General features: G+C 73.6%; 52 protein-coding genes and 4 pseudogenes (1 of these 56 only partly in view). 30 read left to right on the top strand and 26 right to left on the bottom strand.

Annotated elements, in window-relative coordinates:
• The 4 genes from ACWGH1_RS28900 to lanKC all read right to left on the bottom strand — a co-directional run.
• A protein-coding gene (locus ACWGH1_RS28900) for an ATP-binding cassette domain-containing protein (RefSeq protein WP_453409146.1) crosses the window boundary here: on the bottom strand, nt 1-471 show its 5' portion. It extends 1278 nt beyond the left edge of the window; 471 of the gene's 1749 nt are visible here — the first part of the coding sequence; the start codon lies at nt 469-471; its stop codon lies beyond the left edge, outside the window.
• Nucleotides 468-2387, bottom strand: a complete 1920-nt coding sequence (locus ACWGH1_RS28895; protein ID WP_453409145.1) for an ABC transporter ATP-binding protein — start codon at nt 2385-2387, stop codon at nt 468-470. The genes ACWGH1_RS28900 and ACWGH1_RS28895 overlap by 4 nt, the downstream gene beginning before the upstream one ends.
• 74 nt (nt 2388-2461) lie before the next feature.
• On the bottom strand, nt 2462-2599 hold the full coding sequence (locus ACWGH1_RS28890; RefSeq protein WP_453355770.1) for a SapB/AmfS family lanthipeptide: 138 nt from the start codon (nt 2597-2599) through the stop codon (nt 2462-2464).
• The gene (gene lanKC, locus ACWGH1_RS28885; RefSeq protein ID WP_453355769.1) at nt 2586-5270 is read right to left on the bottom strand and encodes a class III lanthionine synthetase LanKC; all 2685 of its coding nucleotides are present in this window, start codon (nt 5268-5270) and stop codon (nt 2586-2588) included. Before lanKC ends, ACWGH1_RS28890 begins: the two co-directional genes overlap by 14 nt.
• A gap of 188 nt (nt 5271-5458) precedes the next feature.
• Between lanKC and ACWGH1_RS28880 the strand changes: the two genes are divergently transcribed.
• From ACWGH1_RS28880 to ACWGH1_RS28870, 3 genes are read left to right on the top strand one after another with little or no spacing between them, the layout of a single operon-like run.
• The gene (locus tag ACWGH1_RS28880; protein ID WP_453355768.1) at nt 5459-6268 is read left to right on the top strand and encodes an alpha/beta fold hydrolase; all 810 of its coding nucleotides are present in this window, start codon (nt 5459-5461) and stop codon (nt 6266-6268) included.
• Nucleotides 6268-7539 (top strand): PP2C family protein-serine/threonine phosphatase, encoded by a 1272-nt coding sequence (locus tag ACWGH1_RS28875; RefSeq protein ID WP_453355767.1) that lies wholly within the window; start codon nt 6268-6270, stop codon nt 7537-7539. Before ACWGH1_RS28880 ends, ACWGH1_RS28875 begins: the two co-directional genes overlap by 1 nt.
• A 1-nt stretch (nt 7540) precedes the next feature.
• Nucleotides 7541-7876, top strand: a complete 336-nt coding sequence (locus ACWGH1_RS28870) for an STAS domain-containing protein (protein ID WP_453409144.1) — start codon at nt 7541-7543, stop codon at nt 7874-7876.
• Nucleotides 7877-7912: 36 nt separating this feature from the next.
• Here the strand turns inward: ACWGH1_RS28870 and ACWGH1_RS28865 are convergent, their stop codons facing one another.
• The 6 genes and pseudogenes from ACWGH1_RS28865 to ACWGH1_RS28840 all read right to left on the bottom strand — a co-directional run bounded on the left by ACWGH1_RS28865 (nt 7913) and on the right by ACWGH1_RS28840 (nt 13703).
• Nucleotides 7913-9190, bottom strand: a complete 1278-nt coding sequence (locus tag ACWGH1_RS28865) for a cytochrome P450 (protein ID WP_453357037.1) — start codon at nt 9188-9190, stop codon at nt 7913-7915.
• The gene (locus ACWGH1_RS28860) at nt 9187-9768 is read right to left on the bottom strand and encodes a cupin domain-containing protein (protein WP_453409143.1); all 582 of its coding nucleotides are present in this window, start codon (nt 9766-9768) and stop codon (nt 9187-9189) included. The genes ACWGH1_RS28865 and ACWGH1_RS28860 overlap by 4 nt, the downstream gene beginning before the upstream one ends.
• A gap of 35 nt (nt 9769-9803) precedes the next feature.
• Nucleotides 9804-10331, bottom strand: a pseudogene (locus tag ACWGH1_RS28855) (cytochrome P450); the annotation flags it as partial.
• Between the two features lie 830 nt (nt 10332-11161).
• Nucleotides 11162-12203: pseudogene (locus ACWGH1_RS28850) on the bottom strand (type III polyketide synthase); the annotation flags it as partial.
• A gap of 277 nt (nt 12204-12480) precedes the next feature.
• The gene (locus tag ACWGH1_RS28845) at nt 12481-13092 is read right to left on the bottom strand and encodes a nucleoside/nucleotide kinase family protein (protein WP_453357486.1); all 612 of its coding nucleotides are present in this window, start codon (nt 13090-13092) and stop codon (nt 12481-12483) included.
• A 20-nt stretch (nt 13093-13112) separates the two neighbouring features.
• Nucleotides 13113-13703: a TetR family transcriptional regulator gene (locus tag ACWGH1_RS28840; protein ID WP_453409142.1), complete on the bottom strand. Its 591-nt coding sequence runs from the start codon at nt 13701-13703 to the stop codon at nt 13113-13115.
• A gap of 116 nt (nt 13704-13819) precedes the next feature.
• Here ACWGH1_RS28840 and ACWGH1_RS28835 point away from each other — a divergent pair, with 116 nt between their 5' ends.
• Complete coding sequence (locus ACWGH1_RS28835; RefSeq protein ID WP_453357342.1) at nt 13820-14803, top strand: aldo/keto reductase; 984 nt, start codon at nt 13820-13822, stop codon at nt 14801-14803.
• A gap of 40 nt (nt 14804-14843) precedes the next feature.
• Here ACWGH1_RS28835 and ACWGH1_RS28830 read toward each other — a convergent pair.
• Nucleotides 14844-15715: pseudogene (locus ACWGH1_RS28830) on the bottom strand (aldo/keto reductase); the annotation flags it as partial.
• 474 nt (nt 15716-16189) lie between these two features.
• Here ACWGH1_RS28830 and ACWGH1_RS28825 point away from each other — a divergent pair.
• Nucleotides 16190-16399: a hypothetical protein gene (locus tag ACWGH1_RS28825; RefSeq protein ID WP_453354856.1), complete on the top strand. Its 210-nt coding sequence runs from the start codon at nt 16190-16192 to the stop codon at nt 16397-16399.
• A gap of 95 nt (nt 16400-16494) precedes the next feature.
• Here the strand turns inward: ACWGH1_RS28825 and ACWGH1_RS28820 are convergent, their stop codons facing one another.
• Nucleotides 16495-16734: a hypothetical protein gene (locus ACWGH1_RS28820; protein ID WP_453354857.1), complete on the bottom strand. Its 240-nt coding sequence runs from the start codon at nt 16732-16734 to the stop codon at nt 16495-16497.
• 79 nt (nt 16735-16813) lie between these two features.
• Complete coding sequence (locus ACWGH1_RS28815; protein ID WP_453354858.1) at nt 16814-18421, bottom strand: extracellular catalytic domain type 2 short-chain-length polyhydroxyalkanoate depolymerase; 1608 nt, start codon at nt 18419-18421, stop codon at nt 16814-16816.
• A gap of 258 nt (nt 18422-18679) precedes the next feature.
• Here ACWGH1_RS28815 and ACWGH1_RS28810 point away from each other — a divergent pair, with 258 nt between their 5' ends.
• Both ACWGH1_RS28810 and ACWGH1_RS28805 read left to right on the top strand, forming a co-directional pair.
• Nucleotides 18680-19081, top strand: coding sequence for a YciI family protein (locus tag ACWGH1_RS28810; protein ID WP_453354859.1), 402 nt, complete (start codon nt 18680-18682; stop codon nt 19079-19081).
• On the top strand, nt 19078-20412 hold the full coding sequence (locus tag ACWGH1_RS28805) for an RNA polymerase sigma factor (RefSeq protein ID WP_453409141.1): 1335 nt from the start codon (nt 19078-19080) through the stop codon (nt 20410-20412). The genes ACWGH1_RS28810 and ACWGH1_RS28805 overlap by 4 nt, the downstream gene beginning before the upstream one ends.
• Here ACWGH1_RS28805 and ACWGH1_RS28800 read toward each other — a convergent pair.
• The 3 genes from ACWGH1_RS28800 to ACWGH1_RS28790 form a co-directional block, all read right to left on the bottom strand.
• Nucleotides 20348-22567: an FUSC family protein gene (locus ACWGH1_RS28800; protein ID WP_453354861.1), complete on the bottom strand. Its 2220-nt coding sequence runs from the start codon at nt 22565-22567 to the stop codon at nt 20348-20350. The genes ACWGH1_RS28805 and ACWGH1_RS28800 overlap by 65 nt on opposite strands.
• Before the next feature lie 143 nt (nt 22568-22710).
• Entirely contained in the window at nt 22711-23985 is a 1275-nt protein-coding gene (locus ACWGH1_RS28795; RefSeq protein WP_453409140.1) for a hypothetical protein, read from the bottom strand.
• 114 nt (nt 23986-24099) lie between these two features.
• Nucleotides 24100-25308 carry an MFS transporter gene (locus ACWGH1_RS28790; protein WP_453409139.1) on the bottom strand — a complete coding sequence of 403 codons (1209 nt, stop codon included), beginning with the start codon at nt 25306-25308 and terminating at the stop codon, nt 24100-24102.
• 231 nt (nt 25309-25539) lie between these two features.
• Between ACWGH1_RS28790 and ACWGH1_RS28785 the strand changes: the two genes are divergently transcribed.
• Entirely contained in the window at nt 25540-26346 is an 807-nt protein-coding gene (locus ACWGH1_RS28785) for an MEDS domain-containing protein (RefSeq protein WP_453409138.1), read from the top strand.
• Nucleotides 26343-27302 (top strand): anti-sigma factor RsbA family regulatory protein, encoded by a 960-nt coding sequence (locus ACWGH1_RS28780; RefSeq protein ID WP_453409137.1) that lies wholly within the window; start codon nt 26343-26345, stop codon nt 27300-27302. Before ACWGH1_RS28785 ends, ACWGH1_RS28780 begins: the two co-directional genes overlap by 4 nt.
• A 42-nt stretch (nt 27303-27344) precedes the next feature.
• Here the strand turns inward: ACWGH1_RS28780 and ACWGH1_RS28775 are convergent, their stop codons facing one another.
• Nucleotides 27345-28502 (bottom strand): aromatic acid exporter family protein, encoded by a 1158-nt coding sequence (locus ACWGH1_RS28775; protein ID WP_453409136.1) that lies wholly within the window; start codon nt 28500-28502, stop codon nt 27345-27347.
• 168 nt (nt 28503-28670) lie between these two features.
• Here ACWGH1_RS28775 and ACWGH1_RS28770 point away from each other — a divergent pair, with 168 nt between their 5' ends.
• Both ACWGH1_RS28770 and ACWGH1_RS28765 read left to right on the top strand, forming a co-directional pair.
• Nucleotides 28671-29354, top strand: a complete 684-nt coding sequence (locus ACWGH1_RS28770; RefSeq protein ID WP_453357408.1) for a DUF4230 domain-containing protein — start codon at nt 28671-28673, stop codon at nt 29352-29354.
• Nucleotides 29355-29460: 106 nt separating this feature from the next.
• On the top strand, nt 29461-30210 hold the full coding sequence (locus tag ACWGH1_RS28765; protein ID WP_453409135.1) for a ZIP family metal transporter: 750 nt from the start codon (nt 29461-29463) through the stop codon (nt 30208-30210).
• Nucleotides 30211-30286: 76 nt separating this feature from the next.
• Here ACWGH1_RS28765 and ACWGH1_RS28760 read toward each other — a convergent pair whose 3' ends face one another.
• Nucleotides 30287-30493 carry a hypothetical protein gene (locus ACWGH1_RS28760; protein WP_453357313.1) on the bottom strand — a complete coding sequence of 69 codons (207 nt, stop codon included), beginning with the start codon at nt 30491-30493 and terminating at the stop codon, nt 30287-30289.
• A 400-nt stretch (nt 30494-30893) separates the two neighbouring features.
• Between ACWGH1_RS28760 and ACWGH1_RS28755 the strand changes: the two genes are divergently transcribed.
• Nucleotides 30894-31385 carry a flavin reductase family protein gene (locus tag ACWGH1_RS28755; RefSeq protein ID WP_453357314.1) on the top strand — a complete coding sequence of 164 codons (492 nt, stop codon included), beginning with the start codon at nt 30894-30896 and terminating at the stop codon, nt 31383-31385.
• Here ACWGH1_RS28755 and ACWGH1_RS28750 read toward each other — a convergent pair.
• From ACWGH1_RS28750 to ACWGH1_RS28740, 3 genes are all read right to left on the bottom strand, one after another.
• Complete coding sequence (locus tag ACWGH1_RS28750; RefSeq protein ID WP_453357315.1) at nt 31345-31875, bottom strand: DUF6817 domain-containing protein; 531 nt, start codon at nt 31873-31875, stop codon at nt 31345-31347. The genes ACWGH1_RS28755 and ACWGH1_RS28750 overlap by 41 nt on opposite strands.
• Before the next feature lie 181 nt (nt 31876-32056).
• Entirely contained in the window at nt 32057-32662 is a 606-nt protein-coding gene (locus tag ACWGH1_RS28745) for a GNAT family N-acetyltransferase (protein ID WP_453357316.1), read from the bottom strand.
• A 105-nt stretch (nt 32663-32767) separates the two neighbouring features.
• Nucleotides 32768-33181, bottom strand: a complete 414-nt coding sequence (locus ACWGH1_RS28740; protein WP_453409134.1) for a rodlin — start codon at nt 33179-33181, stop codon at nt 32768-32770.
• A gap of 153 nt (nt 33182-33334) precedes the next feature.
• Here ACWGH1_RS28740 and ACWGH1_RS28735 point away from each other — a divergent pair, with 153 nt between their 5' ends.
• Both ACWGH1_RS28735 and ACWGH1_RS28730 read left to right on the top strand, forming a co-directional pair.
• Entirely contained in the window at nt 33335-33856 is a 522-nt protein-coding gene (locus tag ACWGH1_RS28735) for an N-acetyltransferase family protein (protein ID WP_453357637.1), read from the top strand.
• A gap of 33 nt (nt 33857-33889) precedes the next feature.
• Entirely contained in the window at nt 33890-35131 is a 1242-nt protein-coding gene (locus ACWGH1_RS28730) for an MFS transporter (protein WP_453409133.1), read from the top strand.
• A 41-nt stretch (nt 35132-35172) separates the two neighbouring features.
• Here the strand turns inward: ACWGH1_RS28730 and ACWGH1_RS28725 are convergent, their stop codons facing one another.
• A complete protein-coding gene (locus ACWGH1_RS28725; RefSeq protein WP_453356363.1) occupies nt 35173-35397 on the bottom strand; it encodes a hypothetical protein in 225 nt (74 codons plus the stop codon).
• Nucleotides 35398-35565: 168 nt separating this feature from the next.
• On the opposite strand from ACWGH1_RS28725, the gene ACWGH1_RS28720 reads away from it, so the two are divergent.
• The 3 genes from ACWGH1_RS28720 to ACWGH1_RS28710 all read left to right on the top strand — a co-directional run bounded on the left by ACWGH1_RS28720 (nt 35566) and on the right by ACWGH1_RS28710 (nt 39191).
• Nucleotides 35566-36978: an MFS transporter gene (locus ACWGH1_RS28720; protein WP_453356362.1), complete on the top strand. Its 1413-nt coding sequence runs from the start codon at nt 35566-35568 to the stop codon at nt 36976-36978.
• A 110-nt stretch (nt 36979-37088) separates the two neighbouring features.
• A complete protein-coding gene (locus tag ACWGH1_RS28715; RefSeq protein WP_453356361.1) occupies nt 37089-37814 on the top strand; it encodes a response regulator transcription factor in 726 nt (241 codons plus the stop codon).
• Between the two features lie 693 nt (nt 37815-38507).
• The gene (locus tag ACWGH1_RS28710) at nt 38508-39191 is read left to right on the top strand and encodes a sensor histidine kinase (RefSeq protein WP_453409132.1); all 684 of its coding nucleotides are present in this window, start codon (nt 38508-38510) and stop codon (nt 39189-39191) included.
• Nucleotides 39192-39195: 4 nt separating this feature from the next.
• On the opposite strand, the gene ACWGH1_RS28705 is transcribed toward ACWGH1_RS28710, so the two are convergent.
• A complete protein-coding gene (locus tag ACWGH1_RS28705; protein ID WP_453409131.1) occupies nt 39196-40176 on the bottom strand; it encodes a TAXI family TRAP transporter solute-binding subunit in 981 nt (326 codons plus the stop codon).
• A 138-nt stretch (nt 40177-40314) separates the two neighbouring features.
• Here ACWGH1_RS28705 and ACWGH1_RS28700 point away from each other — a divergent pair, with 138 nt between their 5' ends.
• On the top strand, nt 40315-40638 hold the full coding sequence (locus tag ACWGH1_RS28700; RefSeq protein ID WP_453354597.1) for a nuclear transport factor 2 family protein: 324 nt from the start codon (nt 40315-40317) through the stop codon (nt 40636-40638).
• 45 nt (nt 40639-40683) lie between these two features.
• On the opposite strand, the gene ACWGH1_RS28695 is transcribed toward ACWGH1_RS28700, so the two are convergent.
• The 3 genes from ACWGH1_RS28695 to ACWGH1_RS28685 form a co-directional block, all read right to left on the bottom strand.
• Nucleotides 40684-41895: a glycosyltransferase 87 family protein gene (locus tag ACWGH1_RS28695; RefSeq protein WP_453354596.1), complete on the bottom strand. Its 1212-nt coding sequence runs from the start codon at nt 41893-41895 to the stop codon at nt 40684-40686.
• 85 nt (nt 41896-41980) lie between these two features.
• Nucleotides 41981-42172 (bottom strand): antitoxin, encoded by a 192-nt coding sequence (locus tag ACWGH1_RS28690; protein WP_453354595.1) that lies wholly within the window; start codon nt 42170-42172, stop codon nt 41981-41983.
• 451 nt (nt 42173-42623) lie between these two features.
• Complete coding sequence (locus tag ACWGH1_RS28685) at nt 42624-43316, bottom strand: spermidine synthase (RefSeq protein ID WP_453354594.1); 693 nt, start codon at nt 43314-43316, stop codon at nt 42624-42626.
• A 125-nt stretch (nt 43317-43441) separates the two neighbouring features.
• Here ACWGH1_RS28685 and ACWGH1_RS28680 point away from each other — a divergent pair, with 125 nt between their 5' ends.
• From ACWGH1_RS28680 to ACWGH1_RS28625, 12 genes and pseudogenes are all read left to right on the top strand, one after another.
• Entirely contained in the window at nt 43442-44665 is a 1224-nt protein-coding gene (locus ACWGH1_RS28680) for a serine hydrolase domain-containing protein (protein WP_453354593.1), read from the top strand.
• Nucleotides 44666-44862: 197 nt separating this feature from the next.
• Nucleotides 44863-45885, top strand: coding sequence for an ArsR/SmtB family transcription factor (locus ACWGH1_RS28675; RefSeq protein WP_453354592.1), 1023 nt, complete (start codon nt 44863-44865; stop codon nt 45883-45885).
• 122 nt (nt 45886-46007) lie between these two features.
• Complete coding sequence (locus tag ACWGH1_RS28670) at nt 46008-46463, top strand: peptidase inhibitor family I36 protein (RefSeq protein WP_453354591.1); 456 nt, start codon at nt 46008-46010, stop codon at nt 46461-46463.
• Between the two features lie 336 nt (nt 46464-46799).
• A pseudogene (locus tag ACWGH1_RS28665) lies at nt 46800-48217 on the top strand (MFS transporter).
• Nucleotides 48218-48315: 98 nt separating this feature from the next.
• Complete coding sequence (locus tag ACWGH1_RS28660; protein ID WP_453356608.1) at nt 48316-48783, top strand: hypothetical protein; 468 nt, start codon at nt 48316-48318, stop codon at nt 48781-48783.
• A 41-nt stretch (nt 48784-48824) separates the two neighbouring features.
• Nucleotides 48825-49301 carry an MSMEG_6728 family protein gene (locus ACWGH1_RS28655; protein WP_453356607.1) on the top strand — a complete coding sequence of 159 codons (477 nt, stop codon included), beginning with the start codon at nt 48825-48827 and terminating at the stop codon, nt 49299-49301.
• Nucleotides 49302-49419: 118 nt separating this feature from the next.
• Nucleotides 49420-50601, top strand: coding sequence for a spore photoproduct lyase family protein (locus ACWGH1_RS28650; protein WP_453356606.1), 1182 nt, complete (start codon nt 49420-49422; stop codon nt 50599-50601).
• Nucleotides 50602-50931: 330 nt separating this feature from the next.
• Complete coding sequence (locus tag ACWGH1_RS28645; protein ID WP_453356368.1) at nt 50932-52488, top strand: sensor histidine kinase; 1557 nt, start codon at nt 50932-50934, stop codon at nt 52486-52488.
• 6 nt (nt 52489-52494) lie between these two features.
• A complete protein-coding gene (locus tag ACWGH1_RS28640; RefSeq protein ID WP_453356364.1) occupies nt 52495-52899 on the top strand; it encodes a roadblock/LC7 domain-containing protein in 405 nt (134 codons plus the stop codon).
• Complete coding sequence (locus tag ACWGH1_RS28635) at nt 52896-53255, top strand: DUF742 domain-containing protein (protein ID WP_453356365.1); 360 nt, start codon at nt 52896-52898, stop codon at nt 53253-53255. Before ACWGH1_RS28640 ends, ACWGH1_RS28635 begins: the two co-directional genes overlap by 4 nt.
• Entirely contained in the window at nt 53236-53856 is a 621-nt protein-coding gene (locus ACWGH1_RS28630; RefSeq protein ID WP_453356366.1) for a GTP-binding protein, read from the top strand. Before ACWGH1_RS28635 ends, ACWGH1_RS28630 begins: the two co-directional genes overlap by 20 nt.
• Nucleotides 53853-55244, top strand: a complete 1392-nt coding sequence (locus ACWGH1_RS28625; protein ID WP_453356367.1) for a cytochrome P450 — start codon at nt 53853-53855, stop codon at nt 55242-55244. Before ACWGH1_RS28630 ends, ACWGH1_RS28625 begins: the two co-directional genes overlap by 4 nt.
• Nucleotides 55245-55323 lie beyond the last annotated feature (79 nt).

Here is a 55323-nt window from a genome sequence, read left to right as displayed (position 1 = left end):
GCCGACGAGCGCGCCCACGGCGGTGAAGACGAAGGAACGGGCCGTCAGGACCAGACCGGCGAAGGAGTCGCGGGCCATCTCGGTCTGCTGGGTCAGCCGGGAGACCGCCCGGGCGTCGGCGGCCCGGGCGGGGTCGGCGATCGCCGCGGCCAGGGCCTGGCGCACGGCCCGGCGTACCAGCCCGTCGCGCAGCGGCTCCACCAGCTCCGCGAGCCCGGCGAACACGCCGCGCAGGGCGAAGCCGCCGAGCAGGGCCCCGGCGCCGGCCGCCGCCAGCCAGGCCGCGCCGGTGGCGGCCCGGCCGGCGAGGAAGCCGTCGTCGAGCGCGCGGGCGACGCCGTAGCCCCTGAGGAAGGTGTGCGCGGACTCCAGCAGCGACCACAGCGCGAGGGCGGTCAGCGGCCGGACGCGGGAGCGCAGGAACCGCCGCGCGTCGGGCGCCACCCGCCCCCACGGCCCGGACCGGCTCACGGGAGACCACCCGCGCCCGGGCCGCCGGCCGCCGGCCCGGGTACGGGGGCCGGCTCAGGGCGAGCGGGCTCCGGTTCCGGCCCCGACTCCGGCCCTTGCTCCGGCTCCGGCCACGCCACGGGGCCCGGCCCCGGCTCCGCCCGGCTGCCCGGCTCCTGCTCCCGCGCCCGTTCCGCCCCTGCGGCGAAGACCGCCCGGTAGGCCGGGTCCCGCCACAGGCCGGCGTGGCTCCCGGTGGCCCGGATGCGGCCGTTCTCCAGCCACACCACCAGGTCCGCCCGGGCGGCCGCGGAGACCCGGTGCGCCACCACGATCCGGGTCCCGCCCGGGACGTGGCGCGCCAGCGCCCGTTCCACCTCACGGGCGGTCAGCGTGTCGAGGCTGGAGGTGGCGTCGTCCAGTACCAGCAGCCGACCCGCCCGGAGGAACGCCCGGGCCAGGCCCAGTCGTTGGAGCTCACCGCCCGACAGGGGCGCCTCCGCGAGCACGGTGTCGTAACCGTCGGGCAAGCGCCGTACGAACGGGTCCGCCCCCGCGGCCCGCGCAGCGGCCCGCACCTCCTCCCGCGCGGGCTCCGGGCTCCGGCCGAACGCGATGGCGTCCGCGACGCTCTGCCCGAGCAGTGCGGGCCGGTCGAAGGCATGACCCACCTCCCGGCGCAGCGCCGCCGCGGAGAACTCCTCCAGCGGCACCCCGTCCAACAGGACGCGGCCGCCGTCCGGGTCGGTGAGCCGTCCGGCCACCGCGGCGAGCAGCGACTTGCCCGCGCCGGAGGGGCCCACCACGGCCAGCGTGGCGCCCCCCGGCACCACGAGGTCGATGCCGTCCAGCACCGCCCTGCCGCCCCGCACCACCCGGACCCCCTCCAGCTCCAGCGTCCCGCGCCCGCGCACCGGCAACCCGCGTACGCCGTAGCCGAGTTCGGGCAGGTCGAAGACGGCCGCCGTCCGGTCCGCGGCGGCCCGGGCGCGTACGACGGCGGCCATCCGGCCGGTCACCGCCCCGATCCCGGCGGCGAGTCCGGCGTAGCGCACGGCGGCGAGGAGTTCCCCGACGCCCAGCGCCCCCGCCACCAGTCGCAGTCCGCCCACCCCGAGGACCACGTACAGCAGCAGCGGCATCAGGGCGGAGGTCCGGGCCGTCGTACCGCCGTAGACGCGCCACATCCGCCGCCCCTGCACACCGAGTTCGGGCAGACCGCGCAGGATCCGCACGCGTTCCCGGCCGGCCGTGCCGGCAGCGGCGATGGTCCGGGCCCCGGCGAGGGCCTCGACGAGACGGGCCGCCATGGCCAGCTGGACCTCCTGGTACCGGGCCACGCTGGACCCCGAGTCCCGGGCGAAGGACCGCAACAGCCGGCCGAGCAGGGGGAGCCCGGCGAGGAAGGCGAGGGCGGTCCAGGTGTCGATGAGGAACAGCGCGGCGAGCCCGCCGAGCGGCGGCAGCAGCGAGGCGACGCCGGCCGCCGCGGCGGCGGGCCCGGTCCCCGCCTCCGTGGCGTGCGCGGTCAGTCGTGTGGTGAGGTCACCGGGGGAGTGGCGGCCCGCGTGGTGCGGGGACGTGCGCAGCAGCGCGGCCAGCCCCCTGCGCCGCAGCCAGGCGGTGGTACGGCCGCCCACCTGCCCGGTCAGCAACGTCGTGAGGGCGTCCAGGAACACCTCGGCCGCGATGACGGCGGCGCACCACAGGGCCCAGGAGGGCCCGGCCGGGTCGCGGCGCAGCAGCAGGTCCAGCGCGTGGCCGAGCACGGCGGGCTCCACGAGGGCCGCGAGGGCGGCGGCGACCGAGCACACGCCCACGGCGCCGGTACGCACCGCGCTGTGCCGGGCGGCCGCCCGCAGGGCCCGGTCACCGCCGCGTCCGGAGGCCGTCTTGCCTGGAGGGCCGGGGGTCGGCGGGGACGGGGGCGGGGTCATCGGCGAGGCTCCCAGGGCTCCGGAGATGGCTCCGGGCCCGGGCGGTGAACCGCCCGGGCCCGGAAGCTACCTGATCAGTGACAGGTCGTGAGGCTCAGGCTGCTGTCGCCGCAGAGCAGCAGGCTCGCCTGGCTGCCACCGCCGTGCAGGGCCGCGGCCTCGGTGGTCTCTTCCTTCACGGTCTCCATCGACTGCAGGTCAAGAAGGGTCATGTCGAATTCCTCTCGATGAGTTGGTGCGATGGGTCACGGCCCCGCTGTGGTGCGGGACCGGCTCTGGGACCGCCGCGGCGTGCCGCAGCGGTGGGAGGAACGGCAGCCGGCCGCGCCCGCCGGGCGCCGCGCTGCCGAGGGCGAGCAGGACGCCGGCCGTGCCCGTGGAAAGGTCCATGGACAGGCGCATCAACTGCTCGCCGGGGAAGGCCAGCCGGCCCTGGTACGGCACGGCGTGCCGGGCCAGTGCGGCGATCTGGCGGCCGAGGTCGCCGCTCCGCGTTCCGTCGGGGTCGGGCGTGCTCGTCCGTGCCAGGTGCAGGACCATGCCGGCCGCGCCGCGGAACAGGCCCGGCTGCGCGTAGAAGTTCGACCGGGCGGCCCGCACGATCTCGCGCCGGGCCTGCTCGAAGCGCGGTTCCCCGGCGTGCTCCAGCCAGTCGTCCAGCACCATGCCGATGCCCACGCTGCCGGCGCCGAGATAGGGCATCGTGCGCCAGCCCTCGTCGACTTGCAGGGTGCCGAAGGCACTGGTCACGCACCGGTCGAGATCGCGGTGCAGGGCGTCCCGGGCGTGTACGAGGTACTCCTCGTCGCCGGTGCGTTCGTACAGGCGCAGGAAGAGCAGCGCCGGACCGGAGTTGCCGTACAGCAGTCCAGCGCGGGTCAGCCGGGGGGCCGAGCGAGCGACGAGCCGGGCGCAGCGCAGCGCGGCCGCGTGGAGTTCGCCGTCGCCGGTCGCCGTGCCCAGCGCGTCCAGGGCCAGCCCGATGCCCGACAGCCCGCCGTGCAGGTCCGGGCCGGTCTCCTGCCACGGCTGGCGCAGCAGCTCTGCGGTCAGGGCGAGCGCCTGCTTCCGGTGTCCGAGCCGGTCCAGGGTCCAGGCGGTCCCGGCGAGACCGTCGTAGAAGCCGAGCGGCGTCCCGGAGCCGGGGTCCCCGGCCCGGGCCAGCAGCCATTCCTCGGCTTCGGGCCAGGGCCCGGCGCCGGTCTCGGCCAGCGCGTACAGCACCCCGGCGGCGCCGTACCCGAAGCCGGTGCCACCGCCCTCGGTGGTGAACTGGGCGATGTCGCCGGGGAAGAGCCGGTCCTCCCGGTCGGGCGTGGCCGAGGCGCGCAGGGCGGCCGCCATGGAGCGGCGGGCGGCCTCCCCGTCCCCGGGCTCCACCGGGAGGTACGGGCCGGCCGGCGCGGCCACCCGGCCGCCCGGCGCCGCCGCGGGGTCGCTCGCCGAGGTCCCGGCGGGCTCCGGGTCCGGCCCGGCGAGAATCTCCGCGACGGCCTCGTCCAGGTATCCGGGTGGTAAGGGGAAGCGTTCGGCGGCGACGGCCGCCAGGTGTACGGCCTTGGCCCGGTCAAGTACGAGCAGGCTCGTCAGCGGCAGGAACAGGGCCAGGCGCAGACAGGCGAGGGCGTAGCGGTCCACCGCGAAGCCGCGGCGGTCGGGCGGGGCGACGAAGGCCGGATTGGCGACGGTCTGCCGCAGCCCCTCGTCGACGTGCGCGGCGGCCTCGAAGTCCAGCAGCGCGACGGACGGTTCGCCCGCGGGGTCCTCGGTCACCATGACGTTGAACAGGTGCAGGTCGTTGAAGACCACCCCGCGGGCGTGCACGGCCGCCACGGCCTCGGTGACCCGCTCGTGGATCTTGACGGCCCAGGCGGTGTAGGCGGCGAGCGCTTCCGGCGTCGGATCCGCCTCGATCAGCGGGTGCTTGCGGGCGAAGTAGGTGTTGAGCGGCTTGCCCTCCAGGTACTGCAGGACCAGGAAGTGGTGATCGCCGACCGTGAACGCGTCGCGGACGGACGGTACGCAGTCCAGTCCGGCCAGCCGCTCCAGCGCCGCCCGCTCCCGGTGCAGCCGGGCCACCGCGTCCGCCCCGTCGGCGGCGAGCCCCGCGTACGGCCGGCCTTCCTTGAGGACCACCGCCTCACCGGTGCGGGTGTCGCGGCCGGCGTAGACGCCCCCGCCGTTGGAGAAGTGCAGGGCCCGCTCCACCGTGTAGGGGACAGCGGCGAGGCTGACGGCGGACCGCGCGTCGAGGTGGGGTTTCAGGAAGGGGGGCAGCTCGACCCACTCCGGAGGCTGGAACGCCGGCCCGCGCGGGTCGGGCACCAGGCGTCCGTCGGGGGCCTCGACGGCCGGGACGACCTCGCCGTGCTCGTCGTAGCAGTGCCGCAGCGTGAAGCTCCCGTAGCGCAGGTGGACGGGGCCGGCGCCCCACCGCAGATCGCTGAGGATGTACGGCCCCGGCTCGCCAGCCAGTAGTGCGTCCAGGTCCTCGGCGATGCGGCGGCACTCCTCGGTGTCGGCCGGATAGACCGTCAGGAACTTGCCGCTGGCGGCCCGGTCGGCGTACTTGGCGTTGCGCAGGTGCAGCAGGTACCGGCTCGGCACGAACTTGAAGGCGACCCGCCCGTCCACGCAGTAGTCGTACACCCGCGCCAGGACGGATTCGGCGTTGTCCAGGGTGGCCGATACGTGGATCTTCCAGCCCTGGGAGGGCAGTTCGAGGCCGAGCGGCCGCAGGGCGTACCAGCTGCCGGTGCGGTGGGAGCGCCAGCCCTCCGGGACGGCGGCGAGCGCGGCCGGATAGCTCTCCTCGGCCCGCCGGTACGGCGCGTCGTAGAACCAGCGGTCTGCGTCGCAGAAGGCGGCGTACCCCTTGTTCACCCGTACTCCCTCGGTCGGTCGGCGGCAGAACCACCGTGCCACCCGGGCCGGGCGCCGCGACAGTCACGGCTGTCACCGACAGGGCGTGCAGAACGCACGCTCCGGACCCGCCGCCGGACGCGGCCCGCACCAACCGGGTGGCGGGAGGCGCCTTCGGGCGTCGCGCGGCGGGATGGGAGGATAAGGGGATGGACATCCTCCGCAGGAACAACGTGACGGTGAGCGGAACCGAGGGAGCCCCCGTCATCATGCTGGCGCACGGGTTCGGCTGCGACCAGAACATGTGGCGGCTGGTGGTGCCGGCGCTGGTGGAGGAATTCCGGGTGGTGCGGTTCGACTACGTGGGCTCGGGCCGCTCCGAACTGTCCGCGTGGAGCGAGGAGCGCTACGCCTCGCTGGACGGCTACGCGCGGGACGTGGTGGAGATCTGCGACGAGCTGGACCTGCGGGACGTGGTCTTCGTCGGCCACTCGGTCAGCGCCATGATCGGCGTACTCGCCGCGGCGGCCGCCCCCGCCCGGTTCTCCTCCCTCGTCATGGTGGGCCCCTCCCCCTGCTACATCGACGGCGACGGCGACGGCTACCGGGGCGGGTTCGGCGCCGACGACATCGACGAACTGCTGGAATCACTGGAATCCAACTACCTGGGCTGGTCCGCGGCGATGGCGCCCGTCATCATGGGCAACCCCGGGCGCCCCGAACTCGGTGCGGAGCTCACCGCCAGTTTCTGCGCCACCGACCCGGACATCGCGCGGGTCTTCGCCCGGACCACGTTCCTCACCGACAGCCGCGACGACCTCAAGAAGGTCACCGTCCCCACGCTCGTGCTGGAGTGCTCCCAGGACGTGATCGCCCCGCGCGAAGTCGGTGCCTACGTGCACGCCGCCATCCCCGGCAGCCGCCTGGTCACCCTCGACGCCACCGGGCACTGCCCCCAGCTGAGCGCCCCCGAGGCCACGAGCGCGGAGATCCTCGCATTCGTCCGGACGCTGCGTTGATGTCCTGCACGGGGCAGAGCGCCGAGCAGCCCGGGGACAAGGCGGCCACCGACGCCCTGTTCACCTCCCTGCTGGAGGACAGCGCGGAGGACCTCTACGAATCCGCGCCCTGCGGCTACCTCTCCACCCTCCTCGACGGCACCATCGCCAAGATCAACACCACCTTGCTGACCTGGCTCGGCCTGGCCCGGGAAGAAGTGGTGGGCCGCAAGCGCTTCGCCGACCTGCTGACGGTCGGCGGCAAGCTCTACCACGAGACGCATTTCGCACCGATGCTGCGCATGCAGGGCCAGGTCAGCGGCGTCGCCTTCGAGATCAAGGGGGCGGCCGGCAAGCGGCTTGCGGTCCTGGTCACCTCCGTCGTGAAGACCGGCGGCGACGGCCAGCCCCTGCTGATCCGCAGCACCGTCTTCGACGCGAGCGAGCGGCGGGCCTACGAGACCGAGCTGCTGCGCCGGCAGAAGGCGGCGGAGGAGGCCCGCGCGCAGGCGGAAGCGGACCGCCAACGGCTCCAGGAGGCACTCGCGGTCCTCCAGCAGAGCCTGCTGCCCGCCACCCTGCCGGAGGTACCGGGCCTGGAGGCCGCCTCCTACTACCACACCGCCTCCCTGGACCGGCTCGGCGGCGACTTCTACGACCTGTTCCCGATCGACGGCAAACGCTGGGCCTTCTTCCTCGGAGACGTCTGCGGCAAGGGCCCCAAGGCCGCCGCGGTGACCTCCCTGACCCGGTACACCCTGCGCGCCGCCGCCCTGCACGACCCCGGTCCCGTCGCCGCGCTCACCACGCTCAACGCCGTCCTGCACGAGCGGTACACCAGCGGCGATCCCCGCTACTGCACCGCCATTTTCGGGGTACTGGAAGCCGGGGGCGACACCTTCACCGTCGACCTGGCCTCCGGCGGCCACCCGCCGGCCCTCCTCGTGCGCGCCGACGGCCGGGCCGAATACCTCTCCACCCCCGGCGGCCTGCTCGTCGGCATCATGCCCACCGCGCCGTTCACGGCCGCCCGGACGGTCCTGGCGCCGGGCGACACGCTCCTCCTGTACACCGACGGCCTGACCGAGGCCCGGATCGGGGAGAGCCGCGAGCTGTACGGTGACGAGGCGCTGCGCGACTTCGCCGCCGCGCACGCCGCCGTCGGCCCGGCCGGGCTGGTCAGCGCCCTGACGGTGCTGCTCGACGGTTTCGGCGACGGGCTGGACGACGACACCGCCCTGCTCGCCCTCGGCGTTCCCGCAACCCCGACAGACCCCGGAGCGACAACCTGACATGAGCCCGTTGACGATCACCGTCCGAGACGCCGACACCGGTCCCGTTCTGCGAGTCACCGGTGACCTCGACTTCGACACCGCGCCACGCCTGCGCCAGGCCGTGGACGAGCTGCACCTTGCCCCGGGCGAACTGCTGGTCCTGGACCTGGGGGGTTTGGAATTCTGCGATTCCAGCGGGATCAGCGCCCTGATCACCGCCCACAACCGGGCGGCGGCCGCGCAGGCGGCCATGGCGCTCGCCGCCGTACCCGACAACATCACCCGGGTGCTCGGCATCGTCGGACTCGATCAGGTCTTCGCCCGCCACGAACCGGGCCCGCCGGGCGACGGTTGACGTGCGGGGACCCGGCCGCCGCGGCCGGGTCCCCGCTCACCAGGCGACGGGAAGCGTCTGCGGGCCGCGGTTGACCGTGCCCCGGCGCCAGCGGACCTGCTCGGGCGGGACCGCGAGCCGCAGCTCCGGTGTTTCGCGCAGCAGCGCCGACAGCACCGCGTGGCACTGCATCCTGGTGAGCGCGGCGCCGAGGCAGTAGTGCGGACCGTGCCCGAAGGCGAGGGTGGGTGCCCCGTCACGGGCCAGGTCGAGCCGGTCGGGCAGCGTGAAGACCTCCGGGTCACGGTCGGCGGCCAGGTAGGACACGTACACGGCGTCGCCGGCCGGGATGGTCACACCGCCGACCGTGACGTCCTCGGTGGCGATCCTGGGCATGCCGACGCCGTTGCGCTGCGGAACGAAACGCAGCAGCTCCTCCACCGCCGAGGGCAGCAGCCCGGGGTCCGCGCGCAGCGCCGCCAGCTGCTCCGGGTGGGTGAGGAGGGCGTAGACCATGCTCGTGCACTGGTTGCGCACCTGGTCGAGCGCGTTGAGAACGATCATCACCGAGAGGGAGACCAGCTCGGGCCGGCTCAGCGCACCGCCGGCCCGGGCGGCTACGAGCTCACTGAACAGGTCGTCACCCGGTTGCCGCAGGCGGTGGTCGGCCAACCGCCGGAAGTACTCGGCGATGGCGGCCTTGACCGCGCCGGTCCGCTCCGGGGAGGAGTCCGTGGACAGGATGACGGCCCGCCACTCCTGGAGCCGGCCGAGATCCGCCCGCGGGACGCCGAGCAGCTTGCCGATGACCCGTTCGGGCAGCGGCCCGGTCACGTGCTCGGCGAGGTCCGCCGGGGCCGGACGGCCCGTCATGGCGTCGACGAGGCGCTCGGCGAGCGCCTCGGTCTCCGTCCGCAGCGCGGCCGCGCGCTTGCGGTTGAAGGCCTGGGCGACGAGGCGGCGCAACCGGGTGTGGTCCGGGGCGTCGGTGCGGCCGATGCCCCCCGCGGGGGCGACGTTGTGCGGTGTCATCCCGGTCACCGGCCGGTCGACGGTGAGCGCCCGGCTGAACCGCGGGTCGGAGGTCACCTCCTTGACGTGCTCGTAGCGCGTCACCAGCCAGGCGTGGCCTTCACCGAACCGCATCCTGACCAGTGCCACCGGTTCTTCCCGCACCAGCCGGTGCAGCAGCGGATCGAAGTCGAGGGCGTCGAGGTGCTCCACCGGCCAGTAGTGCACGGTGGCCGGCCCGGCGGGGCAGGGGCGCCCGCCCGCCCTCGGGTCCGCCAGCGGCCCGGCCGCCGCGGTGCCGGTGGGGCGTACGGCTGCCGTCACCGCGCGGCCTCCCGCGGCCCGGCCGGTGCCGGGACGGCCGGCGGGACGTGCCGCAAGGGGGTGAGCTGTTCGATGTCGTAACGGACGCGGAGCGCTTCGACGGCCGCCTGGTCGACCTCGCCGCCGCTGTTCAGCAGGTCGAGCAGCTCCTCGAAGTAGCGCTCGTGGTCCGGCGGGGGAGACGCCTGCAGGAGCATCCTGGCCGGGCTGCCGGTGGGGTTGGCGAAGGCGTGCGGGCACCCGGGCGGTACCAGGATCATGGTGCCGGCCGTCGCCCGTACGTGACGCCTGCCGGAGCGGGACTCCCATTCCCGCCAGTCCGCGCGGGTCCGTACCCTGGGCTCGAAGGCCATCACGTCGAGTTCGCCCTCGATGAGGTAGAACAGCTCCTCGCTGCGGCTGTGGGCATGGGCGCCGACGTCGAAACCGGGCGGCACCACCACCTCGAAGGTGGAGGCGACGGACGAGTGCGCGCCCGTCACCTTGAACGTCACCTCCTGCGCCGCCGTCCTGATGGTGCGGCCGCCGCCGGGCGGCACGATCAGGCCGTCGGCGTGGTCGGTGCGGGGCTCGTACACGGCTGTCTCCTGCGGGCATCGGTCCGGTCGGGGGGTCACCACGTCACCGGCAGCTTCTCGGGGCCGCGGATCAGCGCGCCGCGCTCCCAGGACAGTTCCGCCTCCGGTACGGCGAGCCGCAGGCCGGGGAAGCGGTCCCACAGCGAGCGGAGGAGGATCTCGGACTCCATCCGCGCCAGCGCGGAGGCAGGGCAGAAGTGGGGGCCGTAGCCGAAGGAGACGTGCGGGTTGTGGACCCGGTCGAAGTCCAGCCGGTCGGGATCGGCGAAGACGTCCGGGTCGCGGTTGGCGGTGAGGTACGAGACGTACACCGGCTCGCCCGCGGGGATCAGCACCCCGCCCACCTCCACGTCCTCCAGGGCGATGCGGGCCAGACCCACCGCGTTGCGGTGCGGGATGTAGCGCAGCAGCTCCTCCACGGCCTGGGGGACGAGCTCCGGTTCGGCGCGCAGCCGGGCCAGGTGGGCGGGGTGCGTGAGCAGTGCGTACACCATGTTGGCGCTGTTGTTTCGGACGGCGTGCGTGCCGCCGATCTGGACCAGTACGGCCAGCCCGACCGCCTCGTCCGCGGTCAGCACCGCCGCGCCGACGGCACCGGCCAGCGCGCCCGCGAGGTCCTCCTGCGGCCCGGTCGTACGGCGCTCCAGCAGCCGGCGGAAGTAGCCGGCCATCTCCGCCTTCGCCGCCTCGCTCGCCTCCCGGCCCCGGGCGGCAGACAGGATCGTGTCCGTCCACCGCGCCATCTGGGGCTGCTCCTCCTCCGGCACCCCCATCAGCGCTCCCACCATGGCCAGTGGGAAGGGCCGGTTGAGGTGCGCCACGAGATCGAGCGGTCCGCCGCGCTCCTCCATGCGGTCCAGCAGCCCGTCCACCACCCGCTGGGCGTGCTCGCGCAGCCGCCCCAGCGAACGGGAGGTGAAGGCGTGGGCGACCACGCGCCGCATCCGCGTGTGGTCCGGCGGATCGCAGACCCCGACCGCACCGGCCGTCGGGACGAAGTGCGGTGCCAGGCGCGTGACATCGTGGCCCAGGACGGCCCGGCGGCTGAACCGGGGGTCGATGGAGACGAACCGTACGTCCTCGTACCGGGTCACCAGCCAGGCGTGTCCCTGGCCGTGCGGCAGCCGCACCCGGGATACCGGCTCCTCGTGCAGCAGGCGGGCGAGCAGCGGGTCGAAGGTGAGCCCGGGCAGGTCCGGCGGAGCCCAGAAGTGCACGCTCGGCTCCCCGTCCGCCCGCGCGGGCGCCGCAGCGGGCGCCGTTGCCGTGGCGGCGGCCGGCCGGGGTGGCGCGCCCCCGCCCGGCCGGGCCCGTGGTACGGCGGGAACGGCCCGCCCCTCCGCGGCCCGGGAGCCGCCGACGGCTGCCCCGACCAGCGCCGGCTCCTTCGCCGAAGTCCAGTGGCCGAGCGCCATCTCGGCGGTGATTCCCGGCCCGAAGCCCGCGATCAGGCCCTGGGCCCCCTCCTCCACACCGCCTTCGTCGAACAGGCGGGCCAGCGCGTCCAGGACGACGACGCTGGCGACGTTCCCGTACTCGGTGAGCGTGGCCCGGCTGAAGCGGAACGCCTCCGGGGCGACGTTCAGGAACTTGGAGAGGTCGTCGAGGATCCGGGGGCCGCCCGCGTGCACGATGTAGAAGCCGAGCCGGGACGAGTCCCAGCCGTGCCGTCCCGCCAGGTCGGTCAGGACCGGCGCCAGCGCCTCCATCGTTCCGGGAACGCGCTTGTCCAGCAGGAAGTGGAATCCGGTCTCGCGCACCGCGTACGCGATCCAGTCCTCCGTTCCCGGCACCAGGTACGAGCCGTTGCGCTCCAGCCGGATCCCCGTGCCGCCCTCGCCCCGGACCACGGCCGCGGCGACGGCGTCGCCGAAGAGGCCGTTGGACAGCAGCGTGCCGACGCCCAGGTCGGTCGGCTGGTAGCTCAGCGAACAGAACTCGCACGCCACGATCAGTACGTTGGCATCCGGGTAGGCCGTGCAGAAATCGTGCGCGCGGTTGACGGCGGCGCCTCCGGCCGCGCAGCCGAGCTGCGCGATCGGTACCTGCCGGGTGTCCGGCCGGAACCCCATGGTGTTGATCAGCCACGCCGTGAGGGACGGCATCATGAACCCGGTACACGACACGTAGACGATCAGATCGATGTCGCGCGCCGACAACCCGGCGGATCCCAGGGCCTGTCGCACCACGCCGGGGACCCGGGCCTTGGCCTCCGCCTCGTACAGCTTGTTGCGGGCCTCGAACCCCGGATGGCGCAGGGTCTCTTCGAGCGGCTGCACGAGATGGCGTTTGCCGACCCCCGTGTTCTCGATCAGACGCAGGGCGAGGCCCAGTTGGGGATGGCCGTGGTGCACGGTGCGCACCAGGTCGAGCGTCTGCCCGGCGGTGATCACGTACTCGGGCACGGCGACGGCGGGACGGCACAGGACAGCCATGGACAAGCATCCCAGGGGGGTGGTCGGGTGACGCCCCGGCAGCGCTGCGACGCGGTCCGGACGGGCGGGCGGCTGGACAGCCTTCGCAAATCCTTGCAGGCCGTGAACGCGAACCGGTCCCTGAGCGTTCAGCAGTACACAAAAGTGTCATCCGGGGAACGACGGTGTTCCCAAACATCCGTCCGATCGTGCCCGGACCGGACGGACCGGAGCTGGTAGGTGAGACCCGCGCAGCGCGCCGACCGCCCGGCGCGCTCACCGTTCTCCCCCCGGATGCTCACTCGACGACGAGGTCCGCCCGGCCGCGCCCCGGCGCGATCAGGCGGGCGTTCACCTCGTCCGAACGGGCCACCCAACGCCGGGCGTCCGCCTCCTCCTTGCCGTGCCGCACGTGCCGGTCGACCAGCCGCCGCACCCGGGCCGCGTCATCGGGGGCCAGGAACCAGGCCTCGTCGAGCAGCGGCCTGACCCCGGCCCACACGCCCGTCCCGTGCAGCAGGTAATTGCCTTCGGTGATGACCAGCGGTACGCCGGGCTCCACCCGGATGCTCCCGGCGACCGGCTCCTCCAGGGCGCGGTCGAAGGCCGGAGCGTAGACGGCCTCGGCCGCCCGCTCGCGCAGCCGGCCCAGCAGGGCGACGTAGCCCGCCGCGTCGAAGGTGTCGGGCGCGCCCTTGCGGCCGGCCCGGCCCAGCCGCTCCAACTCGGCCTGGGCCAGGTGGAAGCCGTCCATCGGCACCACCACCGCAAGCGCCGGCCCCAGTGCCCCGGCCAGCCGCTCCGCGAGCGTGGACTTCCCCGCGCCCGGCGCCCCCGCGATGCCCAGGATCCGCCGGCCGCCCGCCGCCGCGAGGGAGCGGGCCCGTGCCTCCAGCTCTGCCGTGTCCATGCTGTCCGCCCCCGCCGGCCTCAGGCGGCCGGCGCGGGCGCCGGGGCCGTGACGCGGCGTACGGATTCCACGACGGCCGCGCGGTGCCGGGCCAGCTGCTCCGCCGGCCACCCGGTCCCCGACTCGCCCGCGGCCGGGCCGCCCACCGCCCCGAACCACGACTGCGACAGCCCCATCACCAGGGTCAGCAGATCGGCGGGATCCAGTGCGGGATCGATCCGCCCGGCCCGCTGCGCCTGCTCCACGCCGGCGATCTTGTCCCGGTAGGACTCGGACTCGGCCTCGCTGACCCCGGGGCGCTCCAGCTGCTTCCAGGCCACGAGCCGCATCAGGGCGGGCCGCTCCACGAGGTGGTCGAAGACGGCGCCCGCGTACCCGGGCAGGTCCTCGGCGTCGAACGGCACCGTCTCGGAACCGGTCTCCAGGGCCCGCCGCAGGACGGCGTCGAAGAGCTCTTCCTTGTTGCCGAAGTAGACGTAGATGAGCCGCTTGTTCGCCTGCGCCGCCTCCGCGATGCGGTCCACGCGCGCGCCGGCGATGCCGTACGCCGCGAACTCGGCGAAGGCCGCGTCGAGCAGTCGTGCCCTGGTTGCGCTGGAGTCCCGTGCCATGGCGTCAGCCTAGCAAGTAACTATCCAGTTATTGACATGACGGAAAGGGTGCCGCATCATCGAACTATCCAGTTAGTTACTTACTTGTCGGAAGCGGCGGGAGCAGGAGGAACACCATGGAGACGCGCACACTGGGCAGCCAGGACCTCGCCGTCGGAGCCGAGGGCCTCGGCCTCATGGGCATGAGCGCCCACTACGGAGCCACCGACGACACCGAATCCCTGGCCACCATCGACCGCGCGCTGGAGCTGGGCGTCACCCTGCTGGACACCGCGGAGGGCTACGGCCCCTTCATCAACGAACAGCTCCTCGGAAAGGCGCTCACGGGCCGCCGGGACGCGGCCGTGGTCGCCACCAAAACCGGCGTCGAATTCACCGACCGGGGCGAGTTCCGCGGCCACAACGGCACGCCCGAATACATCCGCCGCGCCGCCGACCGCTCCCTGAGCCACCTGGGGACCGACCACATCGACCTGTACTACCTGCACCGCGTCGACCCGGCCGTGCCCGTCGAGGAGAGCGTCGGCGCCATGGCCGAGCTGGTGAGCGCGGGCAAGGTGCGCCACATCGGCCTCTGCGAGGTCGCGCCCGCCACCATCGCCCGTGCCCACGCCGTCCACCCGCTGGCCGCCGTGCAGACCGAGTACAGCCTCTTCGAGCGCGGCATCGAGCACGACGGCGTGCTGGAGACCCTGCACGAGCTCGGCATCGGCCTCGTCGCCTACTCGCCGCTGGGCCGCGGCTTCCTCTCCGGCGCCATCACCGGCCCGGACGACTTCGCGGCGGACGACTTCCGCCGTACCGACCCCCGCTTCCAGGGCGAGAACTTCGACCGCAACATGGCCGTCGTCGCCCAGGTGCGCCGGCTGGCGGCCAAGAAGGGCGTCACCCCCTCGCAGCTCGCGCTGGCCTGGACACTGCGCCAGGGCGCGGTGCCCATCCCCGGCACCAAGCGGCGCCGCTACCTGGAGGAGAACGTCGCCGCCACCGCCGTGACGCTCACCGACGCCGACCTGGCCGCGCTCGACGCCGTCGCCCCGCACGGCGCGGTCTCGGGAGACCGCTACGCCCCGGAGCTGATGGCGGCGCTGAACGGCTGACCGCAGCGGGTCGGGCCCCGCCGCCGACGCACTCCGGGGCGGCCGGCTCCTGCGCACCGAGGCGGAGCGCGCCCGCCGCCACGTTCGCGGTCAGGGTCCGGATCGCCGGTGCCGGGAACGGCCGGCACGCGCGGCCCCCGGTGCAGCGTCCACGCCGGCCGCAGCTGCGCCGCGCTCACCCCGTGGGCGCGGGCGACGGATGGCACCTCCGCGGGCTCCGTACCGCCCGCACCGGCGGTACGTCCGGCGCCGGCGATCGAGCGGAACGGCACGAAGGCGATGCCAGCTCGCCGCAGGTGCCCACCAGGGCCGCCCGCCCGGGTCCCTCGCCGATCCCGTAGAGGTTCTGGACGCAGACCACGGTGGCGATGGCCCGGGCCTCGGCCAGCTGGGGGGCGTGAGGTTGGAGAGCCCCAGGTGACGAATGAGACCGGCGTCGCGCCGCTCGGCCGGTGCACCGAAGCGTTCCGCGACCGGGTCCGGGCCGGGGATGCGCAGGTCGACCACGTCGAGGTGGTCGCGGCCGAGCCGGTGCAGGTTTGCCTCGGTCCGGCCGCGCACCTGCCCGGGAGTGGCGTGCGGCAGCCAATCGCCGGAGGGACCGCCGCCCGGTCCCACCGTGGTGGCGATCACGAGGTCGTCGGGGTACGCGGCCAGGGCCCGGTTGACCAGCTCGTCCGCGGAGCACAGCGGCGAGAACTAGAAGGCGGCCGTGCCGATGTGCTTCACACCGGGCTCCACCGCGCGGCGCAGCACGGCCGGCGCCCGGCCGCGGTCGCTCGCGGCGGCGCCCGCCGCGAACGCCTCGCCCCGCCGGGTCAGGCGCACCTCACCGAGCCCGATCGGGTGGACCGTGCGCTCCCCGAGGGTCCGGGTGCCGGATGCCGCCGCGTCGACCGTCTGTGAGGTCATGCCGGGATGATCGGCGGGCGGTGGAGTCGGCGGCCGCGCACCCCGTGCACCACCGGTGGGCCGACCAGGTGAGGCCGCGCCCGGCCGCCGCCGGACTCCACCGCGGCTGGCTCGCGGAGCTGACCCGGCCCGGGGGGTACGTGCCCGATTCCTCGATCCCGCGCCGGCCGGACCCGCCCCCACCGCGGCGCAGGGGGTGGCCGCCCTCCTGGCCACCCCCGCCCTACGCGTACGCCCCGAACTCGACCCGCCTGGCCCGCCATCAGGGCCGGCTCGACACGGACGTTTCCACCGGCCCGGCAGGTCGCCGAGCACGGCGCGGCCCACCTCTTCGGCGAGCTGCGCACCTCGGTGGTCCGGGACGACGACGCACGGCGGCCGGCCCGCCGCAAGCAGGGCCTGTCCCGAGAGAGCGCCCGGTAGGGCCTGCTGCCGATCCCTTCCGCTTTCGGCGGCCCGGGCCTGCGCACCCGCGTGAGCCTGCCGAATCCGCCGCAGCTCGCCGACCCGGCCCGCGGTGCCGGCTCGCTCCGGCAGACCCGGGCCGCCACCGGGACCGCCGCGCTCGCCGCCGTACCGGGCCGCTCGCGGACGCTGCTGCTGACGGAACCGGACAGCCCGGCGTCCACCACCGACTGGCCCGCCGTACGGGCCTCTCCCCGGCCGGGGTGTCCCGGAACCTGACCGCGCTGCGCGACGCGGGCCGGGTCAGCGCCCACCGGGCCACGCCCGCACGGCCGCCGCCGAAATCTGCTCACCGCCGCCCGGTAGGGCCGTCGTCACTTGTGCCGCAGACCCCAGGTGAACTTGTCCCCGCCTTCCCAGCGGACCACCGAGGGGTCGTCGAGGTCGGCGTGCGGGATGCCGACGGCCCGGAGCAGATGGATCACGTCGACCACGTCGTGCGCCCGGCCCGCCACCTCCCCGCAGACCTGCACGATCCGGAACGGCGGGCTTCCCGCCATGACGGGTGACACGACCACGTTCGAATAGGACCCGCCGGCCGCGGATTCGGTCATCGTCAGCCTCCTCGCTGTCAGCGCAGTGCTCAGCTCGCTCCATCGTCACCCAAGGGGCCGCCGGTGCCACATCTGGCGCTCAGCGGTACTCGACGGTGAGGGTGGCCCGGGCGGCCGGGCCGAGGAAGACGTACGCGGTCGACGGCTGCCCCTGCCGGAACCGGAGCCGGACCTGCGTCGTCCCCGCCCGGTCGAGCGCCGACAGCCCGGCCGCCGACAGGTCCGAGGACGTCCCGCTGCCCTGGGCGAGGGCGCCGATCGCGGCCGCGTCCGCCGCCGTCGGGGCGGCCGCCCAGTCCGAGGCCTCCACCGGACAGCCGCCGAAGCAGCCCCGCCGCACGTCCACGGCGATCGCGTTGCCCGGCGGAGCGGACCACGGGTCGCCGGAGCCGCCGGTGCGCGCCACCGTCAGGTGGGCGCGGACGATCTCCTTCCCGGCCGGGATCCGCGAGGTGTCGAACGACAGCAGGGCGCGGTTGAGCATGCCGTCGGCGCCCCGCCCCACCGCCAGCCCGTAGGAGCTCTCCAGGGTGCCGACCGCCGCTCCCGAACCATCGGCGGCGGCCTTGACGTACCCGTCCTGGGAGTCGGTGCTGGGGAGCGTCACGCTGACCGTCCCCGGCGGGGTGCCCGGCGCGCCGCCGCCGAGCGCCCGGACCATCGCCATGACCGTCTCGATCTGGCCGCCCCCGTGCCGGGCGTACGCCGCATCGCCCAGGTAACCCCACCAGTTCCAGCAGCCGTTGGGATTGTCGAGGGTCGTGGTGGGAACGGCCTGCGGGTACAGCACCAGGAGGTTGTTGGTGTCCGCGTACTCGTCCAGATGGGCCGTGTCCATGAACCGGCTCCCGAAGCCCTGGTAGGAGTAGCCCTGCTTGCAGCCGTGCAGCGCCACCACCAGCCGGCACTTCGCCCCGCCCGCGCAGCTCGCCGGCACGTACAGGAAGCCCGTCTCGTCCATCGAGACCCGCCGGGCCGACCCGCCCGGGACGTACGGGTTCTGGTCGAACCGGACCATCGAGCCGCGCGGTGCGCCGCCCGGCGCGGCGACGGAACCCAGCAGGTGGCCCAGCAGGTCGTGCTCGGCGTCGAAACCGCAGTCGTTGACCCAGGGGCTCTGCGTGACGGTGCACGGGTTCGGGCCGAGCGGGCTGATCCACGCGTGACCGGCCGCCGTGCTCCGGTCGTAGCGGACCCGGGCGCCGAAGCGGCCGTAGAAGCCGGCCAGGGCGTCCGCCACCGGCCGTTTGACCGTCGTGTCGGCGGAGCCGCTGAACACGTAGACGGGGTCGTCCGACAGCTGGGACACCGGATCTATCAGGCCCCGGGCGGACCAGTCACGGGTGGTCTCCTCCAGCTTCGTCAGCTCGAGGTCCTGTGCGGTGTCCATGCAGGCGCCCAGCGCCCTGCCCAGATCGTTCTGGGCGCAGCCGTAGGGCCCGGCGGCGAACACCGCCGAGCCGCTGAACGTACCGGAGTAGGCGACGTGCAGCTGGGTGGCCAGGTAGCCGCCCGAAGAGACTCCCGCGCTGTACACGGCTTCGACGTCGTACCGGGACAGCCCGCCGGCCGCCGGCACCGGGGGCGCCGCCTGAGCGGGGGCTCCGAGAGCCGGCACCTGCGCACCGCAGACGAGCAGCAGCACGGCCGCTGCCTTGCGCAACCGGGCGTTGAGCGAAAGACGCATGGACCCTCCAGGGCGGCTCGACCGCTTGGTCTTCCCGGAGGGTAGGGGCGCGCCGGAGCCCCGGACATGTGCGCGGCAGCCACAAACGGCGGGGCGAAGATGGGGGCGGCCCGTCCCCCCCCGATGACTTCGGTCCCGACTTTTTCCGCGATCGTCCGTCGGGGATGTCGAAATCCCGGATCCTGCTCCTACCTCCCCGTGAGAGCGGCCCTCCGACGGAGCGGGGGCCGGTACACCTGACGAGAAGAGGCACCGACCATGAAGTACATGCTGCTCATGCAGTTCAGCGAGAAGAGCGTCGACTTCCCCGGGATCGACGAGTGGAAGCCCGAGGAGTTGCAGGACCACATCCGCTTCATGAAGGACACCAACAAGAGGCTGGCCGAGGCCGGCGAGCTGGTCGACGCCCAGGGCCTGGCGATGCCCGAGACCGCGCGGATCGTCCGCTCGCACGCCGGCGGCCCGCCGGTGATCACCGAGGGACCGTTCCCCGAGACCAAGGAGTTCCTGGCCGGCTGGTGGATCGTGGACTGCGACGGCGACGAGCGGGCCGTCGAGATCGCCGCGACCGTCTCGGCCGCACCGGGCCCCGGCGGGCGGCCGCTCAACATGCCGATCGAGGTGCGCCAGGTGATGTCGGCGCCGCCGGCCGAGCTGTGACCTCGGGCGACCGTACCGTCGAGGACCTGCTGCGCGAACTTGCGCCGCAGGTCGTCGGCGTGCTCACCCGCCGCTACGGTGACTTCGCCACCGCCGAGGACGCCGTGCAGGAGGCCCTGCTGGACGCCGCCCGCCAGTGGCCCGAGGAGGGGCTCCCGTTCAACCCCCGCGGCTGGCTGATCCAGGTCGCCGTCCGCCGCATGACCGAGCAGGTGCGCAGCGAGCAGGCGCGCCGCCGCCGCGAGGACCTGGTGGCCGCCCGGATCCCGGCCGACCGGCAGGCCGCCCCGGCCGCCGACGCCGAGGACGCCGCCGCCCATGACGACACCCTCACCCTGCTGTTCCTCTGCTGCCACCCGGCGCTCACGCCCGCCTCGGCGATCGCGCTCACCCTCCGCTCGGTGGGGGGCCTGACGACGGGCGAGATCGCCCGCGCCTTCATGGTGCCGGAGGCGACCATGGGCCAGCGGATCAGCCGGGCCAAGCAGCGCATCAAGGCCTCCGGGGTGCCGTTCGCGATGCCCGGTGCGGACGAGTGGCCGGCCCGGCTGGACGCGGTGCTGCACGTGCTGTACCTGATCTTCAACGAGGGGTACACCAGCAGCGCCGGTCCCGACCTGCAACGCGTCGAACTCGCCCGGGAGGCCATCCGCCTGGCCCGGGCCGTCCACACGCTGCTCCCCGACGACTCCGAGGTCACCGGGCTGCTCGCGCTGATGCTCCTCACCGACGCCCGGGGTGCGGCCCGCACCGGGCCCGGTGGTGAACTCGTCCCGCTCGCCGAGCAGGACCGCACCCGCTGGGACGCCGCCGCGATCGCCGAGGGCGTCGCGCTGATCACCGCTGCGCTGCCGCGCGGCCCGGTCGGCCCCTACCAGGTCCAGGCGGCCGTCGCGGCCGTACACGACGAGGCCCCGACCGCCGGGGAGACCGACTGGCCGCAGATCCTCGCCCTGTACGGGGTCCTGGAGCGGATGTCCGACAATCCGCTGATCATCTTGAACCGCGCCGTCGCCACGGCGATGGTCGACGGCCCGCGAGCGGGCCTGGCCCTGCTGGCCGCCGCCCCGGCGCTACGCGACCACCACCGCCTGTACGCGGTACGCGGCCACCTCCACGAGCTGGCCGGCGACCGCGAGGGCGCCGTGGCCGACTACCGCGCCGCCGCCCGGCGGACGGCGAGCATCCCGGAACGGGACTACCTCACCCTGCGGGCCGCCCGCCTCGCCACCGCCCCCGACCGCCCCGCGCCGCCGGCCGGCGGGCTCACGGGGGCACCGGACCGCGCTGGGCCGGATGCGAGGCCGCCATCCGGACCAGGTCCGCGGTGAGGGAGTCGAGCCAGGCCAGCGCCGTGTAGTAGCGCGGCGCGGCATCGATGGAGGGGTCCGAGTCCCGGCGTCCGGCGCCCGCGGGGGACCGCCCCGGGGGCCCGGCCCCGCTGCCGGGTACGTCGTAGCGCTCGGAGGCGGTCCGGAACCCCTCGGCCACCCACGCGCCGTAGTCCCGCACCCGCCGTTCCGCGACCGGCGCGGCGGGCTCGCCGCCCGCCGCCGCCCGCACCCGCCGGGCGCCCCACAGGACGTGGTGCCCCGACATCAGGGCGCTCTGCCAGTCGGGGCCCGGCCCGGCCGGCCGTTGCGCCTCGCCCTGATACTGCGCGTACGCGGACTCGGCGAGCGTCAGCGAGCGCCGCACCTCGGCGTTCTCGCGTCCGTCCGGAGCCCCGGCCACGCCGGGCCCGGTGTCCCGGGTGGTGGCCGCCACCTCGGCCGCGGCGGCCCGCAACAACCGCGCCACGGCCCTGCCCAGCTCGTCGTGGGCACCGCGCGGCCACGCCAGCAGCCCGACGGCCAGACCGATGACGCTCCCGATGAGCACGTCCAGGAACCGGTACTCGGCCAGTCGCCAGGTGGACGGCGACAGCTGGGCGAAGGCCATGGCCACCACGTTCGTGAACGTCGCCTGACCCCATCCGACGCCGTGCAGCGGCCCGGTGGCGAAGGCGAAGAGCATCAGGGGCGGCAGGATGAACGCGTACGCGGTGCCCGCCGTACCCGCCAGCGTCAGGATGCCGCCCGCCACCAGGGCGCCGACGCACGTGCCGGTCAGGGCACTGCGTACGGTGTGGCGGGTCTGGACGGCCGTGGTGCGGGTCAGGCTCAGCACCGCCAGCATGGCCCAGAAGCCGTGGGGCAGCGTGTCCAGCCCGGCGATCAGCCGGGCGACCGCGAGCGCCAGGGCGATCCGTACGGCGTTCTGGAAGTACACGGACCTCGGCCCCGCGTGCGCGGCCATCCGGTGCCACCACAGCCGGGGCGCACGGTGCCGGGCATACCAGAAACGCCCCGGGTCCCGCTCCTCGGTGGCGGCGCGCCGGCCCCGGACGGCGATGTCCGCCGCCTCGCCCAGCACCAGCGCGGCGTCGGCGACCTCCAGCACGCTCGCCTGCCGGAGCCGGTCGGCCGGTACCGGGGGCAGGGCGGCCGCAACCTCGGCGCGCGCCCGGCGCAGGGCCCGCGCGGCCTTCCCGTCGGCCTGGCGGGGGCGGTCGGGGCCGGCGGACGGGGCCGCGAGGAGTACGGAGCTCTCCCGCGCCGCCGCTTCCACCGCCCGGAGCAGGCGGAGGTTCTCCGGCAGCGGCGTGACGCCCGCCGGCGGGACGGGCAGGGTGTGCAGCCGCGCCAGGAGGGTGCGCGCGGTGAGGCCGGTGTGGGCGAGCGCCCGCTCGTGCAGCCCCGGACCGGCGGGCCGCTCCGCCTCCGGGCACCGCGAGGGCCGCAGCGCCCCGCCGACGGCCACGGCGCCTTCCGCGGCCGCCCGGGACAGCGCGTAGGGCGGCGCCGCGAGCGTGGCGGCGCACCGGGCCGCCACCTCGGCCGCCTCGGCCGCCCGGTCGCGGTACGAGGGCACGGGCGGGTCGGGCAGCACCCAGGCCTCGGCGATGGTGAGCAGCAGGATCCCGACGACGGCGCCGACGAGGCGCTCGCCGAGGTCGCCGGGGGCGTACGGGGGGAAGCAGGGCAGGATGAGGAGCAACTGGAGCCCGGGCGCGGCTCCGGCCTGGCGCGGTCCCGCGGCCGACGCGAAGGCCAGGCAGAAGCCGATGACGAGCATGCCGGCCGCGGCGGCCCAGGTCCGCACGGCGAGCAAGGTGCCCAGGGTGACCAGCACACAGGCCACCGGCAGCACCCGGACGAGCTGCCCCGCCCGCTGCCGGCCCGTGCCCGGGATCCTGGACAGTACGGCCAGCGAGATGGCGGCGAACAGCGCGTACGTGGCCGGGACCGGACGGTCCAGCCCGTACAGAAAGGTGTAGAAGCCGATGCACGCGGCGAGGGTGACGCGAACGGACCGGCGGGCCGCGCCCGCCGCGGCACCGGTCCCGGTCCGCAACTGCACCAGCGCCCGGGAGGCCCGGCCCTCCGCACCGCCGTCTCCCGTGCCCGTACCCGTTCCGGTGCCCGGATCCGTTCGGATGCCCATGTGGTCTCCGCCCGCCGTTCGCGGTCCCAGTCTCAGGGTCCCATCCCCGGGCGCGGATGCCAGCGGACCAGCCCCGGCGGACACCGGGCGAGCGGATCGTCCCCTCCCCGGGCGCGGATGCCGGCGGGCGGCGAAGACGGCTGTCAGACGATCATCCCGAGCACCTTGCCGATCGTGTCGAGGTCGGCCCGGGTGAAGCCGGGGCCGTTGTCGCCGTTCGGGGCGACGGTCTGGACGGTACCGGTCAGGACGGGGGCCCGGTCCGTGCCGTTCACCTCGGTGATCTTGGCCTTGAAGTAGATCAGCTCCTCGCCGACCCGCTCGTTGGCGATCTCGAAGACCATGCCGTCCCATGTCGTCGGTTCGTCGTTGCCCGCCTCGCGGTCCAGCTCGCGCAGGCAGCCGGCGGCGATCGCGGGGAGCATCCGCACGGCGATGTCCCGGGCATCGGCGAAGGTCCGTACGTCCGGCCAGAAGGTGTTCACGGGGCGCTGCACGCCCCGGAACGCGAAGAACGCCGGCGTGTGCCGCTCGCACACGTGGTGCACGGCCTTCTCCGCCATCGTGAGCGTCAGGGCCACCTGTCGGCCGTCGACAGACCTGGCCGCCGCCGCGGTGGCGGCCGGCGCGGCGCTCGCCGCGTACGCGGAGATGTCCGGTGCCCCGGAACGGGCGTCCCGGAACATCTTGGTGCCCTCGTCCGGCGTCGGGAAGGAGGTCAGCCCCTTGCGCAGGTTCTGGGAGGTCTTCGAGTCGAACACCCATTGCTCGTACAGCGGCGGGAACAGCACGCGGCCGTCGCGGTCCGTCGCCCGGGACGCCTGGTGGGCGGTTTCCAGATGGCGCGCCAGCTCCTGCCACAGCGCCGCGTCGTACGCGCCCGCGCCGTTCTGGGCCTCGGAGGCCCTGAACCAGGCGTCCTCCAGCTCCTTGAGCGCGCTGCTGACGGCATCCGTCCGGCGCGCACCCCGGCCCCCGGGCACCGGCTCGGTGTCGGGGTCGAAGTTCATCCCCGGATCGGTGGCGGGACTGGGCGGGCCGATCGACACCATGAGCGGGATGTTCCAGAGCAGCCTGTGCGGGTTGGGAGCACTGCCGGAACCGGCCTGGGCGACGGCGTCGGTGACCGGTTTGCCGGCCGCCTTCCAGCACACCGACCAGAACGCCTGCGCCGCCTCGCGCAGGCGCTTGTCCTGTGCGTTGAACGCGGGGACCAGCTGTTCCGCGATCCAGCTGAGCTTCTCCTTGGCGATCTTGTGGTGCAGGGCCCCGGCCTTCCACTCGGCGGGCAGGGTGTACGCCTGCTTCCCCGAGTTCAGCGGGACGACGGCCCACTTGCCCTTGTCCGGCACCGTCCGGGCGGTTCCGGGAGGCAGGGCCTTGCCGTTGTCCTCTTCGGCCGCTCGCGGTGTCGTCATGGAACTCCCCCCGTGGCACAGCACGTTGAAACGCGGCACATTCTCCGGCCGCCCCCGCGGTGCGTCAACGGCGTGCGGTGGGAGCGCACTTTCGCCGCAGTGCGGCAGCGCGCCTCAGGAAGCGGAGGGTCCGTGCCGCAGCAGGTACAGGCCGGTGGCGGAGGTGACCACGATCGCGCACGCGCTGAAGGTCAGACCGGCGCCGACCAGCCCCAGCCACAGGGTCAGCGCGCCGACGCCCACCACGGGCAGCGAGATGCCCGTGTAGGCCACCACGAAGAACGAGGAGATCGTGGCGCCCCGGTGCGCGGCCGGCGCCGCGTCGCCCACCGCGCTCAGACCCGCCCGGAAGGCCACGCCCTGCCCCAGTCCGCCGCACACGGCTCCGGCCACCAGCAGCGCCAGCGACTCGGCCCACAGGGAGGCGGCGACCAGCAGCAGCCCGGCCACCAGGATCAGGCAGCCCAGCGGCAGCGCCCGCGCCACCGGCATGTGGCCAACCAGCCACTGGCCCACCGTCGAAGCCAGGAACACCGAGAAGATCACCAGCCCCACCACCGCGAGGTTGTGCACGCCCAAGGTCTCGGCCAGGAAGCTCGGCGCCAGCGAGGTGAACAGCCCGAGCAGCGCGAATCCGGCGAAGGCCGCCAGCGCGCAGGGGACGAACACGCCGCGCACGGAAGCCGGGACGGCCAGGCCCTGAGGCTTCAGCGGCGCCCGCCGATCGGCATCGTGCACCGTCTCGGGCAGTGCCAGTACCACGGAGCCCGCCACCGCCAGCAGGGCCAGATGGACGACGAAGGGCAGCACGAGCGGGGCGGGGGCGTACTCGGCCAGCACCCCGGAGAGCAGCGGGCCACACCCCAGCCCGCCCATGTTGGCCGCGGTCGCGACGAGGGCGGCGCGCGCCTTCTGCTCCGGCAGGGCCAGCTCCAGCACCGCCACCGTACCCACCCCGCTGAGCAGCCCCGCCGAGAACCCCGACAGCACCCGGCCCGCGAACAGCAGCGGAAGCCCGCCCTCCAGCAGGAAGCAGACCGCGCTCAGGGCCCCCAGCCCCAGCGCGTAGAACAGGACCGGACGGCGTCCCGCGTCGTCGGAGTACCCGCCTGCCACCAGGAGCGTGAAGATCACACCGACCGCGTAGGCGGCGAAGACCAGGGTCACCATCAGTTCCGAAAAGCCCAGCTCCTGCCGGTACAGGCCGTACAGCGGGGTGGGCAGCGTCGTACCCGCCATGCCGATGGCGAACACCGCCCCGGCGCCCATGTAACCGAACCGGCGCGGGCGGCGGGTACGGGAGGGGGCGCTGGTCCGTGTCATGGGCAACACCCTAAGCACGCGCGGGCGGGCCGCCTCCTGTGGCGGGCCGGCCGGGTCCGGGAGCCGGCCGGCCCGCCGGTGGTTGGGACCGCCCGGAGCGGGCAGTGGCAGGCCGTGGACCGCCCCGCACCCGGCGGTTTGCCGGGCAGGCCTTTGGCCGCCCGTCGGCGCCCAGTAGGCTGGCGTATCCGGGTGGGCCGGACGGGGGGTCACGACGCCGGAAGGGGACGAGTGAGAGCGGCGCGGGCACTGGCGACGTTGGACGAGGTCGAGCTCGGGGACCACGTCTGCTGGCGCATGGACCCCGCTGCCGTGTTCCCCGGCGACGCGCGCGCCTACGTGGCCGACGGGGCCCTCTACGGGGACAAGATCGTGGTCGTCGGACGCACCGGCGGCGCCTCCCGCGTCCCGCGTGACGCCGGGTCCGCCGCCTCCGTGATCCTGGACTTCCCCGGGCCCGCAGACCCCGATTCCGTGCTGGCCGCGGTGCGCCGTGAGGCCCGTACCGCCGCCCGCGAGGGGTTCCGCTCCGTGCGGGTACTCGCCGAGCGGATGCCGGCGACGGCGGCCGACGGCGCCGAGGAACTGCTCGCCCAGGAGCTCAAGCTCGACGAGTTCGCCTCGGAGAGCGGTGCCATCGTGGTCTGCGCCTTCCGCCCGTCGCTGTGGGACGCGCCTACTCTGGAGCGGGTGGCATGTGTGCATCCGCATGAGACGGGCACCCGCGCGGAGCGTCCGGCCTTCCGGATGTTCAGCACCGGCGCCGACAGGTGGAGCGTGGACGGAGTGATCGACTCGGAGTGTGCGGCGGCGTTCAACGCCGCGGTACGGGCGGCGATACGGCGGACGCCCAGGGTGAGGCTGCGGTTCGACACCTTGGAGATGATCGACGCCGCGGGAATGCACGCGCTCGTCGACGCGGCCCGGCACCTGCCGGACCGCAGGGTGATCGTCGAAGGCGCCAACGACACCGTGCGCCTGTGCTGGGAGCTCGCGGGCTACGCGGCTCCCGGCGTGCCGGTGGTGATGGCCGCATGACCGCGACCGCGCCGCAGCCGTCGGGGCAGGACCGGATCCCGTTCCGCCACCAGCTCTACCCCTACGACGGGGACGCGCAGTTCCTGTCCGGCACCCTGGGCTTCATCCACGAGGCCCTGGACGGCGGCGAGGCCGTGGTGGTCGCCGTCCCCTCGGACAAGACGTCCCTGCTGCGCGGCGAACTCGCCGACGAACCCGACGTCACCTTCGTGGACACCTCGGCCATCGGACCGAACCCGGGCCGGCTCGTCGCCGTCTGGGACGCCTGGATGAGGGAGCGCGGCGAGGGCGGCAGGCCGGTCCGGGGCATCGGCGAAACCGCCTGGCACACGGCGCGCAGCGCCGCGCAACTCTCCGAGCTGCGCTATCACGAGTGGCTCATGAACCGGGCCTTCGCGCAGAGCCCGGCGTGGTCGATGCTGTGCCCTTACGACACCGCTGACGGGGACCAGGCCGCCCTGCGGTCCTTGTCCCGCTGCCACCCCCTGATCAGCCAGGACGGGCAGTACGTGCGCAACGAGGGCTACCTCGCCGGCGCGGAGTACCCCTTCGACGCCCTCGCCGGTCCCTGCGACCCGTACCAGGAGATGAGCTACACGCACGGGGACCTGGCCGCGATCCGGGCCAAGGCCTCCCAGTGCGCGGCCGACGCCGGAGTGCCCGCGGAGCGGCTGCCGAAGCTCGCGGTGGCCGTCACCGAGATCGCGACGAACAGCATCCGCCACGGCGGGGGCGGCGGCACCCTGCGCACCTGGGCGCAGGACGCGACGTTCCTCTGCGAATTCCGCGACACCGGCCACATCACCGACGTCCTGGCCGGACGGCGCAGGCCGGCCCCCGACCAGATCGGCGGCCGCGGCCTCTGGCTCGCCCACCAGCTGTGCGACCTGGTCGAGATCCGCTCCACGGCCGAGCAGGGCACCACCGTCCGCCTCCACATGGACGTACCGCGCTAGGACCCGCCGGCCGCGCGCCCCCGCGCGGGCGGGGCAGCGGCCTCAGGCTGCGGGGGCGGGTTCGGGGAGCGCCGCGCGGAGCTCGTGGAGCAGGCGTTCGGCGTCGGTGAGGAGCGTGCCGCACAGGGTCCGTACCGGGGCCGGTACCCCGGCGTCCCGCTGGACGGCGTACTCCAGGTCCTCGTGGAGGGCCAGCCCGTGCCGGACCAGGGCGTCGAGCTCCCGCCCGTCGGTCCTGCCGGGCCGGCCGACCAGGGCCATGGCCGCGGCCACCGTGTCCAGGACGGCGCCGTACCCGGTCAGGAACCGGCGCGGCAGGTGGGCGTCATGACCGCTGTCGAGGCAGTGGGACAGGCTGCGGAGCACGGAGCGGAGGTGCGCGGCGCTCCGGCCGGCCGCCCGGCCGGCCTCCTGGGCGCGCGGCAGGACGTCCCGGTCCCGTCCGTCGGTGCGGCGCGGGTTGAGACGGCTGTTCTCGGCTTCCGCGTCGACCGACGCCTGGACGTGCGGCGCGTCCGCCGCCACCCGGTCGCAGTCGCGGCGCCACCGCCCGACCTGCTCCCGGGTGGGCGTACCGCCCTCCTCGGTCGCCGACGCCAGCTCGGTGACGACCTGCCGCAGTCTTTCGTGGAGTTCGGCCACCGCCTGCTGGCGGTGCCGGACGTGGCGGGCCGGCGCGAGGAGCAGGTGCGCCGACAGACCGCAGAGCGCGCCGAGGGAGACCGAGCCGGCGAGGTGGCCGATGTAGTCGATGCGGCCGTGCCCCGCCGTGAAGGCGAAGAAGCCGACGACCGCGACCTGGAGCCCCTGGGAACCCAGGTGCCGCGCCCGGCCGACCACCAGCGCGAGGAGGGCGAGCAGCCCGAAGGACCAGGCGTGGATGCCCAGGGCCGCCGCGAGTCCGGCGGCCAGGGCCGCGCCGAGCACCATCGCTCCCAGGTACCGGACGCATTCGCGCACCGAGCGGTAGAGCGTGGCCTGGAGGGCGACGATCGCCGTGAACGGCGCGAACGTCGTCACCGTCGGCGGCAGCAGCCGGTGCGCCAGGGCCCAGGCGGCCATCGCCGCCACCACCGTCTTCGCCTGCCGGAGCAGCTCGTCGCGCTCGGTGCCCGGCGACTTGACACTCCGGCGGACGTACCCGGCCGCCTCGCGCGCCGCCGCATACGTCCGTCCTGCCGGACCATCGGTCACGGCCATGGGGGCATCACCTCACATCACGTCTTCGAAAACCGGATCGGACGCTTGTGCCCGCAACGCGCCGTCCCATGCCCCCGGTGCCCAAACCCACTGACTGCCAAGGGAGTTGAACCGTCCCGGGTCAGCGGACCCGTAGGTGGAGGCGGGCTCACGGGGTAGACGGGAACCATGGAGACCTCTTCGCGTTCTTCCGAGCAGTCGGTCACCCCGCCGCGCCGGGGCGGGATGCAGTGGTGGACAGTGCTGGCCGGGGGACTGGCCCTGATCGTGGTGCTGTTCGTCGTCGCGGGTCGTTTCAGCCTGTTCCCCGGCTTCGGCGGCCTGTTCGGCGAGGACACCCGGGACCGCTCCGGACCTGCACTGCTCAAGTCGATCCAGGACATGCACCGCTACGAGGGCGCCGTCGGCAACTTCCAGGTGGTGGTGGACCTGGAGAAGGACGCGGCCTTCCTGCCCGACGCGATCCGGGGAACCCGCACGCTGTACGTCGGCGCGGGCGCGGTCAGCGGGTACGTCGAACTGGGCGGCCTCGGCGAGCAGAGCGTCACCGTGAACGCGGACCGTACCGAGGCCTCGATCCGGCTGCCGCACGCGACCCTCGGTCCGGCCGCCCTGGAGCCGGACCGCTCTTACGCGGTGTCGAAACAGCGCGGCCTGCTGGACCGGCTCGGCGACCTCTTCTCGGACAATCCGGCCGGTGAACAGGCCGTACAGCGGCTGGCCGTACAGCACATCGGTGAAGCGGCCCGCGACAGCGGCCTCGCCGCGCGCGCGGAGCAGAACACCACGGCGATGCTCGGGGGACTGCTGCGCTCGCTCGGCTTCCGCAAGGTGACCATCGGCTACGCGTGAGCCGCGGGACCTCGTTCACGGCGGACCTTCCGCCCGCACCGGACGGCGTGAGCGGCGGCTCGCCGGGGCAGGGGGGCGGTGACGCACACGAGCGAAAGGACGGGTCATGGCGGGAGCGCTGGTCGCCGGGGGATGGGGTCTGTTCGCCGGAGCCGCACTGCTGGTGGGAGCGGCGGTGGGATCGCTGTTCCGGGTGCCCGCCCAGTGGATCGCGCTGGTCATGGCCTTCGGCAGCGGGGTACTGATCTCCGCCGTGTCCTTCGACCTGATGGCCGAGGCGTACGAGGAGGGCGGCCTCCTGCCCACCGCCGCCGGAGCCGTGGCGGGGGCGGCCGCCTACTCGCTGGCCAACGTACTGCTGGCCCGGCACGGAGCCCGCCACCGCAAGCGGTCGGGCCCGGCGCAGCCGTCGGAGCGGGAACAGCCCGGCTCGGGCAACGCCATCGCGCTGGGCGCGCTGCTCGACGGGATTCCCGAGTCGGTGGTCATCGGAACCAGCCTGCTCGGCGGGGGCAGCGTGGGCGTGGCCACGGTGGTGGCCGTCTTCATCAGCAACCTCCCCGAAGGCATGGCGAGCGCTGCCGGAATGAAGCGGGCGGGCCGCAGCCGTACATACGTCTTCACGTTGTGGGCGGTCATCGCGGTGGTGTCCGCCCTCGCGGCGCTGGCCGGGTACACCCTCCTCGGCGGTGCCTCCCCGAGCATCCTGGCGGCCATCACGGCGGTGGCCGCCGGGGCCATCCTCGCCATGATCGCGGACACCATGATCCCGGAGGCGTTCGAGCAGGCGCACCTCCTCACCGGACTCACCACGGTGCTCGGGTTCCTGGTGGCCTTCGTCGTGTCCCACGCCTGACGCGCCCCCCGGCCGCGCCCGTTCACGAACGGGCGCGGCCCGGAGCGGACTCCGGGCCGCGCACCTGTTCGGACGTTCAGCGCCAGTCGATGGCCCCGAAGCCACAAGCGCCGTCGAAGCCCGGGTTGCCGTGGTTGACACCGCCCGACAGGCGGCAGGCGCCGTAGTGCGCCGAGCCGCTGTTGTGGTCGTCGTCGTCACCGTGGGCGAGCGCGGTGGCGGCGCCGCCGAGGACCATGGTGGCGGCGAGGGTGAGGGTGGTGACTGCGGCACGAATGCGCATGACTGCTCCTTGAGTGGAGAGGGGTTGATGTGCTCATCAGAAATCACCTCTGCCGCCGTCGCGGAAACACGGCCTGTGTCGGATGGAGGAGCGAGCGCCCGCGGCGGGCGGTGATCCGGTTGCGCGGGAACGAACGGCCCGTGGCGGAACCGGCCCCCGGAGTCCCGGGCCGTCGGCGTCCGCGCGTGCGCGAGACCTCGGTCACGCGGCGGCGGGGAGGCGACTTGCCGCCGTTCGGAGCAATGTCACCTGCTGAAGGGGCGCGCCACCTGTTGGAGGGAGCGCGCGCCTCCGACCGGGCTGCGGCCGACCCGGACGGACCGGCCTTGACGGGGGCGATTGGACGCGCGTGCGCTGGGTAGCCGCCGCTTGCCGGGCCGGGACGAGGTGAGGAGCCGTGATGGCGGAGTTGGACCTGGATCCGTTCACGGATCTGCTCGACGGCCCGATGTACGTGGTCACGGCGGCGGCGGGCGCCGAGCGGGCGGGGTGCCTCGTCGGCTTCGCCTCGCAGTGCTCGATCCATCCGGCGCGCTACATGGTGTGGCTGTCCGAGGCCAACCACACCTTCGCGGTGGCCGGCCGGGCCACCCACCTCGCCGTGCACGTGCTGCGGCGGGAGCAGCGCGAGCTGGCGAGGTGGTTCGGCAGTGAGACGGGGGATCGCGTGGACAAGTTCGCGCGGGTCGCCTGGCGCCGGAGCGCGGACGGCAGCCCGGTCCTGTCGGAGGCCTGCGTCTGGTTCGTCGGTCGGATCGAGGAGCGCATCCCGGGCGGCGACCACGTCGGCTTCCTCCTGACGCCCACCGAGCAGTCCCCACCGGTCCCGGGGAGCCCCGCGCTGCTCAGGTTCAGCGACGTGAAGGACTTCCAGCCGGGCCACCCGGCCTGACCGCCAGTACGGTGGTGCAGTCCCTCCACGCCTGCGGGCTCAACAACGCCTGGAGCCGGGTGAACAGCGCCAGGAGGCCGGCTCCGGAGGCCGCGCGGAAGCCCGGGTCGACGCGTGCGATGTCCAGCTCGTTGGCGGCGGTGAGCTCGACGAAGTCCCGGCGCTGCCGGAGCGTGGGGAGGAAGGTGCGACCGGTGAACCGGTCGCGGACCGGCGCGTCGGTGTCGCCGAGCGTGGGGTAGGAGGCAGCGCGGTCGCAGCTCGCGTAGAGGTAGACGATCGACTCGGCCTCGGCGCCGATCACCGCCACCAGTCCGGGGCGCCCTGCGAGCGGCAGGGGAGCAGTGGCGAACCCGTCCGTGCCGTAGAACGCGTGGCACAGCCCCGCGAGTTGCAGCGCGGGGCGGGCCGCCCAGCGTTCGAGCTGCTGCCGGACCCGTTGCAGGTGCGCGCCGAGAGTGCCCCCCCGGATGCTCGGTGGCCGTGGCACCGAGCTCGTCCAGCAGGCGCAGGGCGGCGGAGACGGTGTCGGCGGGGAGCGCCATCTGGATCACGCCTTCTCGGATCGGATCAGGTCGGACCGGCCGACGAAATCCTCACGCGGGGCGAAGCCCAGGTCAATCCTCGGGTCCGCTTGGCCCGACCCAAGCGGCGGCTTGGACCCGCGCGCCTCACCCGGTCTGGCCGGAAGGCCAGGGATCGCCCTTGACGCGTGCGTGGAGGTGCTCGTCGTGCCAGCCGTCCGCGTGGAGCAGAGCGCTCCGCATGACTCCCTCCAGGGGGAACCCCGCCCTCGTCGCGACCCGGCAGGACGCCGGATTGGCGACGGAATGCGTGATCCTCAGCCGGTGCAGGCCCAGTTCGTCGACGGCCCACCGGCTGACGCGGAGCGTGGCGTCGGCCATGACCCCGTGACCGCGCCCGGCGGGCAGGAGCCAGTACAGGAACTCGGCGCTGCCGCCCCGGAGGTCCATGTCCGCCAGCCCGATCAGGCCCACCGGCTCGCCCTCCCCGGTCCCGCAGACCGCCCAGATCGCGGCCTCCTCGGCCCGCCAGCCCCGTTCCCACCGCGCGATCTTCGCACGCGCCGCGTCCGACGACAGTTCCACGGGCCGGTTCCACTGCCGGACTCCGGGGTCGCGGCAGGAGGCCACCAGCACTTCGGCGTCCTCGCACCGCCACGGACGCAATACGAAGCCGCTGGCGAGGCGGAACGACGGCTGGCCGCCACCACTCATACTGCCGGCCGGTACCACAGGGGCTATCGAAGCGATCATCACCGCATCATGCCGAAGCCCGGCTGTGGCCACCACCCGCCGGCTGCGGCCGGGGCCCCGGCCTCCTCGGGGAGGCCGGGGCCCTTCGCCGCGCGGACCGGCAGGTCAGCTGCCGGCGGAGAGGTTGCCGGACAGGACCGGGATGTTGTCCAGGATGTGCGACAGGGACTCGTCGCCCTTGGCCTGGGTGGAGTTCTCGGTGCACTGCTGGTTCTGCGGGTTGGACAGGACGTTGATGTCCTGGACACCGATGTTGGCGATGATCGCCACCAGCGACTGGGCGTTGACCTTGGCCGGCAGGCCGATGCAGGGCTTGTTCAGCGTGCCCTGGACCAGGCTCAGCTGCGGGCTCATGGCGCCGTCGGTCTTCTGGTTGCCGTAGATCTGGGAGGCGCCGTTGCCGTTGACGGTGTTGATCCCGTTGTCATTGCCGATGGCCATGGCCGGGGCGGCCACGGCAGCGCCCGCACCGAGCGCGGCGGCGGTGGCAGCTGCGGCGATCATCATGTTCTTCAGCATTCTCGAGCATTCCTTAGCTTGAGCGGAAACGGGTCCCTGAGGGGAAGTCGTCCTGCCTAACGCGACGGTGGCGGTCGATGTGGCGGTGTGTCACCCGAACGCGCAAAGGGCGGCAGCGGTTCGGCTCACCGAGCTGGCGCTTAGGGTGGCGGGATGGTGCGGGTACGGGACATGGACGAAGGCGACGTCGACGCGGTATCGGCGATCCGGGTGCGGGGCTGGCAGTCCGCGTACGCGGGGATCGTTCCCCAGGCGTACCTGGACGCGATGACGGTCGAGAGCGATGCGGAACAGCGCCGGGCCTGGTTCGCGCACCCGCTCCGGCGGTCGACGGACCTGGTCGCCCTCGACGCCGACGGCGCTCCGGTGGGCTGGGCCAGCTGCGGTCCCTACCGGGGGCCGGTGCCGGCCGGCAGCCGGACGGCGGAAATCCACGCCTGCTACGTCCGACCCGACCTGATCGGCCGGGGAGTCGGCCGCGCGCTGCTCGGCGAGGTCCACGCCCGGATGGCGGGGCAGCGGTTCCAGGCCCTGGCCCTGTGGGTCCTCGAGGACAACCGGCAAGCCCGGCGTTTCTACGAGCGAGCCGGCTACCGGCCCGACGGCGGGAGCCGGGACGACCTCTACGACGACGTCGCCCTCACCGAGCTCCGCTACCGACGCCCGCTGAACTGAGAACCGCCCGGGGCGGGTTGTACTGTGCGCCGGGTGGCTGTCACCTCCTCCTTCTCCGTACTGCGGCACAAGCCGTTCCGTCTGTTCGTCCTGGCCCGGATCATCTCGATGAGCGGCTCGGCCATGGCGCCGGTCGCCCTGGCCTTCGCGGTGCTCGGGTTCGACGACCGTCCGGACTCGCTCGCGATCGTCCTGGCCTGCAACACCGTTCCGCAACTGATCATGCTGCTCGTGGGAGGCGTGATCGCCGACCGGCTGTCGCGGCGGCGGGTCATCGTGTTCGGCAACCTCATATCGGCGTTCACGCAGGCGGGAGTTGCCCTGCTCGTGGCCTCGGGAACGGCGGACGTCACGCGGGTCGCGGCCTTCGCCGTCCTCGCCGGCGGTGCCTCCGCCCTCGCGCAGCCCGCGATGAACAGCCTTCTTCCCGACCTTGTCGGAGCGGACGAAATCCAGGAAGCGAACGCGCTCATGCGCCTTCCCGTCAACGCGGTCAAAATCGTCGCGCCGGCGGTGGGCGGCTTGCTGGTCGCGCTGATCGGACCGGAGTGGACACTGGCCTGGGACGGTGCCAGCTTTGCCGTCGCAGCCGTTCTCGTCGGCGGCATCGGCAGCTCCGTGCAGGAAAAGCGGACCTCATCGGCCCTACGGGATTTCAAGGAGGGCTGGGCGGCCTTCTCGGGCCGCTTCTGGCTCTGGTCGTACGTGCTTTCGGGCACGGTCGTCGTCGCGCTGTGGCTCGGCGGCTACCAGCTCCTGGGACCCGTCGTGGCCCATGACCGGAACCTGGGCGCCGCCGCCTGGGGAACCGTTCAAGGAGCCTTCGCCCTCGGCTTGTTCGGCGGTGGATTCATATCCCTCAAGTGGAAACCCCACCGGATCATGGTCGTGTGCGTCTGTGCGAACCTGCCGTCGGCGCTTCCGCTGCTCGCTCTCGGACTCCGCGCCCCGCTCGTCGTGGTGGCGGCCGGCGCGGTCCTGGCCGGCATCGGCCTGGACATCGCCATCGTCTGCTGGCACACCGCCCTACAGGAGCAGCTGCCGCCCGGTTTGCTGGGCCGGGTGAATTCCCTCGGCTCGACCGGCGAACTCATGGCGGTGCCGCTCGGGTACCTCATCGTCGGCGCCACGGCCGCCTCCGTCGGGCCGGACTCCGTCCTGCTCGCCGGGGCGGTCGTGATGACCCTGGCCACCCTCGTGCTCCTCCTCGCCCCCGGCGTGTGGGCCGTACGGCGGCGGGCGCCGGCCGGGAACGACCTCGTCGGCAGCCGCTGACCGCCTGTCCGTCCGGCCCGGGCGGGAGGCCGCCGAGGGGTTCAGGCGGGGTGCGTGGCGAACAGTTCCAGGTGCCCGCACCGCCGGCAGCGCCAGGCGTCGATCTGGCGGCGGGGGCGCCCCAGCCGCTTCGCTCCGCCGAACAGGCCCCGTTCCAGGGGCCCGGCTATCCAGCGGGCGTACCCGGGAGCGGACTGACCGGTGTCCTCGACGAATCCGGGATCGAGTTCGCCCCCGCCGCAGTAAGTGCACCGCATCTCGGTCATCCGGCGAGTGTACGGAAGCGGTTGCCGGCCGGCGCCGCCGGGGACCGGCCCGGGGGCTTCCTTAGCGGGACGTTAGATCTCGGCGGCGTTCCTTGTCCCGCCGGGCCGGGCGACGCATGCTCTGGGAACTTCGTCCTTCCCCCTCGGGGACTTCCGTCTGGAGCCGCCATGTCCTCGTCCGCCGTCCTGCCCCCGGCGCCGCCCGCCGACGCCCGCAAGAGGCGCCGACTCGCCCTCGTCGGCGGGTCCCTCGGCAACCTCGTGGAGTGGTACGACTGGTTCGTCTACGCGAGCTTCGCCATCTACTTCGCCGACTCGTTCTTCCCCGGCGACAACCCCACCACCCAGCTGATGAACACGGCCGGCATCTTCGCGGTCGGCTTCCTGATGCGCCCCGTCGGCGGCTGGATCCTCGGCCGTGCCGCCGACCGGCGCGGCCGCAAGAGCGCGCTCACCCTCACCGTCGCCATGATGTCGGGGGCCGCCCTCCTCATCGCCGTCGCCCCGACGTACGGGCAGGCCGGCTACGCGGGCGCGCTCGTGCTGCTGCTCGCCCGCCTGCTCCAGGGCATGAGCATCGGCGGCGAGTACGCGGCCAGCGCCACCTACCTCACCGAGGCGTCGGCCCGCGACCGGCGGGGCCTCGGCTCCTCGTTCCAGTACGTTTCGATGACCTGCGGTCAGCTGCTCGGACTCGGCATCCTCATCACCCTCCAGCACACGCTCACCACAGCCCAGCTCCAGGACTGGGGCTGGCGCGTGCCGTTCGTCTTCGGAGCCCTGTTCGCGGTGGTCGTCTTCTGGCTGCGCAGGCGGCTCCAGGAGACCGACGCGTTCCGGGAGGAGTCCTCCGACCCCGCCGCACACGACGACAGCGCACGCGGCACCCTCAAGGCCCTGTGGCAGTACCGGCGGCAAGCCGGTCTGGTCATGGCGCTCACGCTCGGCGGAACCGTGGCCTACTACACGTACACCACCTACCTCACCAAGTACCTCGTCGGCAGCGCCGGCATGGCGAAGACGACCGCCACCCTGGTCAGTTTCACCGCCCTGGCCCTCTTCGCCGTCCTCCAGCCCTTCGCGGGGATGCTGTCCGACCGGATCGGCCGCCGCCCGCTGCTGATCACCTTCGCGGTGGGGTGCACCGTCGGTACCTACCCGATCATGACCGCCCTCGGGTCGGCGTCCTCGTACTGGTCCGCGCTGGGGCTCTCCCTGCTGGCGCTGGTGATCGTCACCGGTTACACCTCCATCAACGCGGCGGTCAAGGCGGAGCTGTTCCCGACCCGGGTGCGCGCCCTGGGCGTGGCACTGCCGTACGCCGTCGCCAACGCCCTCTTCGGCGGCACGGCCGAGTACGTGGCGCTGTGGTTCAAGGACGCCGGCCACGAGAAGATGTTCTTCTGGTACGTCTCCGGCTGTGCGCTCGTCTCCCTCGTGACCTACGTCCTGATGCCCGACACCCGCCACGCCGCGCTCAGCCGCTCGGAAGCGGAAGCGGAGACGGCGGCCGACGGCCCGGCCAGCGCCGCCGACCACGCGGGCCAGCCGGCCGCCGGCGCCCGCGAGGCGGCCCGCTGAGCTGCGCGGACGGCCCGGGCGGCAGTTCACGTAAGCTGCTGCACCGGGCCGACCGGTCGGGCGGGGGAGGCCCGGCTGCCGGTCCGTGCGCGTGACGAGGAGGACTGCCGATGCACGCCCTTCTGGTCGAGGACGACGACCGCATGGCCCAGGCCCTCGGCACCGCGCTCGCCCAGCGCGGCCACACGGTCCGCCGGGCCGGCCGCGCCCTGGACGCCCTGCGGCACGTCCACGAAGCCGACTTCGTCCTGCTCGACCTGGGCCTGCCCGACCTGGACGGGCTGGAACTGCTGCGCCGGCTGCGCACCGTCTGCGATGCGCCGCTGATCGTCGTGACCGCGCGCTGCGAAGAGCGCGACATCGTGCAGGGCCTGCGGGCCGGTGCGGACGACTACGTCGTCAAGCCGTTCCGGATGGCCGAGTTGCTCGCCCGCATCGACACCGTGCGCCGCCGGACGGGCACCCCGCCGGACCGGTCGGCAGCCGGGCCTGCCGGCAGCGCCCGGTCTACCCGCCGTCCGGTGTCCACCGGAGACGTCGAAGTCGACCTCGCGGGCCGCACGGTCACCGTGGCGGGCCGCGAAGTCCACCTGACCCGACGCGAGTTCGACGTCCTCGCCTTCCTCGCCACCCGCCCGGACGAAGTCCACTCCCGCGAGGAGATCCTGGACCGGATCTGGGGCGACGCCTTCCTCGGCGCCTCACGGTCACTGGACGTCCACGTGGCCGGCATCCGCGCCAAGACGGGCCGCTCCGCCCTGGTGCGCACCGTCCGCGGGTTCGGCTACCAACTCGGTTCGCCCGCCGTACGCGATGGAGCGGACACGGGGCGGTGAGACGCCGCCTCCTCGCGGTACTGATGGTGCTCATGGGCACCGCCGCGCTGCTGCTCTGCCTGCCCCTGGCCGACGCGTACGCCCGCGGCCGGACCGAGCACCTGCTCCTGCAACGGCGTTCGGAGGCGGTGCGGTTCGCCGACCTCGCCGACCGGATGCGTACCGCCGCCGACCGGTCGGAGCTGTCCGCCGAGATCGGCCGGTACGCGCAGCTGTACGGCGCCGGGGTGCTCGTCGTCGACCCGGCGGGACGCACGCTCGCACAGGCCGGACCCGTCTCGCCGGCCTCCTCCGCCGAGACGGCGGACGCCCGTCGCCGGGCCCTGACCGGCCGCTCCACCGACCGGCTGCCGACCCTGCGCCCGTGGGGTCCGCAACGCGTCGTCGTCGCGGAACCCGTGGGCCGGGACGAGCGGGTCAGCGGGGCGGTCCTGATGTCCGTGCCCACGGGGGCGGCCCGCCGGGACGTGACGGTCCGCTGGTCGCTGATCGCCGCCGGGGCGCTCGCCGCCTTCGCGGCGGCCGCCCTCGTCGCGGCGGGAACCGCGCGCTGGCTGATGCGTCCGGTCCTCGACCTGGACCGGGCGGTGGAAGGGCTGACGGCGGGACGCCTCCAGGCGCGCGCCCGTCTCCTACACCGGTCCGCCCGAACTGCGCCGCCTGCGGCAGCACTTCAACACCATGGCGCAGGCCATGGCCGACGCCATCGGCCGCCAGCGCGACTTCGTCGCCGACGCCTCCCACCAGCTGCGCAACCCGCTCGCCACCCTCGTGCTCCAGCTGGAGAACGTCGAGCCGCACATCGCCCCCGGTCCCGGCCGCGCCGAGCACGCCCGCGCCCTCGACGAGGCGGAGCGGCTGGAGGAGCTGCTCGACGGTCTGCTCGCGATGGCGCGGGTGGAGTCGGGCGCCGCGGAGCTGGGCGACCAGGACGTGTCGCGGGCGGTACGGGAACGGGTGACGGCCTGGACCCCGGTGTTCGACGCCGCCGGACTGGAGCTGACGACCTCCGGCCTCCGCGAGGGACTGTGGGCGACCGCCCTGCCCGACGCCGCCGGCCGCATCCTGGACGCCCTTCTCGACAACGCCGTCAAGTTCGTTCCGCCCGGCGGCCGTGTGGTCGTCGGCGCGGTGCGGGACGCCGAAGACGGGCAGGCCGTCGTCCGGGTCACGGACGACGGCCCCGGAGTCCCGCAGGACCAACTCGGTTTGCTGCTGAGGCGCTTCGGCCGTTCCCCCGAGCACCAGAACGTCCCCGGCAGCGGACTGGGGCTGGCCATCGCCGACGAGATCGCCCGGATCAGCGGAGGCCGGCTCGACGTCAGCGGCAACACGCCCCGCGGGCTGGCCTTCGAGCTGCGGCTCCCGCCCTCGTAGCCCCTCAGCCGTACACCGACCGGTAGTACGCGACCGCACCCCGGTGGAGCGGTACGCGGCCGGTCGAGATGGCGAACCTGGGCTCCAGCCGGGCGCCCGCCGTCACCTCACGCAGCAGGTCGCTCCACCGGTCGAAGACCACCGTGAGCAGGTCATGCGCCGCGCCCTGCGGTACGTCCGCACGCGCCAGGAGGTAGTTGGCGACCCCGACCGTTCCCACCGGTTCCGCCAGTCCGTACGCACCGGCCGGGAGGGTGACGGCCGTGTACACGGGCCCGTGGCGTTCCCGGAGCGGTCCCACGTACCCGTCCAGCGGCAGGAACCGCAGGGACAGCTCGTGCGAGAGCGCCGACAGCGCCGGGGTGGGCACGCCCCCAGACCAGAACAGCGCGTCGACCGTCTCCTCGCGCAGTGCCGTCGCCGACTCGGCGAGGCCCAGTTGCCGTTCGCGCGCGGGGGAGGGGCCGCCGCCCAGCCCGGCTTCCCGCAGCACCCGCCCCGCCAGCACCTGGACGCCCGAGCCCGCCGCACCCGCTGCGACCGGACGTCCGGCCAGGTCCCGCACCGACCGTACCGGCCCCTGCGCCGGCACGAGGAGGTGCGTGTAGTTCACGTAGACCCGCGCCAGCGCCGTCACCGCGGCCGGGCGGGCGAACGGCTCGCGCCCCAGCGCGGCGCCCTCGGCCACGTCCGCCATGGCCAGCGCGAGATCGACGGACCCGGCGTCCAGCTCGTGCAGGTTGTCCACGCTGGCGGCGGTGCTCACGGGAACGATTCGCAGGCGGCTGCCGCTCGCCGCGACGGCCCGCGCGAGGGCCTCGCCGAACGCGTTGTACGGACCTCCCTCGGGGCCCGTCGCGAGCCGCAGCCGGGTCGTCGGACCCGGCGCCCGGGAGCACCCGGCGCAGGCTCCGGCCATGGCGGACGCGACGGCGCCGAGCCCCGCCGCCACCACCCGTCGGCGGTCCACCATTGCGCTGCTCACGTCAAGAGGGTAGCCAGTGCGCGGACCGCCGCGTGCCCGGACCGATCCCCGACACGCGCCCGGCGGACCTCGAAGAGCAGGGCTCCTTGGGGTCCAATACCAGCACGGCGTCCACCCCGACAGTCACGGAGAACAGCGATGGCCATCCCTCCCGACCAGTTGACCGAACCGGCGGTGCGCGTCTTCGTCACGGCGCTGAACGCCGGGGACCGGCAGGCGTTCGCCGCGTCCCTGACCGCGGGTGCCACGATGTCGGACGACGGCAGTGACCGTGACCTCGCCGACTGGACCGAGCGGGAGATCTTCGGCTCCGGCGGACACATGGACGTCGAGACCGAAAGCGACGACGGGCTCGGCCTGGTGGCCGACTTCCGCAACGACACGTGGGGCAGCATGCGCACCGCCTGGCGGTTCACCGTGGAGGGCGGCAAGGTGGCCCGCTTCGAGACCGGCCAGGCCTGACGGCACTTCGCCCCCCGGCCCGTCCGTAGACCCGGCCGGTTCCGGTCAGCCGCCGCGGGAGGCGGTACGCCCCGCAACCGGGAACGGGCCCGGCGGCGGGGCCGGGGCGGGCGGCCGCGAAGACGCGACGGCCGCCAGGGTGAGGGCGGCGGCCAGCGGGTAAGCGCAGGCGGCCACCGCGACGGGCCAGGGCACGGGGCGGCCCGCCGGGGCCACCGCGTGGAGTGCCGGGACCACCCAGGCGCCGGCCGTCAGGACCCAGACCGCGGCGGCCGCCACGGTCAGGCGCCGCCCGCGCAGGGGTCCGTACCGCAGCCAGATCAGCGCCGGGACCACCCACACCCAGTGGTGGCTCCACGAGATCGGGCTCGCCAGCAGGACGAAGAACTGGGCGGCCAGCATCATGGCCAGCCGGTCGCCCCGCCGCACCGCGGCCCGCAGCGCGAGGGCCGTCGCGGCCGCGGCGAGGAGCACCGCGGCCGGCCACCACAGGCCCGGGACACCGCCGTCGTGCCCGAGGAGCCGGGCCAGGCAGCCGCGCAGCGACTGGTTCTCCACAGAGGCCATCGGCCCGATGCGCCCGCTGTCGCCGAGGATGTGGCGCCAGTACCGCCAGGACTGGGCCGGGGCCGCGAGCGCGGCCACGGCGACCGTCGCCGCGAACGCGCCGGCCGCCCACGCCGCGGCCCGGCGCCGGCCCGCCGCCAGCAGGTACAGAACGCCGCCCGCCGGGGTCAGCTTGATGCCGGCCGCGAGACCGATTCCGGCGCCCGCCGCCACGGGACCCGGCCGCAGTGCGGCGGCCAGCGACAGCGCGGCGAGCGGAAGGCTGACCTGGCCGAGCGAGAGCCCGTGGAGCACGGGTTCCAGCCACAGCACCGGCGCCGTCCACAGCAGGACCCGAGCGGGCTCCGGCGCCCTGCTCGGATCCAGCAGCGCGAACGAGCCCCGGACCAGGTACACCGCGGCGGCCAGGGAGAGCAACTGCCACAGCACCTGCGTCAGCCACCACGGCAGGTACGCCAGCGGCAGGAACACCAGGGCCGCGAAGGGCGGGTAGGTGAAGGGGAGCGGCAGTGCCTGCGGATCGGCGCGGGCCAGCCGGAAGTCGTAGAGGTGGCCGGTCAGGATGCCGGGCGCGCCCTCCCGGTACACCCGGAGGTCGAACATGTCCGCCGTGCAGAAGGCCACCACCAGGTGTGCGACCGCTGAGCACGCCAGAACCAGCGTGGCGTGGCGCGTCAGCCAACTCGTCATGCCGGCCATCATCTCGCGTCACACGCCCCGACGCCCGCACCGTGCTGCCCACCGGCGCGGGCGGTCCGGCGGCTACCGCCGGCGGTTACCGGGTGGGCGGCGGCGGGGGCTCGTCCGGCCCGAGTTGCCGCTTGAGCTGGTCCTGTGCCATGTCGGTTTGGGCGCGGTACTTGTTCTGGGTCTTCTCGTCGACGAAGTCACCGGCCTTGTCGATGCCCTGGCCGGCTTTGTCCTCGTGTCCCTTGAGCATCTGCTTGAGCTTGTCCATCACGGACATGACCGATCTCCTTTTGGCTCGTTGTCCAGCGCTCCCAGGATGTTCCAGAGGCCCGCGATGCGCATCCGGGCGCCGTTGCGCGGAACCGATTTGACCCTACTGCGGCCAGCTGACCTGCCCGTTCTCCACCCGGAGGACTTCCGCGGCCGCGGCCTCGCAGAACCTCAGGTATCCGATCCCGACGGCGCCGTCCCCGCCCGGCCCCCTTCGCCGGTCCTCGCGGCCGGCCGGCGCAGAGGCTCGCCGAGCTGCTCGAACTCGACCGGGTGGACCTCCTGCCGGGAGGTCACCGACCAGCCGTTCCGCGGCGGGCAGGTTCGTCCGGCCGGAGCCGAACCGAGCGCGCCACCCACCCGCCACGCCGCCCCTCGACCGGCCGGCAGCGGATGGGGGCCGGCACCTCGGGACGGGGCCGCGGCCCGAACGCCTGTCCATCACGCCGGGCAGCGGCTCACCCGGGTTCGCGCGCCAGGTGGACCACGTCCGGGACTCCTCGGGCGACGGGCACCTCCCGGGTGCGGACGTCGGTGAAGCCCGCCTCGCGCAGGGCGTGTTCGAAGGCGGGGGAGTGCTGTGCCGACCATACGGCCAGGACTCCGCCGGGGTTGAGCCGGCCACGGCACGCCGCGAGGCCGGCCGGGGAGTAGAGGGTCCTGTTCTCGTCGTCGACCGTCCAGTCGGGGCCGTTGTCGATGTCCAGGCAGAGCGCCTCGTACCGGTCGGCGGACGTCGCGAGGTACTCCACGAGGTCGGTGTGGACGACCGTCGTCCGCGGGTCCGCGAGGGACCTGGCGGAGATCGCGCCGAGCGGCCCGGTCCGGTGCCACTCGATGATCGCCTCTTCCCGTTCGATGACGGCGATCCGTCCCCAGTGCGGCTGCCCGGCGGCGTGCGCCAGCGAGAAGCCGACGCCCAGTCCCCCGATCAGCAGGTCCGGCGGCGGGCTGCCGGGCGGCGGGTCGAGTGCCAGGTACGCGGCGTCGACGAGCAGCCGCTCCGAGCGTCCGTCGGAGGTGTCCATGAGGAAGCAGCCGTTGGCGATGATCTCGTACACGGCGCCGCGCTGGCGCAGTACGACCTCGCCGAACCGGCCCTCCCTGCGGTCCACTGTCCGGGCCGCTCCCGAAGTCACAGGTGTGGTCATGCGAGGCCCAACGAACCGCGGCCGACCGGTGTTCCGGGTCCGCTCCGGGCGGCTCGCCGGGCGGCCCGGCCGGGGCTGACCTACCCTGGTCCTGCTCGGGTCCTCGTACCACTGGAGGCCACGCCGTGAAGCCGTACCGCATTCGGCTGCACCGGGCCTGCGTGGCAGCTGCCGCCGCAGGTCTGTTCATCGCTCCCGCCGCCGCCGGCTCCGCGCACGGCGCGCCGGCCACGGCCCGGTCCGCCCCCGTCGCGCCCTCCCCGGACGGGGAGTTCGCGCAGCTCACCCCGGCCGTCGCCGCGAAGCTCGACGCCGCGATCCGGCTCGTCCAGCGTCAGACGCAGGTGCCCGGCGTGGCCGTGGGGCTGTGGGCGCCCGGCAAGGGCAGCTACGTGAAGTCCTTCGGCGTGGCGGACAAGGCGACCGGCGCCGCCATGACGACAGCGCTGGGCATACGCATCGGCAGCGAGACCAAGACCTTCACGGTCACCGCCCTCCTCCGGCTGGTCGACCAAGGGAAGATCGGCCTGGACGACCCCATCGGCAAGTACATCCAGGGCGTGCCGAACGGGGACCACATCACCCTGCGCGAACTGGCGGGCATGCGCAGCGGGTTGTTCAGCTACAGCGAGGACGCGGATTTCGACAAGGCGTTCGAGGCCGACCCGGACCGGCCCTTCACCCCGCAGCAGTTGCTCGGCTACAGCTTCAAGCACGGCATCCAGTTCCAGCCGGACGCCCAGTTCGACTACTCCAACACCAATTTGGTCCTCCTCGGCCTGGTGATCGAGAAGATCACCGGCCGGCCGCTCCACGAGGTCATCATGCGCGACGTCGTCGGGCCGGCGGGGCTGCACCACACGCTCTTCCCCGCCGGCGCGGAGTTCCCGGACCCCCACGCGCAGGGCTACACCAACCAGACGGCGACGGGCAAGGTCGAGAACGCGACCGACTGGGACCCCTCCTGGGCCTGGGCCGCCGGTGCGATGACCTCCGACATGCAGGACCTGCGCAGCTGGGCGCACACCGTCGCCACCGGCACCCTGCTGACACCCGCGACGCAGGCCGAGCGGCTGAAGACCAAACCGATCAACGCCTCGGGTGACGGCTACGGGCTGGGCATCTTCAATGTCCAGGGCTGGATCGGCCACAACGGCTCGCTCCCCGGCTACGAGTGCCTCGTGGTCTACCTGCCCCAGGCGCAGGCGACGATGGTGATCGTCCTCAACACGGACATCCTGCACAACGGCCAGGAGCCGAGCACGCTCTTCGGCAAGGCGGTCACCGGCATCGTTACTCCCCGGCACGTGTATCCCGGTCATCAACCGGCCGCACCCAAGGCCGGCTGACGGCCCACTGACCCCGGTGGCCGGTGTCCGCCCTCATCGGGACATCGGCCACCGGCGCGCAAAAGGTCCGGAAACGCCGTTGAAGCACCACCGGTGAACGCCCCACACTCTCTTCCGCCGCCACCCGAGCGGCCGGCCGCGAGTGACATCGGACCAACCCGCGTTGCCGTAGCGGTCCGGGGTCAGTGGGGCCAGTGGTGCTGCGTATTCATTTCACCGCGGACGATCTCGCCCGCACCCGAGTGGCCACCACGATCGGCGCCGCCGCGGAGACGTACTACAGCCTGGAGATGCTGGGCAGGCGCTCCCTCGCGGTGCCCTTCCACCGCTGGCGGGCGAAGGTGACCGGGCGCTTACCGGAGGACGCCAAGCCGCTCACGGCGCTCATGCCGGACCGCGGCCCGGGACTGGACCTGCTGACCCTGGCGGGGGACTCGCCCGACATCGACCAGGCCGTCGACACCCTGCTGCGCGCTCCGCGCACCCGCGTGCGCCGCGAGCTGGAGGCGGTCGCCTTCGGCCCGGTCCACTCCTCCTGGGCGAGGACCGTCGCCGACGGGGACGGCGAGGCGCGCCGGCAACTGGCGGCGGCCCTCGTGGCCTGCCACCGGGTGACCGTCGGCCCCTACTGGACCGTCGCCCGCTCCCGGCTCGACGCGGTACGCGCGCAGTACGCCCGTACCTTCCTGGAGACCGGCGTCGAGGGCCTGCTCGCATCGTTGTGCCCGCCGCTGGTGCGCTGGACCCCTCCGGTGCTGGAGGTGAGACACCCCCGCTCCGTCGACGTCCACCTGGGCGGCCGGGGACTCGTCCTCGCGCCGACGGTCTTCTCCTGGCGCGAACTCAGCCTGCTGTACGACCCGTACGACGACGAGTCGGTACCCCGGCTGACCGTACCGGCGGTGACCGACCCGGCGAGCGGCTCCGCCCTGTGGCAGGACGGCTCCGACCCGACCGTCGATGAGGCCCTGGGCGCCCTCCTCGGCCGTACCCGGGCCGCCGCGCTGCGCCTCGTCACGGACGGTTGCGGCACCACCGAACTGGCCCGGCGGCTCGGCATCACCCCGGCCGCGGCGAGTCAGCACGCCGGCGCCCTGCGCGGCGCGGGCCTCATCACCACGAGCCGTCGGGGCGGCTCCGTACTGCACGTGACGACCGCCCTGGGGCGTCAGTTGCTCGGTGGGACGAGCCGGCGCACGGAGGCCGGCCATCCCTTTTAAGCGGTGGCTTAAGGCCGTGGCCGCCGCGGGCCGGTCGTCAGCAGGATGCGTGACGGCGCCGGCCCGCGACTGCGATCGGCACCACATCCGCACGTCCGCACATCCACAACAGAGGTGAGAGCATGCGCATGAAAGTCTTGAAGGCGCCGACAGGGAGCCGCACATCCCGGCCGCGGCGGGCGGGGGAGCGCGCCGCGGTCCTCCTGGGTGCCGCGGTGATCGCCTTCGCGACCGCTCAGGCACCCGCGTCGGCGAGCACCGCCCAGTGCGCCGACAACCGCCTGTGCGCCTGGTCCGACGACAACTACGCCGGCATCTTCACCGCCTACACGGCCTCCGCGCCCGCCCTCGGCGGCGACAACGACCGGTTCGACTCCTTGTGGAACCGCAACAGCGTGTCCTGGTACGTGTACGTCGACGCCTACAACCAGGGCGCGAAGTACTGCGTCCGTCCCGGCTATTCGGTGTCCAAGCTCGGCGACTGGTTCGGCCTCCACGACAAGATCTCCTCCGTGCAGAAGCTGGGCGGCACGTCCTGCGGAACAGCGACCCCGATCGGTTCCTACAAGGGCTCCTGACCGAGCGCACCGGGCGCCGGCGACCCGCCCGCGCCCGGTTTCCCCGTCCGCCCCGGCGAACCAACCGGAGAACTGCCCTCGAACCTCGCCCGCATGCGCACGTCCGTCACCGGCGCCGTGCTCGTCGCGTCCCTCTCCCTGGGCTTCCTCTCCGTCTCCACCGGCACCGCCCACGCCGCCGCGTCCTGCAGCGGGTACGTGTCGGTGCACGGGGTAGTGGGCGACGTCAGCTCCACCATCCGCCGCCGCAAGACGACGATCCGCAGCGAGGACGTGACCGTCTCCGACCGGCCGCAGGTACGGCGCGCCGTGACCGCCGCCGCCCTGGGCAACACCATGGAGTGGTTCGACTTCGGTGTCTACGCCTACCTCGCCGGGACGATGGGCAAGGTCTTCTTCCCCGACAGCTCCCCCGGGGTGCAGGTCGTCTCCGCCTTCGCCACCTTCGCCGCCGCGTTCCTGGTCCGCCCCCTGGGCGGACTGGTCTTCGGGCCGCTCGGCGACCGCGTCGGACGGCAGAAGGTGCTGGCCCGCCACCATGATCATGATGGCGGCCAGCACCTTCGCCGTCGGTTTCCTGCCCACGTACGCCGCCGTCGGCGTCGTCGCCCCGCTCCTGCTCCTCGTCTGCCGTCTGGTCCAGGGCTTCTCGACCGGCGGCGAATACGCGGGCGCCACCACGTACATCGCCGAATACGCCCCCGACCGCCGGCGCGGGTTCCTCGGCAGCTGGCTCGACTTCGGCACCTTCGTCGGCTACGCCCTGGGCTCAGGCCTGGTCACCGTGCTGACCGTCGTACTCGGCACCCAGGGCCTCCAGGACTGGGGCTGGCGGCTGCCGTTCTTCCTGGCGGGCCCGCTGGGCCTGATCGGGCTCTACATGCGGCTGAAGCTGGAGGAGACGCCGGCCTTCAAGCAGGAGGCCGCCTACGCGGCGTCCGTGCGCGCGCAGGACGCGGAGGAGGACGAGGATCCCGTCGAGGCCGCCCGCGAGTCCGGCAAGGGACGCCTCAAGGAGATCTTCACCGGGGCACTGGCAGGCCGTACTCATCTGCATGGGACTGGTCCTGCTGTACAACGTCACGAACTACATGGTGACCTCGTACCTGCCGGCCTACATGTCGGTGACGCTGGGCCAGAGCGACACCACCGCGCAGCTGCTCGTCCTCGCGACCATGCTGCTGGTGGTCCTGACCATCACCACCGTGGGCCGGTCCTCGGACCGCTGGGGCCGCCGGCCGGTGTTCCTGGTCGGCAGCGTCGCCCTGGTGGTCTTCTCCGTGCCGGCGTTCCTGCTGATCCGCGAGGGCGGGATCCTGCTGCCCGCCATCGGCTGCGCGGTTCTCGGCCTGCTGCTGGTCTGCTTCGCCGGAACGGCCGCGTCCACGCTGCCCGCGCTGTTCCCCACCAGACTGCGGTACGGGGCGCTGTCCCTCGCCTTCAACATCTCCGTCTCGCTGTTCGGCGGGACCACACCGCTGTTCGCCTCGGCGGTGGTGGAGGCGACCGGCAACACCATGGTCCCGGCGTACTACCTCATGGTCGCCGGAGCCGTCGGCTTCGTCTCGACGCTCTTCCTGCACGAGACCGCGGGCAAACCGCTGCGCGGGTCCGGCCCGATGGTCGAGACGCCCGGCGAGGCGGAGCGGCTGGTGGCCGGCAGCCGCTCGGCGGCCGGGCGCCAGGCCCGGGACGTCTGGATCCGGCTGCGGCACCCATGGGCCCACCGGGGCCCTCGGGACCGCGACGGATGACACGTCCGGTGCGGCCCGGCGGCAGGCGACCCCGGTAAACCGGCACGGAATGCTCCGATCGGCCACCGGTCGCCCGGTGGCGGTGTCACCATCCGGTCATGCGAAGAGCGATGACGATACCGGCCGCGGCCGCCGTGCTCGCGGTGCTCGCCGGCTGCGGCGGGGGAGACGGCGCGAAGGCATCGGTTCCCTGGACGAGCCCGTGCGAGCTCCTGCTCAAGGGGGAGATCGAGAAGGTGCTCGGCACTCCTCTGGAGGCGCAGGCCAAGGAAGGCAGTTACGGCCACGAGTGCTTCTACCGGGCTCCGAACGCGAACAAGGACCTGTGGGTCGCCTGGCTGAAGTCGAACACCAACGGGACGGGCTGCACGGACCCGGGCTCGGAACCGGCACCCGAGATAGACGCCGAAGCGTACAAGAGCGCCGACAACGGGTTCGTGGTCGTCGGAGGCCCGTACCACGGCCACTGCCTGCGCCTGACGACCTCCGGCGGCGTCGATTCACCGCCGGTCACGGTGGAGGAGACGGCGCGGCTGCTGCGTACCGTCCGGAGCCGGATGGAGTGAGCCCGGACGTATCCGCTGCGCCAGGGGGTAGGGCTTACCCCGTGCAGACGTTCCTCCCCTATCCGGAATTCCTCGGTTCGGCCGCCGTGCTGGACCCGAGGCGGCTGGGCAAACAGCGCGTGGAGGCGCTCCAGGTCTTCCGGGGCCTCACGGTGCCCGGGTACGGCTGGCGTCGCCACCCCGCGGTACGGATGTGGGCCGGCTACGAGGAAGCCCTGGTGCGGTACGGCCTCGATGTCTGCGGCGTCTGGACCGCCGGGGGCCACTCCGACACGTGTGCGGGCACGCTCATGGGCGGCTACCTCGCCTGGCGCCCGGGGGCCGCCCCGCGCGCACAGCGCCGGCTCGCGGCGGACGGCGAGCTGCCGCCCTGGCTCGGCGACCCCGCCTTCCACCTGAGCCATCAGTCCGCGTTGCTGCGCAAGGCCCCCGAGGTCTACCGCCGCCACTTCCCCGGTGTGCCCGACGACCTCCCGTACGTCTGGCCGGCGTCCGACAGACCGGGCCCGGGCCGGTGAGGCCGCCCCGATCGCCTCCGTAGACTGGGAGGACGCCGTGACATCGGCCAGGCGGCGGTCCGGCACCGCCCGCCCGCCCCACCCGCGCCCCGCCCAGTGCCTGCCCCGTGGAGTGGACATGCGACAGCCATCCGGAGGACCGTCGGACGGCGCCGAAGGCCTCTTCGGCATGGACGACCTCGCGGCGGCCGCCGCACCGGCCGAGGCCGTGGGCAGCCGCTCCTTCCGCGACGGGCCGCAGGCGCGCAGACTGCTCGACGTGGCGGAGATCCACGCCGAGCCCGCCGCCGCCGGCTCCCTGCGGGGGCGGCAGATCATCGCCCGGTTCCCCGGCGCCCGGCTGATCGAGACGGACTCGCACTGGCCCATTCCGCACCTGCACGGTAACGAGGGGAACGTGGAGCGGTGGGTGCGGGTCAAGCGCGAGGTCCTGGTCCTGGGCGAGCGCAAGACCTTCGGGATCCGGCCCAACGGCCGGTCGGCGGACTGGATCGCCCCCGGTCTCTCCAACGGCTGCGCCATGGCCTGCGCGTACTGCTACGTCCCGCGCCGCAAGGGTTTCGCCAACCCGGTCACCGTCTTCACCAACGTCGAACGCGTCCTGAGCAGCCTCGGCCGGCACATCGCGGCGGCCGGCCCCAAACGGGAACCCAACCAGTGCGACGAACACGCCTGGGTGTACGACATCGGGGAGAACGGCGACTGCTCGGTGGACGACCTGATCAGTGACAACACCGCCGACCTGGTGCGGGCCTTCCGCCGGTGGACCACCGCCAAGGCGTCGTTCGCCACCAAGTTCGTCAACCCGGACCTGCTCCGGCTCGATCCCCAGGGCCGCACCCGGATCCGCTTCTCGCTGATGCCGCCGGACGACTCCCGGCTCCTGGACATCAGGACCACTCCCGTCCCCGGCCGTCTCGCGGCGGCAGCGGACTTCCTCGACGCCGGTTACGAGGTCCATTTCAACCTCTCCCCGGTGGTGCTCCGTCCGGGCTGGGAGCGGGACTGGGAGGAACTGCTCCGCGCCATGGACGACGTACTGCCGCCCCGGGTCAAGGACCAGGCGGGGGCGGAGATCATCCTGCTCACCCACAACCGGGACCTGCACGAGGTGAACCTCGGCTGGCACCCGCGCGCCGAGGACCTCCTGTGGCGCGCGGACCTCCAGCAGCCGAAGCGATCGGAGAACGGCAGCTGGAACGTGCGTTACCGCAACGCGGTCAAGGCGGCCGCCGTCGAGTCGATGCGGCGGCTGATCGAGGCCCGCACCCCGTGGCTGCGCGTGCGGTACGCCTTCTGAACCCTCCGCCGGGCGCCGCTCCGCCGGGTCCATAGCGCACTTCCGTTCGGGATACCACACGGGGACAACGGAATGCGGCCGAAATCGAGCGGAATATGAGTTCGAATTCCCTCGCCGGTGTAACCGACGGAATGCCCGCGACCTCCGCTTATGGCGCCGAGCGCAATGAACAGGACACCGGTACAGCCGGAATCCGGCCCGGTGGATGGCGCGTATTGGGTCCTCCGGTCCGATGAACTCCAACGAAAGCACGCCTACGGGAAGTCGGGCGTAGTTATGCTCCCGCCCACCGGTCATAAGATCCCCACTTTCGATGGTTCGAGGACGCCGATGGCGCAAAAAGACATTCCACCCGAAGCCGCCCGCCCAGCCGCGGGACCGACCTGGACGCTGCCCGCGATCGCGGCCGTGGCCGCCGTGTGCCTCATCGGGGCGCTCGTTTCCTCCTCCGAACCGGTCCGCACCGTCTGCGTCGCCGTGGGCGCCGCGGGCACCGCCGCGGCCCTCGCCGAAGCGCTCCGGCGCGGCCGGGCGCTCACCGCCCGCCGCTCCGAGATCGCGGCCCTGCGCCACGCCCTGTTCCGGCAGGAGACCGAAGCGGTGCGCCTGGCCGAGGTGGTACTGGCCGAGGCCATCGGGCGACTGCGCAAGGGTGAACTGCCCGAGGAGGTGCTGACCGCCCTGGGCGGCCGCGGCGGACCGGGCAACCGCTGGGGCAACGACACCGCGCTGACACCGCGTTTCAGAGCCGCGCTGCAAAGCGTGCTGGCCTACGTCATCGACACGGTCGACAACGAGGAGAACCTGCGCGTCTCGGCGCAGCGGGCCTTCGTGAACATCGCCCGCCGCGTGCAGGCGATCGTCCACCAGCAGGCCCAGGAAATGCGCGAGATGGAGGACCGCCACGGCCGCGACCCGGACGTGTTCGGCGACCTGCTGCGCCTGGACCACGGCACCGCCCTGATCGGCCGGCTCGCCGACTCCATCTCCGTCCTCGGAGGGGCGCGCCCCGGCCGCCAGTGGAGCCGGGCCGTGACCCTCTACAGCGTGCTGCGCGGCGCGATGTCGCGGATCATCGACTACCAGCGGGTGGAGCTCCACTCGGTCACCGAGGTCGCCGTCGTCGGCCCGATCGTGGAGCCCCTGATCCACACCCTGGCGGAGTTGCTGGACAACGCCACCCGGTACTCCCCGCCGCACACCCGGGTCCACCTCACCGCCGCCGAGGTGCAGTCGGGCATCGCCGTGGAGATCGAGGACGGCGGTCTCAGCATGAGCGAGGAGGCCCGCAGGCGCGCCGAGCGGATGCTCGCGCAGGCGCAGTCCGGGATCGACCTCAACGACCTGGGCGAGACGCCCAGGCTGGGCCTCGCGGTCGTCGGCCGGCTGGCACAGGCGTACGGGTTCCAGGTGTCCCTGCGCTCCTCCGCGTACGGCGGCGTCCGCGCCGTGGTCATCGTCCCGCAGCACCTGATCACCACGGCGACCGCCGCGACCGGCCTCGCCCACGGCATCGGCTCCTCCTCGGGGCCCAGGGCCGTACCCGCCGCACCGCGCGAGCACCCGGTGGACCGCTCGTCCGCCGGCGCGTCCGTGCCCAGGCCGCCGGCGGCCCCCGCGCCCAGGCGGGCGCCGGCTCCCGTGCCGAGGCCGGCGGCCGCCACGGACGGAGCCGCCGCCGAACGCACGGCGACGGGCCTGCCGCAGCGACGCCGCAAGGACCGGGCCGTCTTCTCCGACGTCCCGCCGCCGGCGGAGCCGCACTCGGCGGAGGACCCCGGTCCCGGCATGTGGCTGGAGGCATTCCACAGCGGACTGTCCGGCGCGACCGGCCAAGACGCCCAGGACGCCCAGGACGCGTCGGGCTCAGCGACCAAAGGGGCATGAACAGTGATGACTCAGCGAAGCAGCATGGACTGGATGCTCAAGGACCTGGCCGCCGGAGTGCCGCAGACGCGGCACGTGATCGTACTGTCCGCGGACGGGCTCTGCGTGGCGCAGTACGGGGCGGAGACCGACACGGCCGACCGCCTGGCGGCGGCCTGTGCCGGCCTGCAGAGCCTCGCCGGAGCGGTGGCCTCCGAACTGCCGCACTCCGAAGGCAGAATGCGCCTGGTCGTGATCGAGATGGACGGCGGGTTCTTCTACCTGATGGCCGCCGGCGACGGCTCCTACCTGGCGGTCCTCGCCGACGAGGGCGTCGACGCGGGGCTGATGGGTGCCCAGATGCGCAACCTCGTGACCCGGATGGGGGAGCACCTGAGCAGTCCGCCCCGACATGACGGGCAGCCCGCGTGAGTGAGCCACCCGCAAGCTGGGAGGACAGCAGTCCCGAACGGCTCTACGTCATCACCGGCGGCCGGAGCGGGCCTTCCACCGCCGTCCACCTCGACCTCGTGACCCTGGTGGTGGCCAGAGCGCCCGCCATGCCCGAGATGCAGCCCGAGCACGCGGCGATCCTGCGGATGTGCCAGGCACCGCTGTCGGTGGCCGAGATCGCCGCGTACGCCGGTCTGCCCGTGAGCGCCGTCACCGTACTGGTCGGGGACCTGATGGCCGCTCGGCGCGTCCACGTACGGCCGCCCGTCCCCGCCGCCCAGCTACCCGACCTTGCTCTGATCGAGGCAGTGATCGATGGACTTCAAAAGCTCTGACCCGCCCCGCGGGCCGCGCCCCGCGGACATACTCCCCCAGACCGCCGCGGCCGCCGTCAAGATAGTCATCGTCGGCGGTTTCGGGGTGGGCAAGACGACCATGGTCGGCGCCGTCAGCGAGATCAAACCGCTGACCACCGAGGAGACCATGACGAAGGCGGGCATCGGCGTCGACGACACCCGGGGGGTGGCGCGCAAGACCACCACGACCGTGGCCATGGACTTCGGCCGCATCAGCATCAACGACGAACTCGTGATGTACCTGTTCGGCACGCCCGGCCAGGAACGCTTCTGGTTCCTGTGGCGCGGCCTCTTCGAGGGCGCGCTCGGAGCGGTCGTGCTCCTCGACACCCGGCGGCTGGAAACCAGCTTCGACGTCATCGGCCGGCTGGAGGAACGCGGCGTCCCCTTCGTGGTGGCCGTCAACTCGTTCCCCGACGCCCCGGAGCACCCACTGGAAGAACTGCGCCAGGCCCTCGACCTGCCCCACGCCGTCCCGATCCTCGTCTGCGACGCCAGGCGGCGGGACTCGTCCCGCGACGTCCTGCTGACCCTCATGCGCTACCTGCACTCCCAGGCAGCGACCCAGGAGGCAATGTGAGTACCCATCCCACCCCTCCGCCCGAGTGCCCCGCCCACGCGGCGGGCGCCGGGGGCGCCCTGTACCGCCTCCACGGCCCGGAGGCGCAAGCCGATCCCCTGGGGCTGTACGAGAAGCTGCGGGCCCAGTACGGGCCGGTGGCGCCCGTACTGGTCAGCGGGGACCTCCCGGCCTGGCTGGTCCTCGGCCACCGGGAGAACCTGGACGTGGCGCGCACCCCTTCGCGGTTCGCCCGCGACCCGCGGGGCTGGCGCGACATGAAGGAGGGCCGCGTTCCGGCCGACACCCCGCTCGGTCCCATGGTCTCCTGGGTGCCGGTGTGCAACTTCACCGACGGGCCCGTGCACGAGCGGCTGCGCGGGGCGGTCGTGGAGTCCCTGGAGCGCTTCGACAAGCGCGGGATCCGCCGCTACGTCACCCGCTTCGCCAACCAGCTCGTCGACCGGATCGCCGGCGACGGCTACGCCGACCTGGTGTCCTCCTTCTCCGACCAGCTCCCCATGCTGGTCATGACCCAGCTCGTCGGGGCGCCCGACGAACACGGGCCCCGGCTGGTCAACGCGGCACGCGACATGCTCCAGGGGACGGAGACGGCCCTGCAGAGCGACCGCTACGTCACGCTGACGCTGGAACAACTGGTCATGGAGCGCAAGGCCGAGCCCGCCTACGACCTCGCCTCCTGGCTGATCGAGCACCCCGCGGACCTGAGCGACACCGAAGTGCTGATGCACCTGCGCGTGGTGCTGATCGCGGCGTACGAGACCACCGCCAACCTGATCGCCAACACACTGCGGACGGTACTGACCGACCCGCGCTTCCGGGCGAGTCTCTCCGGCGGGCACATGACCCTGCCCGACGCCCTGGAGCAGGTCCTCTGGGACGACCCGCCGATCAACACCATCATCGGGCGCTGGGCCACCGGGGACACCGTGCTCGGCGGCCGGCAGGTGAAGGCGGGCGACATGCTGCTGCTCGGCCTGGCCGCGGGGAACGTCGACCCGCAGATCCGGCCCGATCCGAGCGTCTCCGTCCACGGCAACCGCTCCCACCTGGCGTTCAGCAGCGGCCCGCACGAATGTCCCGGCCAGGACATCGGCCGCGCCATCGCCGACACCGGCATCGAAGTCCTGCTGGACCGGCTGCCCGACCTCCAGCTGGCGGTCGACCCGGGCGAGCTGCGGTGGCGCGGCACCCTGATGTCCCGCCACCTGCTGTCACTGCCGGTACGGTTCACCCCGCGCTCCGTCGACAACGCCGGGCCCCATACCGAGCAGGCGTCCGAGCACCCGCCGCACGCCCTGATCCCGCCGCAGCCGACGGCTCCCCCCGCGTCCGCCGGCCACCGGCGGGGCGTCAGCTGGTGGCGCCGGCTGTTCGCCCGCCGCTGAGCCGCCGGCGCTCCGCGCCCCGAGGGGCCCCGGCCGCCCCGCCGGGGCCCCGCCGGGGCCCCGCCCCGGCGCCCCCCGA

Source organism: Streptomyces sp. NPDC054883 (assembly GCF_053610645.1).
The sequence above is the reverse complement of the archived record's forward strand: the minus strand, read 5'-3'. Positions and strand labels throughout refer to the sequence as shown.

Coding starts and splice junctions, on each gene's coding strand:
- ACWGH1_RS28875 (WP_453355767.1), top strand. CDS start 6,268: ATGTCCTGCACGGGGCAGAGCGCCGAGCAGCCCGGGGACAAGGCGGCC.
- ACWGH1_RS28800 (WP_453354861.1), bottom strand. CDS start 22,567: ATGGGCATCCGAACGGATCCGGGCACCGGAACGGGTACGGGCACGGGA.
- ACWGH1_RS28685 (WP_453354594.1), bottom strand. CDS start 43,316: ATGACCACACCTGTGACTTCGGGAGCGGCCCGGACAGTGGACCGCAGG.
- ACWGH1_RS28890 (WP_453355770.1), bottom strand. CDS start 2,599: ATGACCCTTCTTGACCTGCAGTCGATGGAGACCGTGAAGGAAGAGACC.
- ACWGH1_RS28630 (WP_453356366.1), top strand. CDS start 53,236: ATGGACTTCAAAAGCTCTGACCCGCCCCGCGGGCCGCGCCCCGCGGAC.
- ACWGH1_RS28695 (WP_453354596.1), bottom strand. CDS start 41,895: ATGACGAGTTGGCTGACGCGCCACGCCACGCTGGTTCTGGCGTGCTCA.
- ACWGH1_RS28770 (WP_453357408.1), top strand. CDS start 28,671: ATGGAGACCTCTTCGCGTTCTTCCGAGCAGTCGGTCACCCCGCCGCGC.
- ACWGH1_RS28765 (WP_453409135.1), top strand. CDS start 29,461: ATGGCGGGAGCGCTGGTCGCCGGGGGATGGGGTCTGTTCGCCGGAGCC.
- ACWGH1_RS28790 (WP_453409139.1), bottom strand. CDS start 25,308: ATGACACGGACCAGCGCCCCCTCCCGTACCCGCCGCCCGCGCCGGTTC.
- ACWGH1_RS28710 (WP_453409132.1), top strand. CDS start 38,508: ATGGCCGACGCCATCGGCCGCCAGCGCGACTTCGTCGCCGACGCCTCC.
- ACWGH1_RS28755 (WP_453357314.1), top strand. CDS start 30,894: ATGGCGGAGTTGGACCTGGATCCGTTCACGGATCTGCTCGACGGCCCG.
- ACWGH1_RS28720 (WP_453356362.1), top strand. CDS start 35,566: ATGTCCTCGTCCGCCGTCCTGCCCCCGGCGCCGCCCGCCGACGCCCGC.
- ACWGH1_RS28760 (WP_453357313.1), bottom strand. CDS start 30,493: ATGCGCATTCGTGCCGCAGTCACCACCCTCACCCTCGCCGCCACCATG.
- ACWGH1_RS28640 (WP_453356364.1), top strand. CDS start 52,495: ATGACTCAGCGAAGCAGCATGGACTGGATGCTCAAGGACCTGGCCGCC.
- ACWGH1_RS28660 (WP_453356608.1), top strand. CDS start 48,316: ATGCGAAGAGCGATGACGATACCGGCCGCGGCCGCCGTGCTCGCGGTG.
- ACWGH1_RS28820 (WP_453354857.1), bottom strand. CDS start 16,734: ATGACCGAATCCGCGGCCGGCGGGTCCTATTCGAACGTGGTCGTGTCA.
- ACWGH1_RS28690 (WP_453354595.1), bottom strand. CDS start 42,172: ATGTCCGTGATGGACAAGCTCAAGCAGATGCTCAAGGGACACGAGGAC.
- ACWGH1_RS28650 (WP_453356606.1), top strand. CDS start 49,420: ATGCGACAGCCATCCGGAGGACCGTCGGACGGCGCCGAAGGCCTCTTC.
- ACWGH1_RS28740 (WP_453409134.1), bottom strand. CDS start 33,181: ATGCTGAAGAACATGATGATCGCCGCAGCTGCCACCGCCGCCGCGCTC.
- ACWGH1_RS28815 (WP_453354858.1), bottom strand. CDS start 18,421: ATGCGTCTTTCGCTCAACGCCCGGTTGCGCAAGGCAGCGGCCGTGCTG.
- ACWGH1_RS28780 (WP_453409137.1), top strand. CDS start 26,343: ATGACCGCGACCGCGCCGCAGCCGTCGGGGCAGGACCGGATCCCGTTC.
- ACWGH1_RS28775 (WP_453409136.1), bottom strand. CDS start 28,502: ATGGCCGTGACCGATGGTCCGGCAGGACGGACGTATGCGGCGGCGCGC.
- ACWGH1_RS28670 (WP_453354591.1), top strand. CDS start 46,008: ATGCGCATGAAAGTCTTGAAGGCGCCGACAGGGAGCCGCACATCCCGG.
- ACWGH1_RS28845 (WP_453357486.1), bottom strand. CDS start 13,092: ATGGACACGGCAGAGCTGGAGGCACGGGCCCGCTCCCTCGCGGCGGCG.
- ACWGH1_RS28835 (WP_453357342.1), top strand. CDS start 13,820: ATGGAGACGCGCACACTGGGCAGCCAGGACCTCGCCGTCGGAGCCGAG.
- ACWGH1_RS28735 (WP_453357637.1), top strand. CDS start 33,335: ATGGTGCGGGTACGGGACATGGACGAAGGCGACGTCGACGCGGTATCG.
- ACWGH1_RS28700 (WP_453354597.1), top strand. CDS start 40,315: ATGGCCATCCCTCCCGACCAGTTGACCGAACCGGCGGTGCGCGTCTTC.
- ACWGH1_RS28895 (WP_453409145.1), bottom strand. CDS start 2,387: ATGACCCCGCCCCCGTCCCCGCCGACCCCCGGCCCTCCAGGCAAGACG.
- ACWGH1_RS28725 (WP_453356363.1), bottom strand. CDS start 35,397: ATGACCGAGATGCGGTGCACTTACTGCGGCGGGGGCGAACTCGATCCC.
- ACWGH1_RS28870 (WP_453409144.1), top strand. CDS start 7,541: ATGAGCCCGTTGACGATCACCGTCCGAGACGCCGACACCGGTCCCGTT.
- ACWGH1_RS28840 (WP_453409142.1), bottom strand. CDS start 13,703: ATGGCACGGGACTCCAGCGCAACCAGGGCACGACTGCTCGACGCGGCC.
- ACWGH1_RS28795 (WP_453409140.1), bottom strand. CDS start 23,985: ATGACGACACCGCGAGCGGCCGAAGAGGACAACGGCAAGGCCCTGCCT.
- ACWGH1_RS28645 (WP_453356368.1), top strand. CDS start 50,932: ATGGCGCAAAAAGACATTCCACCCGAAGCCGCCCGCCCAGCCGCGGGA.
- ACWGH1_RS28715 (WP_453356361.1), top strand. CDS start 37,089: ATGCACGCCCTTCTGGTCGAGGACGACGACCGCATGGCCCAGGCCCTC.
- ACWGH1_RS28880 (WP_453355768.1), top strand. CDS start 5,459: ATGGACATCCTCCGCAGGAACAACGTGACGGTGAGCGGAACCGAGGGA.
- ACWGH1_RS28810 (WP_453354859.1), top strand. CDS start 18,680: ATGAAGTACATGCTGCTCATGCAGTTCAGCGAGAAGAGCGTCGACTTC.
- ACWGH1_RS28745 (WP_453357316.1), bottom strand. CDS start 32,662: ATGATCGCTTCGATAGCCCCTGTGGTACCGGCCGGCAGTATGAGTGGT.